At 72.8% G+C, this 57,360-nt stretch carries 47 protein-coding genes, 4 tRNA genes and 1 pseudogene; 28 read left to right on the top strand and 24 right to left on the bottom strand.

Features of this window, described 5'->3' with window-relative positions; all coding sequences use genetic code 11:
• The first annotated feature begins 62 nt into the window (after positions 1–62).
• The 4 genes from P3T35_RS36205 (at position 63) to P3T35_RS36190 (ending at position 4,180) form a co-directional block, all read left to right on the top strand.
• Entirely contained in the window at positions 63–416 is a 354-nt protein-coding gene (locus tag P3T35_RS36205; RefSeq protein WP_101378455.1) for a PadR family transcriptional regulator, read from the top strand.
• On the top strand, positions 413–1,411 hold the full coding sequence (locus tag P3T35_RS36200) for a hypothetical protein (RefSeq protein ID WP_101378456.1): 999 nt from the start codon (positions 413–415) through the stop codon (positions 1,409–1,411). The genes P3T35_RS36205 and P3T35_RS36200 overlap by 4 nt, the downstream gene beginning before the upstream one ends.
• A gap of 125 nt (positions 1,412–1,536) precedes the next feature.
• On the top strand, positions 1,537–2,250 hold the full coding sequence (locus P3T35_RS36195) for a rhomboid-like protein (RefSeq protein ID WP_180356257.1): 714 nt from the start codon (positions 1,537–1,539) through the stop codon (positions 2,248–2,250).
• Positions 2,251–2,503: 253 nt separating this feature from the next.
• Positions 2,504–4,180: a hypothetical protein gene (locus tag P3T35_RS36190; RefSeq protein WP_280709286.1), complete on the top strand. Its 1,677-nt coding sequence runs from the start codon at positions 2,504–2,506 to the stop codon at positions 4,178–4,180.
• A gap of 356 nt (positions 4,181–4,536) precedes the next feature.
• On the opposite strand, the gene P3T35_RS36185 is transcribed toward P3T35_RS36190, so the two are convergent.
• Both P3T35_RS36185 and P3T35_RS36180 read right to left on the bottom strand, forming a co-directional pair.
• Entirely contained in the window at positions 4,537–6,747 is a 2,211-nt protein-coding gene (locus P3T35_RS36185; RefSeq protein WP_101378458.1) for an NB-ARC domain-containing protein, read from the bottom strand.
• A 129-nt stretch (positions 6,748–6,876) separates the two neighbouring features.
• Positions 6,877–7,323 (bottom strand): MarR family transcriptional regulator, encoded by a 447-nt coding sequence (locus P3T35_RS36180; protein WP_101378459.1) that lies wholly within the window; start codon positions 7,321–7,323, stop codon positions 6,877–6,879.
• 86 nt (positions 7,324–7,409) lie between these two features.
• Between P3T35_RS36180 and P3T35_RS36175 the strand changes: the two genes are divergently transcribed.
• Positions 7,410–7,865: a hypothetical protein gene (locus P3T35_RS36175; protein ID WP_101378460.1), complete on the top strand. Its 456-nt coding sequence runs from the start codon at positions 7,410–7,412 to the stop codon at positions 7,863–7,865.
• The gene (locus tag P3T35_RS36170) at positions 7,862–9,436 is read left to right on the top strand and encodes a multicopper oxidase domain-containing protein (RefSeq protein ID WP_180356258.1); all 1,575 of its coding nucleotides are present in this window, start codon (positions 7,862–7,864) and stop codon (positions 9,434–9,436) included. Before P3T35_RS36175 ends, P3T35_RS36170 begins: the two co-directional genes overlap by 4 nt.
• A gap of 118 nt (positions 9,437–9,554) precedes the next feature.
• Here P3T35_RS36170 and P3T35_RS36165 read toward each other — a convergent pair whose 3' ends face one another.
• Positions 9,555–10,013, bottom strand: a complete 459-nt coding sequence (locus tag P3T35_RS36165) for a nuclear transport factor 2 family protein (protein WP_101378461.1) — start codon at positions 10,011–10,013, stop codon at positions 9,555–9,557.
• 960 nt (positions 10,014–10,973) lie between these two features.
• Here P3T35_RS36165 and P3T35_RS36160 point away from each other — a divergent pair.
• Together P3T35_RS36160 and P3T35_RS36155 are read left to right on the top strand one after the other, a co-directional pair.
• Entirely contained in the window at positions 10,974–12,383 is a 1,410-nt protein-coding gene (locus P3T35_RS36160; protein ID WP_101378462.1) for a family 2B encapsulin nanocompartment shell protein, read from the top strand.
• Complete coding sequence (locus P3T35_RS36155; protein ID WP_101378463.1) at positions 12,370–14,049, top strand: cysteine desulfurase; 1,680 nt, start codon at positions 12,370–12,372, stop codon at positions 14,047–14,049. Before P3T35_RS36160 ends, P3T35_RS36155 begins: the two co-directional genes overlap by 14 nt.
• A 73-nt stretch (positions 14,050–14,122) precedes the next feature.
• Here P3T35_RS36155 and P3T35_RS36150 read toward each other — a convergent pair whose 3' ends face one another.
• Positions 14,123–14,401, bottom strand: a complete 279-nt coding sequence (locus tag P3T35_RS36150) for a hypothetical protein (RefSeq protein ID WP_180356259.1) — start codon at positions 14,399–14,401, stop codon at positions 14,123–14,125.
• Between the two features lie 302 nt (positions 14,402–14,703).
• A complete protein-coding gene (locus tag P3T35_RS36145) occupies positions 14,704–15,540 on the bottom strand; it encodes an NAD(P)H-binding protein (RefSeq protein WP_101378464.1) in 837 nt (278 codons plus the stop codon).
• An 83-nt stretch (positions 15,541–15,623) separates the two neighbouring features.
• On the opposite strand from P3T35_RS36145, the gene P3T35_RS36140 reads away from it, so the two are divergent.
• The 4 genes and pseudogenes from P3T35_RS36140 to cpt all read left to right on the top strand — a co-directional run bounded on the left by P3T35_RS36140 (position 15,624) and on the right by cpt (position 17,915).
• Positions 15,624–16,574 (top strand): AraC family transcriptional regulator, encoded by a 951-nt coding sequence (locus P3T35_RS36140; RefSeq protein WP_101384759.1) that lies wholly within the window; start codon positions 15,624–15,626, stop codon positions 16,572–16,574.
• Between the two features lie 41 nt (positions 16,575–16,615).
• A pseudogene (locus P3T35_RS40500) lies at positions 16,616–16,870 on the top strand (alpha/beta fold hydrolase); the annotation flags it as partial.
• A 56-nt stretch (positions 16,871–16,926) separates the two neighbouring features.
• Positions 16,927–17,310, top strand: a complete 384-nt coding sequence (locus P3T35_RS40495; RefSeq protein ID WP_348533452.1) for a hypothetical protein — start codon at positions 16,927–16,929, stop codon at positions 17,308–17,310.
• Between the two features lie 68 nt (positions 17,311–17,378).
• Positions 17,379–17,915 (top strand): chloramphenicol phosphotransferase CPT, encoded by a 537-nt coding sequence (gene cpt, locus P3T35_RS36130; protein WP_101384760.1) that lies wholly within the window; start codon positions 17,379–17,381, stop codon positions 17,913–17,915.
• 16 nt (positions 17,916–17,931) lie between these two features.
• Here the strand turns inward: cpt and P3T35_RS36125 are convergent, their stop codons facing one another.
• The 3 genes from P3T35_RS36125 to P3T35_RS36115 all read right to left on the bottom strand — a co-directional run bounded on the left by P3T35_RS36125 (position 17,932) and on the right by P3T35_RS36115 (position 21,802).
• On the bottom strand, positions 17,932–18,363 hold the full coding sequence (locus P3T35_RS36125; protein ID WP_101378466.1) for a nuclear transport factor 2 family protein: 432 nt from the start codon (positions 18,361–18,363) through the stop codon (positions 17,932–17,934).
• Between the two features lie 463 nt (positions 18,364–18,826).
• Complete coding sequence (locus P3T35_RS36120) at positions 18,827–19,561, bottom strand: GNAT family N-acetyltransferase (RefSeq protein WP_280709278.1); 735 nt, start codon at positions 19,559–19,561, stop codon at positions 18,827–18,829.
• A gap of 39 nt (positions 19,562–19,600) precedes the next feature.
• Positions 19,601–21,802 (bottom strand): MMPL family transporter, encoded by a 2,202-nt coding sequence (locus P3T35_RS36115; protein ID WP_101384762.1) that lies wholly within the window; start codon positions 21,800–21,802, stop codon positions 19,601–19,603.
• A 321-nt stretch (positions 21,803–22,123) separates the two neighbouring features.
• Between P3T35_RS36115 and P3T35_RS36110 the strand changes: the two genes are divergently transcribed.
• On the top strand, positions 22,124–23,317 hold the full coding sequence (locus tag P3T35_RS36110; RefSeq protein ID WP_101378467.1) for a sensor histidine kinase: 1,194 nt from the start codon (positions 22,124–22,126) through the stop codon (positions 23,315–23,317).
• Positions 23,314–24,024 (top strand): response regulator transcription factor, encoded by a 711-nt coding sequence (locus tag P3T35_RS36105; protein ID WP_280709274.1) that lies wholly within the window; start codon positions 23,314–23,316, stop codon positions 24,022–24,024. The genes P3T35_RS36110 and P3T35_RS36105 overlap by 4 nt, the downstream gene beginning before the upstream one ends.
• A 7-nt stretch (positions 24,025–24,031) precedes the next feature.
• Here P3T35_RS36105 and P3T35_RS36100 read toward each other — a convergent pair whose 3' ends face one another.
• Complete coding sequence (locus P3T35_RS36100; RefSeq protein WP_101378468.1) at positions 24,032–25,042, bottom strand: LLM class flavin-dependent oxidoreductase; 1,011 nt, start codon at positions 25,040–25,042, stop codon at positions 24,032–24,034.
• Between the two features lie 78 nt (positions 25,043–25,120).
• Complete coding sequence (locus tag P3T35_RS36095; protein ID WP_101378469.1) at positions 25,121–26,041, bottom strand: NADP-dependent oxidoreductase; 921 nt, start codon at positions 26,039–26,041, stop codon at positions 25,121–25,123.
• A gap of 279 nt (positions 26,042–26,320) precedes the next feature.
• Here P3T35_RS36095 and P3T35_RS36090 point away from each other — a divergent pair, with 279 nt between their 5' ends.
• Positions 26,321–27,364 carry an NAD(P)-dependent alcohol dehydrogenase gene (locus tag P3T35_RS36090; protein WP_101378470.1) on the top strand — a complete coding sequence of 348 codons (1,044 nt, stop codon included), beginning with the start codon at positions 26,321–26,323 and terminating at the stop codon, positions 27,362–27,364.
• A 160-nt stretch (positions 27,365–27,524) separates the two neighbouring features.
• Here the strand turns inward: P3T35_RS36090 and P3T35_RS36085 are convergent, their stop codons facing one another.
• Positions 27,525–27,773 carry a hypothetical protein gene (locus P3T35_RS36085; RefSeq protein WP_101378471.1) on the bottom strand — a complete coding sequence of 83 codons (249 nt, stop codon included), beginning with the start codon at positions 27,771–27,773 and terminating at the stop codon, positions 27,525–27,527.
• A gap of 153 nt (positions 27,774–27,926) precedes the next feature.
• On the opposite strand from P3T35_RS36085, the gene P3T35_RS36080 reads away from it, so the two are divergent.
• The 3 genes from P3T35_RS36080 to P3T35_RS36070 all read left to right on the top strand — a co-directional run bounded on the left by P3T35_RS36080 (position 27,927) and on the right by P3T35_RS36070 (position 31,015).
• A complete protein-coding gene (locus tag P3T35_RS36080; protein WP_101378472.1) occupies positions 27,927–28,634 on the top strand; it encodes a DUF6215 domain-containing protein in 708 nt (235 codons plus the stop codon).
• 230 nt (positions 28,635–28,864) lie between these two features.
• Entirely contained in the window at positions 28,865–29,629 is a 765-nt protein-coding gene (locus tag P3T35_RS36075) for a maleylpyruvate isomerase family mycothiol-dependent enzyme (RefSeq protein ID WP_101378473.1), read from the top strand.
• 144 nt (positions 29,630–29,773) lie between these two features.
• Positions 29,774–31,015: a helix-turn-helix domain-containing protein gene (locus tag P3T35_RS36070; RefSeq protein ID WP_101378474.1), complete on the top strand. Its 1,242-nt coding sequence runs from the start codon at positions 29,774–29,776 to the stop codon at positions 31,013–31,015.
• Between the two features lie 49 nt (positions 31,016–31,064).
• On the opposite strand, the gene P3T35_RS36065 is transcribed toward P3T35_RS36070, so the two are convergent.
• The 4 genes from P3T35_RS36065 to P3T35_RS36050 form a co-directional block, all read right to left on the bottom strand.
• A complete protein-coding gene (locus P3T35_RS36065) occupies positions 31,065–31,991 on the bottom strand; it encodes a phosphotransferase (protein WP_218976618.1) in 927 nt (308 codons plus the stop codon).
• A gap of 92 nt (positions 31,992–32,083) precedes the next feature.
• Positions 32,084–33,028: a DUF3048 domain-containing protein gene (locus tag P3T35_RS36060; protein WP_101378475.1), complete on the bottom strand. Its 945-nt coding sequence runs from the start codon at positions 33,026–33,028 to the stop codon at positions 32,084–32,086.
• Between the two features lie 304 nt (positions 33,029–33,332).
• Positions 33,333–34,928 (bottom strand): ABC transporter permease, encoded by a 1,596-nt coding sequence (locus tag P3T35_RS36055; protein WP_101378476.1) that lies wholly within the window; start codon positions 34,926–34,928, stop codon positions 33,333–33,335.
• A complete protein-coding gene (locus tag P3T35_RS36050; RefSeq protein WP_101378477.1) occupies positions 34,925–35,833 on the bottom strand; it encodes an ABC transporter ATP-binding protein in 909 nt (302 codons plus the stop codon). The genes P3T35_RS36055 and P3T35_RS36050 overlap by 4 nt, the downstream gene beginning before the upstream one ends.
• Before the next feature lie 74 nt (positions 35,834–35,907).
• Between P3T35_RS36050 and P3T35_RS36045 the strand changes: the two genes are divergently transcribed.
• Both P3T35_RS36045 and P3T35_RS36040 read left to right on the top strand, forming a co-directional pair.
• Positions 35,908–36,441 (top strand): MarR family transcriptional regulator, encoded by a 534-nt coding sequence (locus P3T35_RS36045; RefSeq protein ID WP_101378478.1) that lies wholly within the window; start codon positions 35,908–35,910, stop codon positions 36,439–36,441.
• Positions 36,442–36,733: 292 nt separating this feature from the next.
• Positions 36,734–37,486: an SDR family oxidoreductase gene (locus P3T35_RS36040; protein ID WP_101378479.1), complete on the top strand. Its 753-nt coding sequence runs from the start codon at positions 36,734–36,736 to the stop codon at positions 37,484–37,486.
• Between the two features lie 19 nt (positions 37,487–37,505).
• Here P3T35_RS36040 and P3T35_RS36035 read toward each other — a convergent pair whose 3' ends face one another.
• Positions 37,506–38,405, bottom strand: coding sequence for a LysR family transcriptional regulator (locus tag P3T35_RS36035; RefSeq protein ID WP_101378480.1), 900 nt, complete (start codon positions 38,403–38,405; stop codon positions 37,506–37,508).
• A gap of 274 nt (positions 38,406–38,679) precedes the next feature.
• On the opposite strand from P3T35_RS36035, the gene P3T35_RS36030 reads away from it, so the two are divergent.
• Both P3T35_RS36030 and P3T35_RS36025 read left to right on the top strand, forming a co-directional pair.
• On the top strand, positions 38,680–39,009 hold the full coding sequence (locus P3T35_RS36030) for a hypothetical protein (RefSeq protein ID WP_143676692.1): 330 nt from the start codon (positions 38,680–38,682) through the stop codon (positions 39,007–39,009).
• 108 nt (positions 39,010–39,117) lie between these two features.
• Positions 39,118–40,251, top strand: coding sequence for a hypothetical protein (locus P3T35_RS36025; protein ID WP_280709265.1), 1,134 nt, complete (start codon positions 39,118–39,120; stop codon positions 40,249–40,251).
• A gap of 118 nt (positions 40,252–40,369) precedes the next feature.
• On the opposite strand, the gene P3T35_RS36020 is transcribed toward P3T35_RS36025, so the two are convergent.
• On the bottom strand, positions 40,370–41,224 hold the full coding sequence (locus tag P3T35_RS36020; protein WP_280709263.1) for a UbiA family prenyltransferase: 855 nt from the start codon (positions 41,222–41,224) through the stop codon (positions 40,370–40,372).
• Between the two features lie 249 nt (positions 41,225–41,473).
• Between P3T35_RS36020 and P3T35_RS36015 the strand changes: the two genes are divergently transcribed.
• The 4 genes from P3T35_RS36015 (at position 41,474) to P3T35_RS36000 (ending at position 44,735) form a co-directional block, all read left to right on the top strand.
• Positions 41,474–42,547, top strand: a complete 1,074-nt coding sequence (locus P3T35_RS36015; protein WP_101378482.1) for a 3-oxoacyl-[acyl-carrier-protein] synthase III C-terminal domain-containing protein — start codon at positions 41,474–41,476, stop codon at positions 42,545–42,547.
• A 6-nt stretch (positions 42,548–42,553) separates the two neighbouring features.
• Complete coding sequence (locus P3T35_RS36010; RefSeq protein WP_101378483.1) at positions 42,554–43,069, top strand: isoprenylcysteine carboxylmethyltransferase family protein; 516 nt, start codon at positions 42,554–42,556, stop codon at positions 43,067–43,069.
• Positions 43,066–44,079: an NAD(P)/FAD-dependent oxidoreductase gene (locus P3T35_RS36005; protein WP_101378484.1), complete on the top strand. Its 1,014-nt coding sequence runs from the start codon at positions 43,066–43,068 to the stop codon at positions 44,077–44,079. The genes P3T35_RS36010 and P3T35_RS36005 overlap by 4 nt, the downstream gene beginning before the upstream one ends.
• Before the next feature lie 161 nt (positions 44,080–44,240).
• Positions 44,241–44,735, top strand: coding sequence for a hypothetical protein (locus P3T35_RS36000; protein WP_180356261.1), 495 nt, complete (start codon positions 44,241–44,243; stop codon positions 44,733–44,735).
• Positions 44,736–44,761: 26 nt separating this feature from the next.
• Here P3T35_RS36000 and P3T35_RS35995 read toward each other — a convergent pair whose 3' ends face one another.
• The gene (locus P3T35_RS35995; RefSeq protein WP_101378485.1) at positions 44,762–45,121 is read right to left on the bottom strand and encodes a UBP-type zinc finger domain-containing protein; all 360 of its coding nucleotides are present in this window, start codon (positions 45,119–45,121) and stop codon (positions 44,762–44,764) included.
• Positions 45,122–45,297: 176 nt separating this feature from the next.
• On the opposite strand from P3T35_RS35995, the gene P3T35_RS35990 reads away from it, so the two are divergent.
• Positions 45,298–46,197 carry an SURF1 family protein gene (locus P3T35_RS35990; RefSeq protein ID WP_280709257.1) on the top strand — a complete coding sequence of 300 codons (900 nt, stop codon included), beginning with the start codon at positions 45,298–45,300 and terminating at the stop codon, positions 46,195–46,197.
• Positions 46,198–46,294: 97 nt separating this feature from the next.
• Here P3T35_RS35990 and P3T35_RS35985 read toward each other — a convergent pair whose 3' ends face one another.
• Positions 46,295–47,599 (bottom strand): MFS transporter, encoded by a 1,305-nt coding sequence (locus P3T35_RS35985; RefSeq protein ID WP_280709255.1) that lies wholly within the window; start codon positions 47,597–47,599, stop codon positions 46,295–46,297.
• Positions 47,600–47,734: 135 nt separating this feature from the next.
• Here P3T35_RS35985 and P3T35_RS35980 point away from each other — a divergent pair, with 135 nt between their 5' ends.
• Positions 47,735–48,652, top strand: a complete 918-nt coding sequence (locus P3T35_RS35980) for a DUF2797 domain-containing protein (protein ID WP_101378486.1) — start codon at positions 47,735–47,737, stop codon at positions 48,650–48,652.
• 39 nt (positions 48,653–48,691) lie between these two features.
• Here P3T35_RS35980 and P3T35_RS35975 read toward each other — a convergent pair.
• The 5 genes from P3T35_RS35975 to P3T35_RS35955 form a co-directional block, all read right to left on the bottom strand.
• A tRNA-Gly gene (locus P3T35_RS35975) sits at positions 48,692–48,775 on the bottom strand.
• A tRNA-Leu gene (locus tag P3T35_RS35970) sits at positions 48,776–48,849 on the bottom strand. It lies immediately after the preceding tRNA gene.
• Between the two features lie 5 nt (positions 48,850–48,854).
• Positions 48,855–48,927: transfer RNA gene (locus tag P3T35_RS35965), tRNA-Leu, on the bottom strand.
• Between the two features lie 34 nt (positions 48,928–48,961).
• Positions 48,962–49,034 (bottom strand) — tRNA-Trp (locus tag P3T35_RS35960).
• A 256-nt stretch (positions 49,035–49,290) separates the two neighbouring features.
• Positions 49,291–57,315, bottom strand: a complete 8,025-nt coding sequence (locus tag P3T35_RS35955) for a type I polyketide synthase (RefSeq protein WP_280709251.1) — start codon at positions 57,313–57,315, stop codon at positions 49,291–49,293.
• Between the last annotated feature and the right edge of the window lie 45 nt (positions 57,316–57,360).

Here is a 57,360-nt window from a genome sequence, read left to right as displayed (position 1 = left end):
CGTCTGACCGATCGTCATATTCCACTGGACGGCATATGCCGCTCACCGATATATATAGGCCCATGGTTGAACGCTCCATGCAGGAGCCCACGCTGCTCCTGCTCACCGCGCTGGCCGATGCCCCCCGGCACGGCTATGCCCTCATCCAGGAGATCGCCGCCATCTCCGCCGGCCGCGTCACGATGCGCACCGGAACCCTCTACGGGGCCCTGGAGCGGCTGCTCGGCCAGGGCCTGATTCGAGTCGAGAGCGAGGAGATCGTGGACGGCCGCGCCCGCCGCAGCTATGCGCTCACCGACTCCGGGCGGCAGGCGCTGGCCACCGAGGCCGACCGGCTGCGCGCCGTCGCCACCGAGGCGCAGCGGCGACTCTCGGTCCGTCCCCGCCCGCAGACCCGAGGAGCGTTCGCATCATGAGTGACCGCATGCTGCGCCTGGCGCTCCGACTGCACCCGGCCGCCTACCGGCGCGAGTGGGGCGGGGAGATCGAGGCGGTCTTCGCCGACACCACCGCCGGCGCGGGCCGCTGGGCCACCACTCGCGAACTGCTCGACCTGGCCGGGCACGGGATGCGCGGCCGGCTCGGTCTCGGCTCCGCAGGCCGTCCCGCCCGGATCGCGGCCATCGCGGCACCGTTCGCGGCCGGGGCGGCGACCGGTGCCACCCTCGTCAACCTCTATGTGACGTTCATTCGGGGGCTGATCTACGGCGGTCCGATCACGTGGCCGCTCGTACCCTGGGGACCGGCCGGCCATCACCCGCTTCGCATGGCGGGTGAGCTCGTGTGCCAGTTCAGCGAGTTGCTCTTCCTGGTGGCTGCGTTCGCGGCACTGTTCGGGCGCTGGTCGCTCAGCCGGCTGCTGGCGCCGTTCGCCGTGCTCACCGCGGTGGCGGGTTCCTCGATGCAGCTGCTGCCGATGCCCGGTCCGGTCGAGCGCCTGCCGATAGACCTGTTCGTGCTGGTGGGCCCGCAGACGATCTGGGCCGCGACCGTGTTCGCCGCTCCGCGTGACCTGCTCGGCCCGGCCAACTGGCGTCGCACCGTCGCGCTGTTCGCGGGCCTGCTGCTCGCGGGGCCGCTGCTCTACCAGTTCATGGTCGGCGAGCCCTTCACATCCATCTGGCTCTTTGTGGATCCGCAGTTGCTCCTCGCTGTTGTGGCTACCTTCGAGGTCGCCCTGGTCACCGCCGGGGCGCTGGCGCTGCGCTGGGATCGCCTCGGCCTGGCGGCAGCGGCGGTGGCCGGTCTGCCGGTCGGCGTACTGGGACTGCTCACCGTGGCGGCCCACCCCAACCCGATCGCCCTGACCGCGGCCGCGCTCACCCTCGGTGTGATGATCGCGGCCCTGCTGATCGGCCGACGCGGCCGGTCGACGGAGCGCGGGCCGAGCGCCCCGACGGCGATGGGCTGACACCGGGTCGCCTGATGAGGTGGCCAACCCTCTGAGAGAGTGGCACGGTAGCTTTTCGGGGCGCGCGGGTCAGCCTGCGCGCCCCTAAGGCATGCCCCTTCGCCCGACCTGGACGGTCCGCCGCCATGACCTCACCCGCCCGCCCGCGCCCCTGGGCCCGGGTCCGCCCCGTACTCGACGCCATCTGGGCCTACCCGCGCCGCTCTCCGCTGACCGTCGCCTATGTGTGCCTGCTGCTGGCCACCCACGCCTGGGTGGAGTACGGCATGACGGCCGACCGCTCAGCGGAACTGCTGCGCTACTTCAGCACCAACCTGGACAACCTGCACGACCATCCGGTGTCCGCGCTGCTCGGCAGCGCGCTGTTCTTCGACGGAACGCTCACCGATGTCACCTCGGTCGGTTTCGGGGGCACCTTCATCACCCTGGGGCTCGGCGTCTGCGGCTGCCTGGCCTGGGCGGAGCGGCGCTGGGGCGGGCTGCGGGCGGCCGGAATGTTCCTCCTGGGGCACATCGGGGCCACTCTGCTGACCGCCGTGGTGATCGCCGTGGCGCTGCGGCACGGCTGGTATCCGCCGAGCGTGCGGCAGGCCGACGACTACGGCATCAGCTACGGCGCGCAGAGCGTGATGGCGGCCGCGACGATCGGACTGCCGCGCTGGAGCCGGCTGCCGTGGGTGCTCTTCGTGCTCGCCTGGCCGTTCGGTGGCGGTGACGACTGGCCCGGGCCGCTACCGGAGTTCAGCACCATAGGCCATCTGCTGGCGGCGGCGCTGGGGTTCGCCCTGCTCGCGGTCGGGCCGGTGGCCAGGAGGTCGCGCGGCTGGCGTCCCGTGTGAGGTGCTCCCGGCGGCCGGTGGCGCTCCGAGTAGCCTTCTGTGACGGGAGAGAAGGTGGTGGGAGATTGCGTCGGGCCCCGAAATGCGCTAGTCACACTGAGCCGCGAGCCGCGAGCCGCGAGCCGCGAGCCGCGAGCCGCGAGCCGCGAGCCGCGAGCCGCGAGCCGCGAGCCGCGAGCCGCGAGCCGCGAGCCGCGAACGCCGCTGACGGGTTGTATGCGATCCTGTCGTCGGGTGGCGGAGGGTTGCGGTGATGTCCGATAGGCGGATCCTCGTCCCGGTCGGCCCGGAGGCCTGGCGGTGGCGAACGTTCAGCGGCGAGCGGACCCTGGTGGTCGCCGCGCGGACGGTCACGTCACTGGTCCGGGTCCTGGACGTGCTTCCGGCGGTCGTGCCCGACGACCCCCGGGTGGCCGTGGTCTTCGCCTACGATCCGTCATCGGCGTTCAACGACGGTGTGCTCGACCTGCTGCGGTCGCTCGGCTGCCGCACCCTCCCGTGGTCCCAACTGGCGGAGATCCAGCCCGATCTACTGCTCTCGGCGAGCGAGAACATCGGCGCCCCGGCCGGCGACTTCCCGCTGCTGATCCTGCCGCACGGCATCGGGTTCCAGAAGTTCGTCCCGGACTCGGCGAGTTCGAGCACCCGACTGTCGGGTCTGGTCGCCGATGAGCTGCTGACCGCCCGCCGGGCCTGGCTGGCCGTCTCGCACCCGGACCAGGAACGGCAGTTGGCGGCCAGCCACCCCAGCACGGTCGGGCGGACGGTGCTGGTCGGCGATCCCGTGCTGGACCGGCTGCGGGCCAGCCGGCGCTGGCGCGAGCGGTACCGCAGTGCCCTCGGCGTCGCGGGCAACCAGCGCCTGGTGGTGCTGAGTTCCACCTGGGGCTCCGGCTCACTGATCGGCACCCACCCCGATCTGCCGATGGACCTGCTCGCCCAGCTGCCCGCCGACGAGTTCCGGGTGGCGCTGGTACTGCACCCCAACGTCCCTTCGGCGCACGGCTCCTGGCAGGTGCGGGTGCTGCAGCAGAGCGCCGTCGAAGCCGGCCTGCTGCTGGTCGACCCGCTGGACGGGTGGCAGCAGGCCCTGGTGGCGTCCGACCTGGTGATCGGGGACCACGGCTCGGTGACGCTCTACGGCGCGGCGCTGGGCAAGCCCGTACTGCTGGCCGCGTTCGGCTCCGAGTCGGTGCCGGGGACGGCGGGATCGGCCCTGCGCGAGGCCGCCGACTGGCTGGAGACCAGCGCCCCGCTGCGCCCCCGACTCGAAGCCGCGCTGGCGGAGCACCGGCCGGACCGGCTGACCGGGATCACCGACCGGGCCTTCGCCGAACCGGGGATGGCACTGCCCAGGCTGCGCCAACTGGTCTACCGGCTGCTGGGCCTCGGCGAGCCCAAGGTCCCGACGCGCGGCACCCAGGCGTTCCCGTTGCCGCCGCAGATCCCGGCCCGGGTCACCTCGATGCTGGTGGCAACCACCGTGGCGGACACGGCCGATGGCGGGCTCCGGGTGGACGTCGAGCGCTTCCCGGCCCCGGTCGCCAACCGCGGCGAGGAGAGCGACGCCCGCTTCTGGCACCTCGCGAGCGACGTGGACGAGCCGGACACCGAGCTCAGCGAGAGCGCCTCGGTACTGCTCTGCGGCGACGCGGTGTTCGGCGCCGACACCGGGACGGCCCGAATCACCACCCTGCTGGCCGACTTCCCCGGCGCCCTACTGGCCGCGCTGCCCCTGGAGCACGGCTGCCTGGTCGGCTTGCGGGACGGCCGGGTCGTCGCGGTCGACCCCCTGGACGGCCCATCCCCGGACCCCGGCCTGGCAGCGGCAGCCGTCTACACCTGCCTGCGGACGGGCCGCGAGCCGGCGGAGATGGTGGTGACGCTCCGCTGCGGACCGCAGCAGCGGCGGGTCCGGCTGACCAGCTGAGGAGGGAGCGTCAGCCCACCAGCCCCCGATACCCGGCTCGCCGCGCGGGCCGGACGGCTGGCCCCGGTCGACCCGCGGACGCCCCGCTCCCGGCCCCGGCCGACAATCAGCGAGGCACGGCCGCGACGCCCCGCTGCGGACCGCAGCAGCCGCGGGTCCGGCTCACCGGCTGAGGAGAGAGCGTCAGCCCACCAGCCCCCGATACCCGGCTCGCCGCGCGGGCCGGACGGCTGGCCGCGGTCGACCCGTGGACGCCCCGCTCCCAGCCCCGGCCGACAATCAGCGAGGCACGGCCGCGACGCCCCGCTGCGGACCGCAGCAGCCGCGGGTCCGGCTCACCGGCTGAGGAGGGAGCGTCAGCCCGCGAGCCGGGCTCGGAGTTCTGCGGCGCGGGGGCTGCCGCCGGCCTGGTGGATCTCCAGGGCGCGTGACAGGCAGTCGCGGGCTTGCTCGGCGTCGTCCAGCACGTCGGCCAAGTCCTCCAGCGCCTGCGCCTCGTAGTGCCCCGCGCGCTGCTCGCGGAGTTCACCGGCAGCGGCGCTCAGGTCGGCCGCCGCACCGCTCCGGTCGCCCTGCCTGGCACGGACCCGCCCCAGGTCGGCCAGTGCCCGTGCGGCCATCCGCCGGTCGTGCAGGGCCAGGAAGGTGCGGCGGGCGGCCTCCAGGGCGGTCAGCGCGGTGTCGAGGTCGCCCGCCGCGGCCTGGGCGCAGCCGAGGAAATAGCCGGCCAGCGCCGCGCCGCGCTCCTCGTCGGCCTGGATGTTGAGGGCCAGTGAGCTGCGGTAGGCGGCGATCGCCCGTTGCGGGTCGTGGCGGTCCAGGTAGCGCCCGAGGAACTCCTGGACGGAGGCCTGGAGCGCCAGGTGCCCGGACTCGACGGCACGCCGCTCGGCGATCTCCAGTTGCTCCCGGGCCTGCTCGTCCCGGCCGAGGTCGAGCAGCGGGCGGGACAGCAGGCTGCGCAGCCGCGCTTCGGCGGCGGGCACGCCGTCCCGCGCGGCGGCATCGGCACCGAGTTCGGCCACCTCGCGCCAGTCGGCAAGGTGGCGGTGGTGCAGGAACAGCACGGTGAGGACTTCGGACAGCTGCCAGGTCTGCCGGTCGAGGCCGTAGCGGGCGGCGGCGCGCAGGGTGGCGAGCAGGTTGGGCCGCTCAGCCTCCAGCCAGGCGATGGCGTCCTGCGCGGGCGCGTCGGCCCCGGCGAACGGGGACTGGGCGACGGCGGCCGACACGTCTGCGACTCCGAGGACATCGGCGAGGTCGACGATCCGCAGCCGGTCGACTCGGACCGTGAGGTCGGCCAGTGCGGTGAGGGCCAGGTAGTGGCCGGTGGCGCGGGTGACGATCTGCCGTTCGGTGTCCGGCGGTTCGGCCTGGCGAGCGCCCTCCAGGGCGTGCAGTCGCACCAGGTCGTGCAGCCGGTAGCGGCCGTCCTCGGCCACGCCGAGCAGGCTCGCCGCCTCCAAGGTGTCCAGCAGCGGCTGTACTTGACGAGACGTCAGATCACTGGCGACAGCGGCCAGGGCGGCGTCGAAGCTGCGTCCGGGCAGGCAGCCGAGGGTGCGGTAGAGGGCGGCGGCGGGCGCGGGCAGGTCGCGGTAGGCGAGTTCGAGTGCTGCGGACACAGTGCGCTCCTCGTGGACGGAGGATACCAAGATGTGGCTCAACCTGCTCTGTTCGTCCGTGAGTTCGGCGACCAGGTCGGCGATGGTCAGACGCTGCCGGGTGTGCAGCCGAGCGGCGGCGATCCGCAGCGCGATCGGGAGTCCGCCGCACAACTCGGCCAGGCGGGCGGCGGCCTCGGGCTCGGCGTCGATGCGCCGTTGGCCGCCGAGGGTGCCGAGCAGGTGCAGCGCGCCCTCGGCGTCGAGGGTGTCCAGCGGCAGCAGGGCCGCGCCGTCGAGCGCGAGTTCGCCCAGTCGCCAGGTGCTGGTGGCCAGCAGCGCACTGCCCGCACCCTGTGGGACCAGGGGCCGGACCTGGGCGGGGTGGGTCACGTCGTCCAGCACCACCAGCATCCGGCGGTCGGCGGACATGGTCCGGAAGAGGGCGGTGCGTTCGGCCAGGCCTGCCGGCAGGTAGGACTCCTCGACGCCGAGGGCCCGCAGGCACATGGCCAGGGCTTCCGAGACATCGGCACCGGCGCCGCCCGCCCTGTCGCCACTGGCACCACTGCCGCTGCCGCGCAGGGCGGCGAAGTCGATGAAGAGTTGACCGCCGGGGAAGCGCCGCTGGTTGTGGTGGGCCCACTGGCAGGCGGTCGCGGTCTTGCCGACGCCGGGGAGGCCGCTGACCACGCCGACCGGGCAGTGCGCCGTGGCCTCGTCGTCCTCGATCAGCACCCCGTCGAGGTGGGCCAAGTCATGCCGGCGGTTGACGAATCGGCCGACCGGCCTGGGCACCTGGTCGGGCCGCCGGTCGGCGGGGCGGGGTGCCGGGGCCTGGTGGTAGTTGAAGGTGATGCCGCCGTGCACCTCCCGGGCCTGGACCACCGGGCCGTGGACCGTGCTGCCCGACAGGCTGTTGGACACGTCCCCGCGCTCCGGCCGGTCCGCTGTGCCGTCCATCGCCTCACCCCCGCCTCTCCGCCTTCGCGCCGACGCACGGCCGAACTCGCCGGCCGAGAGCCACCGTACTGGAAGCGACTGCCACGGGCATGGCACTGACACCGGTTGCGCCGCGCCGTCGGCCGGCCGTCACTCGCAGGTCCGCTCCGGCGCCTGGAAGGCGAAGCGGCCCAGGAGTTCGCGGAACTGGCGGCGCTCGCCCGGCTCCAGGCACGTCAGCAGCCGCTCCTCGGTCCGACTCGCCGCGGTCAGCACCTCCGCCAAGGCCGCCTCGCCCGCATCGGTGAGTTCCACTGCGTGCGCCCGGCGGTCGGTGGGGTGGGGTCGGCGGCGGACCAGGCCGCGGGACTCCAGGCTGTCGATGTAGCGGACCATCGCGGACTTGTCGGAGCCCACGCTGTCCATCAGTTGGCGCTGTGTCTGCGAACCGAGCAGGCCCAGGTTGATCAGTACCGCCGCGTACACGTTCTCCAGTTCCAGCGGGCGCAGTTCCTCGGCGAAGATCCGCGCGGCGCGCAGATGGGCGTGGCGCAGCGCCAGTCCAAGCGGAGCAGGGGGTGGTTGCTTCTCGGTCATAAGGACAGTATAGGATCACTCCGAGATTGTCTCATCTGAGACTATCTCTCTGGGGACTGAATTTCTGACAACACTCGGGGGTCGCAATGTCGCTCAACCCTGCCCCGCCGCGCTGGCCGCTGATCACCCTCCGGGTGACCGCGGGCCTCACCGCGCTGCTCGCACTCATCCAACCGATCCTGGCCGGCGGGTTCCTGCAGGGGTACTACCCGCTGCTCGACGCCCACCTGATGGCCGCCATGATCCTCGCCACCGCGGTGCTGCTCAGCGTCATCGCCGCCGTGCTCGCCTGGCGGCTGAGCGGGCTGCCGAACCGGACCGCCGTGCAGTACGGGATCCTGCTGCTCTGCTGCGTGGCGCAGATCAGCCTCGGATTCTCGCGTGTCCTGCTGATCCACATTCCGCTGGGCGTGGGCATCTTCGTGATGGCCGAGAAGTTCGCCGTCGAGGTCTTCCAGTTCAAGCCGGCGGCCGGCTCGGCGCCGGCCGCGGCTCCTGTCATGACCGCCGTGGCCGTCGGCGGGCCGGAGGCCGCGAAATGAGCGGCGGGCTGACGAGGCGTCAACTGCTGGGCGCCGGTGGCGCGGCGGCACTCGGGATCGGGGTGGCGGTCGGGGCCCCGCCGCTGCTGGGCATGCTGATTCCCGGCGGGCAGCCCGGTCTGCTGCTGAGCAGCAAGGTGCCGCTACCACCGCGCTACCAGGCCGAGTTGCCGATCCCCGCGGTCCTCCAGCCGGTCCGCAGCGACGCCACCACCGACTACTACGAGATCACCGCCCGCGCCGCGACGGCCCGGATCCTGCCCGGCCAGGACACCGAGGTCTGGGGCTACCAGGGCACCTTTCCCGGCCCGACCATCGAATCCCGCTCGGGGCGGCGCACCGTCGTCACCCACCGCAACGCGCTGCCGCACGCCACCGCCGTCCACCTGCACGGCGGCCACACCCCGCACGACAGCGACGGCTACCCGCTGGACCTGATCAGCCCGCAGGGCGGCGGCGACGCCATGGCGGGGATGAGCGGGATGGCGGGCATGCCCGGCATGAGCGGCGCCACCTTTCAGCCGCAGCGCGACTACACCTACCCGATGAACCAGCGGGCCGCGACGCTCTGGTACCACGACCACACCATGGGCTTCACCGGCCCGCAGGTGTACCGCGGCCTGGCCGGCTTCCATCTGGTCCGGGACGACGAGGAGGCCGCGCTCGGCCTGCCGCACGGCCCGCGCGAGCTGCCGCTGATGATCGCCGACCGCGCGTTCGCCGCCGACGGCTCCTTCGCCTACCCCGCGCTGGACGGCAACGAGGGCAAGCCGGGTGTGACGGACGCCTACATGAACGGCGTACTGGGTGACGTGATCCTGGTCAACGGCGCGCCCTGGCCGGTTGCCCGGGTGGACTGGGCCCGCTACCGGCTGCGGATGCTCAACGGCTCCAACGCGCGCCGCTACCGGCTGGCGCTCGACCCGCAGCCGCCGGGCGGCGGCGGCCTGCTGCAGATCGGCTCGGACGGCGGCCTGCTGGAGCGCCCAACGGCCCATGACGCACTGGAGTTGGCACCCGCCGAGCGCTTCGACGTGGTGGTCGACTTCGCCCGCTACCCGGCCGGGACCAGCGTGCGGCTGGTCAACCAGCTCGGCAGCGGCTCGACCAGTGAGGTGATGCGCTTCGACATCGGCAGCGGCGGCGGCGCGGACGACTCCCGGGTGCCGGCCAAGCTGTCCACCATCGAGCGCCTCGACCCGGCCAAGGCGGCGGCCACCCGCACCTTCGTCTTCCAGAAGTCCCAGAACAACTGGACCATCAACGGCGACGAGTACCGGCCCGGCCGCTCGCTGGCCTCGCCCAAGCTGGGCCAAGTGGAGATCTGGCGGTTCATCACCGACTTCCACCACCCCGTCCACATGCACCTGGACCCGTTCCAGGTGGTCGGCCGCAACGGCGCCGCGCCCGGCGCGTACGACGCCGGCTGGAAGGACACCGTGGACGTCCTCCCCGCCCAGGGTGTGGAGGTCGCCGTCCGGTTCACCGACTACGCGGGCCGGTTCCTGCTGCACTGCCACAACCTGGAGCACGAGGACATGGCGATGATGGCGGAGTTCACCACCGAGTGATCAGCACTGAATGATCACCACCAAGTGACCACCGCCGACTGATCGCCACTGGGTGATCACCACCGAGCAAGGCGGTTCCTCGGGTCCCCGGTTCGCCACCGGGGCCCGAGGGCGCGGCTCAGCTCGCGACGGCCGACAGCAGCGTCAGGTTGCCGGTCTGCCAGGCCTTGGTCATGGTCAAGCCGCCGATCCGCCAGCCCGCTTCACCGCGCAGCAGGCTGAACCGGTAGTGGCCGCCGAGGGTCCACATCGGCCCGTCGGCCACCCTGGCGAGCAGGTGGGTGGCCTGGAAGTCCGCGGTGACCTCGGCGGTGTCGCCGTCGAGGGTCACCAGGTGGTTGGTGAGCAGGTGCTGCGTGGCGTCGAGCGCCCCGAGCAGATCGCGCCAGGCGCTCACCAGGGTGTCGGCCGGCAGCTCGACCGGCTCGCCGCCGTTCAGGCTGGTGTAGTCCACCCGCACCTTCTCCGCGAAGACCCGGCTCCGCAGTTGCGCCCACTCGCGCTTGTCGGTGTGCCAGCACATCCGGGTGCAGGTCTCGACCACCGCGAGCCGGTCACGCAGGTCCTCGTCAATCATCGTGCCTCCCCGTCGTTGACGCCCCGATTGATGGCCGTGCCGCTCCGGTCGGTTCTTCCGGACCAGGGCGGCACCACGGCCAGCCGATGAGACATTCCGATCTCCAGATGTGATGGTGGTGATGATGGCGTAACGAACCGTCAGCCGATCGGTCACGCCGCTGCCGACAACCCGGGCACGGCTCCCCGACGCAGCCGTTCCCGACGCCGCCCCTCCCCCGAACAGGCGGCGACGTCAACGGCCGGGGTCACCCCGGGCGGATCGGCAGTTCAGCCCACGGACGCGACGCCGCCGGGTCTGCGCACGCCGAAGCCCTCCGGGCACCCATGGCACGCGGACCGGTTGGCGGCGGACTCGCCGACGGCGAGGCGGATCTCGTTCATCAGGGCAACCGTAAGTGGACGGACCGCATTTGGAAACACCGCTCCGTTCGACTGAGACCGTCCGGCACCCCGTGATCCGACGCCGTCCGCCACCGCGGCGGCACACTCCGTCACGCCCATCCCCGCCGCCACCAGCGGTTCCCGCGCGGATCGCCTCGGAGTTCGCCGAGCCTCGAACGGAACCTCCCAGCTGATTCCCAGGACTCGCACTTCGGCAGGTATGCGACCCATCTCGGCCCCGGACCACCTCCGCCCGGCCTCCGAGCCCGACCGCGGGGGCCATCTCGAAGCACAGCTTTCGAACAGCCAATCACTGCTTATCGCTTGATTCACTCATCCGAGTGAGTTTGATCGCATGTGATCCCGTGCCGCCTGTCCAGACCCGGATCCGCCGATTCGAACACGTTCATGAAGACCGGGAGCGGTCGCAATAATCTCCGTGGCAGACATTCGCAGGCCGCATCGATCAGCCCAACGTCCTTTGCGAGCAAGACATCTGACGCCTGCTCAGACCCACCCATGTCTGACGCCTGTTCAGCTCCAGACCACGACCCCAGGATCAGGATCGGGACCAGCCATGACCACCGAGACCAGCCAGCAAAGCCCGCAGAGCCTCAGCACCGCCGCCGCCAGGAACCTGGCCACCACCACCAAGACCGTGCCGCAGATGCTCGGGATCACCCCGCGCTACCTGCTCCGCGCGCTGCCCTGGGTGGAGCTGGAGGCCGGCGTCTATCGGGTCAACCGCCGCCGGGGCTTCATCCTCGGCGACGGGCTGATCAGCACCAGCACCGACGGCAACGGAAACCCCCGGGTGATCGCCGAGGACCTGCGCGAGATCGGCTTCCTCAGCCAGCTGGACAGCCCGCTGCTCAGCACCCTGGCGCAGGGATTCGTCCAGCGCGAGGTGGCGCCCGGCGAGCTGATCGTGGACGCCGGCGCCCCCGCCGCGCAGCTGCACATCATCGCCGACGGCCGGGCCGAGAAGCGCGCCACCGGTGAGTACGGGCAGGACGCCCTGGTGGCCGTCCTCGGCGACGGCGACTTCTTCGACGCCACCGCGTGGGCGACCGACACGGCGCTGGACTACCGGGTCAAGGCCGTCACCGCGTGTACCGTACTGACCCTTGACCGCCGGATGCTCCTCGAACTCGCCAACCGCGAGCCCTCGTTGCGCGCCCAGCTGGACGCCCTCGGCAGCGACGGCCAGGCACCGGCCGACCGCGAGGACCCGATCGACCTCAGCTCCGGCCACACCGGCGAGCCCTTCCTGCCGCACACCTTCGTGGACTACGAGGACAGCCCCCGCGAGTACGAGTTGGGCGTCGCGCAGACCGTCCTCAAGGTGCACACCCGGGTCTCGGACATCTACAACGCCTCGATCGACCAGCTGCAGACCCAGCTGCGGCTGACCGCCGAGGCGCTGCGCGAGCGCCAGGAGTGGGAGATGCTCAACCACCCCGAGTTCGGGCTGCTCAACAACATCGTGGCGAGCCAGCGGGTGCGCACCCGCACCGGCGCACCGACCCCGGACGACCTGGACGAGCTGCTCACCCGGGTCTGGAAGCAGCCCGCGTTCTTCCTGGCCCACCCGAAGGCCATCGCCGCCTTCGGCCGCGAGTGCACCCGGCGCGGGGTGCCGCCGCAGGTCGTGGAGCTCTTCGGCAGCCCGTTCATGACCTGGCGCGGGGTGCCGCTGCTGCCCTCCGACAAGCTGGACCTCAAGGGCTCGGCCGGCGCGGCGCCCGGCACCACCAACATCCTGCTGATGCGGGTCGGCGAGGACCAGCAGGGCGTGGTCGGCCTGCGTCCGGCGAAGGTGCCGGACGAGGTGGAGCCGGGCCTGGCGGTGCGTCCGATGGGCACCGACCGCCAGGCCATCACCTCGTACCTGATGACCGGCTACTTCTCGACGGCGGCGCTGGTGGACGACGCCATCGGGGTGCTCCAGAACGTCGAGGTGTCGAACTACCATGACTACTCCTGACGGCTTCTCGGCGATCGGCCTCGACGGCCACTCGGCCGGATCGCCGAATCCGCTCGCGGCGCTGTTCGCACCGCTCTCACCACCCGGGCTGCCGAGCCCGGCTCCGGCGGCGGCCAACTCGCCTTCGGTAGCCCCGTCCGCCTCGCCTTCGGCAGCGCCCGCAGCGCCCGACTCGGCCGCGGCGGCGCCGATCGCGCCGCCCGGATCCTCGCCATCGGCAGCGTCCCCGGCACCCTCCGGAGCGCCGAACTCGGCCGCGGCGGCGCCGGTCTCGCCGTCCGCGCCGCCCGCCTCGCCGAGCGGGCTGCTGATGCCGGGCGGCATGGCCGGGCTGCCGGCCGCGACGCTGCCCGCCGCGCTCGCCCACACGGTGACCGGCGGACGGTACTGGCTGCCGCCGCAGTCCCCGCCGGCCACCCCGGCGATGCCCGCACCGCCACCCGGCGGCTTCGATGTCGAGGCGGTGCGCCGGGAGTTCCCGCAGCTGCACCGGGAGGTGAACGGCCGCCCGCTGGTCTGGCTGGACAACGGGGCCACCACCCTGAAGCCCCGTCAGGTGACCGAGGCGGTCAGCGAGCACTACGCGATGGACACCTCCAATGTGCACCGCGGCGCGCACACCCTCGCCAAGCAGGCCACCCAGGTCTACGAGGAGGGCCGGGAGGAGGCCGCCAAGCTGCTCGGCACCCAGGACACCGGCGAGATCGTCTTCGTCCGGGGCGCCACCGAGGCCGTCAACCTGGTGGCACAGACCTGGGGTCGGGCCAACCTCGGGGTCGGCGACGAGATCCTGGTGTCGGCCGCCGAGCACCACTCCAACCTGGTGCCCTGGCAGTTGATCGCCAAGGAGCGCCGAGCCCGGGTCAAGCCGATCCCGCTGCTCCCCGACGGGCAGTTGGACCAGGACGCCTACCGAGACCTGCTGAGCTCCAAGACCAAGCTGGTGGCGCTCACCCACGCCTCCAACGTCCTGGGCACGGTGCCGCCGGTGGCGGAGATGACCGCGCTGGCCCACCGCTACGGCGCCCGGGTACTGGTCGACGGCGCCCAGGCGGTGAGCCACTTCCCGGTGGACGTCGGTGAGTTGGACGCCGACTTCTACGCCTTCTCCGGGCACAAGGTGTTCGCGCCGACCGGGATCGGCGTGCTGTTCGGCAAGCGCGAGGTCCTGGAGGCCATGCCCCCGTGGCAGGGCGGCGGCAACATGATCGACTCGGTGAGCTTCGAGGAGACCACGTACGCCCCGCTGCCGCACCGGCTGGAGGCGGGCACCGGCCACATCGCCGGCGTCGCCGGCCTGCGGGCGGCGCTGCGCTACCTCGGCGGACTGGACCGGGAGGCCGCCACGGCCCACGAGGAGCAGCTCACCCAGTACGCCATGGGTGCGCTGGCGACCGTGCCCGGGCTGCGGCTGATCGGCACGGCGCCGGGGAAGATCGGAGTGCTCACCTTCCTGATGGACGGTGCCGACCCGATGGCCCTGGCCGGGATGCTCGATCAGCAGGGCATCGCGGTCCGGGCCGGACACCACTGTGCGCAGCCGGCGTTGGCCGCGTACGGCGTCACCAGCGCGGTGCGGGCGTCGCTCGCGCTGTACAACACCGTGCAGGACGTCGACGCCCTGGTGGCCGCGCTCCAGGGGGCGGCCGCCTCCTGCACCGGGTAGGCGGGTAACCGGGTAACCGGCGCGTGGTGTGGCTGTCGTCTCGCTCGGGGAGCCGACAGCCACACCATGCGTTTCATGACGGCCGTCGGCCCCAGGCGGAGCACAGCGCGATGTAGAGGTCGAAGACGTCAGGGTCGTCGAGGTCCGCGACAGTGCGGGCGAGTTGCTCCTCGGTCGCCCGGCCGGTGGCGAGCACATCGGAACGGACCCGGGCCATGCTGAGGCGGAGGAACCCGGCCAGCGCGCCCTGCCCGCGGAGCGTCGGGACGTACGCCTGGAGGCCGATGCCGGTCAGCCCCCTGGCCTGGAGCGGCTGCGGCAGCCCGCGGGGCCAGCCGAGGTCCGTCCCCACCAGGCCGCCGAGCGCGGCGGCGAAGGCGGCCGTCGCCGCCCGGTAGTACGGGCGGGGCGAGCAGACGGGTCACGCCGTCCTCGTCATCGGTGATGCTGGTGCCCTCGGCCGACCGGGCCCAGAAGCCCGGCCGCGCCGGGATCTCGTGGCGGCTCGCGGTACGGATCCTGATCTCGCTCATCCGACCTGCCTACCAGGACCGGTACGACCGGTACAGGCAATTCCGGTTGCTGGACGGCGAGTCGACGAGCCAGGCTCACCCAGGTCGGTTCACGACGGGAGCGGTGCGCGCACCGGCGCGGTCAGCGCCACGCCCCGGCCGCCGCGGCCGCCGCCGCGAACGCCTCGAAGCTGCGGGCCGGACGCCCGAGCGCCTCCGCCACGCCGTCGGCGACCGCGCCCCCGTGCCCGTCCCGTACCGCCACCAGCAGGCCGGTGAGAAAGCGCGCGACCGGTTCCGGGACCCCGAAGGAGAGCTGCTGCCGGACGAACTCCTCAGGGGTGACGTCGACATGGCGAACGGTACGACCGCTGGCGCGCCCGATGACGTCCGCCGCCTCTCCGAAGCTGAGCGCCCGCGGGCCCGTCAGGTAGTAGATCCGGCCGGCGTGCTTCTCCTCGGTGAGCGCCGCCGCGGCGACGTCCGCGATGTCCTCGGCGTCCACGAACGGCGTGCGGCCGTCTCCGGTCGGCAGTGCCAGCCTGCCGTCGAGGATGGCGAGGCGCCAGAAGCTCTCGCTGAAGTTCTGCGCGAACCAGTCCGGTCGCAGGATCGTCCAATCGGCGCCGCAGGTGCGCACGGTCTGCTCAACTGCCTTGAGGGGGTTGCTGTCGTCTGCCTCACCAACTCCGTTGCCCGACAGCAGCACCACCCGCCGCACGCCGGCGGCGGCCGCGGCGGTCACGAACCCGCGAACACCTGCCTGGGGGTCGGGGTTCACCGCCATGTCGGGCTTCAGCACGTACACGGCTCCGACGCCGTCGAGTGCGGGCGCCCAAGTGCCGGGGTTGTCGAGGTCGAACGGAACGTCAGCACCGGTGCGGGAAGCGGTCCGGACCGGCAGGCCGGCGGCGGTCAGACGGCGGGCGATGCGGCGACCGGTCGTGCCGGTGCCACCGAGAATGAGGATCTTTTCCATGCCTCCAGCGAACACCTCAGCCCCCTGGACGATCCATGGGAGATCGTCGCCCATCCATGTGTGATCGTCTACCGTTGACCGCCATGGACGTGCTGAGCGATCTGCTCCACCGGGCCCGGGCCAGGAACGCGGTGATCAGGCAGCTGATCCAGCGGCCGCCGTGGTCGCTGACCTACGCCGACGCACCCGCGCTCACGGTGGTGGCCACGCTCGGCGGGCAGGCGTCGATCCGCCTCGACGACCACCCGAGCGCCGCCGCCCCCGTGCAGCTCACGGCCGGTGACATCGCGCTGATCAGCCGAGCCGGCCGGTACACGGTCGCCGACGACCCGGCCACCCCTGCGCAACTCGTCATCCACGGCAACGGCCGGAAGCAGATCGTCGGCGACGGCCCGGCGGTGACGGCCGCCCTGCGGAACCCGGCCCCGCGCACCTACGGTGACGGCCTGCCAGGCGCCACGGTGCTGCTCCGGGGCACGTACGACCTCCACGGCACCGTGGGCGAGCGTCTGTTGGACATGCTCCCGCCGCTCGCCGTGATGCCGGCCGGCCCCCGGACCCTGGCGGTGCTGGAGCTGCTCACCACCGAGGCCGCCCGTGACGAGCCCGGCCAGGACGCCGTCGTGCGCCAACTGCTCGACCTGGTACTGGTGATCACCCTGCGCGCCTGGTTCGCCTGCCACGGCACCGCGCAACCCGGCTGGTACCGCGCGCTGGCCGACCCCGCGATCGGCCGGGCCCTGCGGATGCTGCACGAGGATCCGGCCCGCCGCTGGACGGTCGCCGGGCTGGCCACCGGAGTCGGCCTGTCCCGCGCCGCCTTCGCCGCACGCTTCGCCCAACTGGTGGGCGAACCGCCGCTGGGCTACCTGACCGCCTGGCGGATGACCCTGGCGGCGGATCTGCTCCGGGACGCCGACACGACCATCGCCGCCGTGGCCCACGAGGTCGGCTACGCGGACGCGTTCGCGTTCAGCGCGGCGTTCAAGCGGGCCCGGGGCGTCAGTCCATCGGCCTGGCGGCAGGTGAACTGAACCGGGAATACCCGCACGCCGGTTGAGCTTGCGCTGGCGTTATGCCCATCCGGATGGGAGCAGAGATGGCGACGTTCGTGCTGGTGCCCGGTGGTTGGCACGGCGGATGGTACTTCCAGGGCCTGGCCCGGCAACTGCGGCCGGCCGGCCATGAGGCCGTGCCCGTCACGCTGACCGGCCTTGGCGACCGCGCTCATCTGGCCACCGCCGCAACCAACTTGGACACGCACATTCAGGACGTGCTCGCGCTGCTGACCGCTGAGCGCATCACCGACGCGGTGCTGGTGGGGCACAGCTACGGCGGCATGGTGATCACGGGCGTCGCCGACCGCGCCCCCGAAGCATCGAAGGCATGGTCTACAGCGATGCCTACGTCCCGGCCGACGGGGAGTCCTGCTGGGATCTGGCCGGCTACGGGTTCCGCGGGCTGTTCCTGGAAGCCGCCGCCGCGGACGGCTACTTGGTCCGGCCGCCCGCCGGCCTCGACCCGCGCACGACCGCCCAACCGCTCGCCTCGTTCCTCCAGCGGATCACCCTGTCCGGTGGCCTGCCCGACGTCCGCCGTGACTACGTCTACCTCTCCGCGTGGGAGGGCACGCCGTTCACCGCCCTCTACCAGCGACTGCGCGAGGACCCGACCTGGCGGGTGCATCAACTCGCCACCGGCCACAACGTGATGGGCGAGGCTCGGGAGCAGCTGCTTCGCATCCTGCTGGACAGCCTCAAGGCGAGCTGATCCATGTCCCCCGCAGCACGTCGGTAAATGCCTTGGGCGCTGCGAGAGGTGCGTCTACTGTGGCCGCCGTGAACACTCAGGTCATCGTGCTCAACGGCGGTTCCAGCTCCGGCAAGTCCGGGATCTCCAAGTGCCTGCAGGCGGTGCTGCCGGTGCCGTTCCTGGCCGTCAGCATCGACTCGTTCGTCGACTCGATGCCCGCCTCCCTGCAGTCCTCGGACGCCGGCATCGAGGTCGCCGCGGACGGCGGGGTGGCGGTCGGCGAGGAGTTCCGCCGGCTGGAGGCGGCCTGGATGGCAGGCGTCGCCGCGACGGTCCGGGCAGGCGCCCGGGTCGTCATCGATGACGTGTTCCTCGGTGGGGCGGCGTCCCAGCAGCGTTGGCGGCAGGCGCTCGACGGGCTCGACGTGCTGTGGGTCGGGGTGCGGTGCGACCCCCAGGTCGCCGCCGGCCGGGAGCTCGTCCGGGGCGACCGGGCCAGCGGGATGGCCGCGTCACAGGCGGCGGTGGTGCACCGGGGCGTGGTCTACGACCTGGAGGTGGACACCACGCACACCGAAGCCCTGCAGTGCGCGCGGACGATCGCCGCCGCGCTCACCGACTGATCACCCGACCGACTGATCACCCGACTGGCTGCTCGGCGGGCGCCTCGGCCACCAAGGCGTTGTACCAGTGCTGGGTGTCGGCGTACTCACGCATGCCGGCGATGCGGCCCTCGCGAACGGTGAAGACACCGCTGTTCTTCTGCTGGTACGGCCGACCGGTGCGGCCGGTGGCCCAGGAGTCCCACTCGACGAAGACCTGGTCACCCTCGCCGAACAGGTTGGTGACCCGCAGGCCGACCTCGCGGTCCGGGTCGAGGTGGGCGAAGGCGGTGGCGAGGAATCCGTTGATCACCTGGTCCCGACCCTGCCAGAGACCGGAGATCGGCAGCTCCCCGGCGTACCAGCAACTGCCGTCCTCGGCCCAGGAGTCCTCGACGGCCTGCTGGTCGCCCGCCGCCAGCGCGGCGAAGTAGCGGCGCACGACGTCCTTGGGCTGGGTGCTGGTCATGAGGGGTTCCACCTTTCCTGGCTGCTTGGCTTGACTCAGAGTCAACCGGAAACCGAAGCCGTGACCCAGACGCAATCCGCACCGGCCAGCTATCACGAATCGTGATCGCCGCCCTCGGCCGCAGGCCCTGAAGTACCGAGCGGCACACCTGGACCCCGTTCGTCCTGGACGACACCGTCGTCCAGGTCTCCTGACCGCTCGCCGAACCGGACGGGCCGGTTGCCTCCACTCGGGAGGGCAACCGGCCCGGCCGCGCCACTGTCACACCCGCTCCTATGCTGCTGAGCACCCCACTGGCTTCGAAACGAACGGCGCAACACAATGGGTGGCCGCCCTGGAGTCCGACCGCCTGCCGTTCCCGGTCCGCGCGGCCGGCAACTGCACGGTGCTCTACCGCGACGGGCAGCCCGCGCTGATCGGCTACTGGGGCTGTACCGCGGACTGACGCCACTGGCTCTGCTGGTCAGGCGAGTTGAGCACTGAGCTGCTCGCCCAGCTCGCGGAACCCCAGCGCGGCGGCGACCCGACGCGACGCGGGCACCCGCGCCCGCCACTGCGGCAGCAGGCCGGCCGCCAGGGCGTGGGCCGCGGCGGCCGAGCCGGTCAGTCGGGCGAGTCCGCGGCGGCGCGACGCGGGTGCGGTCAGCACGCTGATGTGCGCGGTCCGGCCCGGCCAGGAGCGGTACCCGGCGGCGGCGATCACCTCACCGCCCGCATGGACGACGAACGCGGGCGAGGTGATCTCGAAGAGGCCCGCCTCCGCGGTGTCATCCGCACCGGCGGCCTGCTCCAGTGCCCGCAACCGCGGATCCGCGCCGGGCAGTTGTCGGACCACCAGCGGACCCGGCGCAGCTGGACGGAAGCCGTCCGCCGACAGGTAGGCCAGCGCCGCCGGGCCGAGCACCCGGTTCGTCGGCACGTGCTCACACACGGCGTCACCGACCGCCCCCGCCGGAACCCCGCGCAGGGCGTCCCGCAGCAGTGCGGCCAGGCGCTGATCGGGCGCGGTCACGATCGCCGAGCCGCCGATGGACACGGCCCCGATCCAACCGGCCGGGCAGAGGCCCGAGTTCGGCGATACCACGACGTTCACGCTGCCCGCCGGCCCGAACGACACCGGCACCGACGCCAGGCCCTCCCACACGGCGCGGGCCCTCGTCACCAGGGGATCGGTCACGTCCATCGAATCCATCTCCATGTCCGGATCCTGGCAGCCGCACACCGGACCGGCACGCGATTATCGCCTTGGGCCGGCGAACTCACCTGGTACCACCGGATCCTGATGCCTCATGACAGGCCGGCGCCGCGGCCCGGCCGGCCACCAGAGCCCCCGGCCGAGCAGTGCCGCCAGGGCCGGCACCAGCACCGTGGAGAGCAGGAACGCCGACAGCAGGATCCCCAGTGCCGTGGCGAACCCGACCTGCTGGGTGGACGGCTGCGGGGTGACCGCGAGGCTGCCGAAGGAGCCGGCCAGCACCACGCCCGCCGTCGCGATGGCCGGCGCGGTGTGCCGTACGGCGCGGGCCACCGCCGCCCGGGCCGGGCCGGGGTGTTCCATCTCCTCGCGGATCCGGTCGCTGATCAGGATGTTGTAGTCGGTGCCCAGCGCCACCACGAAGAGGAAGAGCACCAGCGGCAGGGTGAAGATGACGCCGGGGCGGTGCATGCCGTGCTGGAACACCAGTGCCGCCGCGCCCAGCGTGGCCGCGAAGCCCAGCCCCACGCAGAGCATCAGGATCACCGGGGCGAGCACGCTGCGCAGCAGCATCAGCAGGATCAGTCCGATCAGCACGGCCGCCACCGGGAAGACCAGGCGGAGATCGTGGTCGACGGCGGTGGACACATCGGCGAACACGGCCGCGGTGCCTCCGACATGCGCGGTGGTGCCGGGCGGTGTGTGCTGGGCCACCGCCGCGCGCACCGGCCCGGACACCAGCTCGCGGGCCTGCTGGGACTGCGAGTCGGCGGTCAGGAAGAGGTCGATCCGGGCCGCCTGCCCGCTCTGGCTGAGCACCGGCTCGGCGACCCGCCCGACGCCCTTGACCTGGCCGAGGTCGCGCGCCAGTCCGTCCAGCACCACGGTGTCGAGTCGGCCGCCGCCAACGGCCTGGAGGTAGACGGTGGTCGGGTCCGAGGTGCCGGCGGGCAGCGCGTGGGCGATCTCGGCCGCCGTGCGCTGGGCCTCGGTGCGGGTGCCGGTGCTGCTGCCGAGCCCGTAGTCCATGGAGATGCCGGCCAGTCCGGTGGCCAGCACGCCCAGGATGGCGAGGCAGCCGAGCACCATGCCCACGGGCCGCCGTGCCACGGCGGCACCGAACCGGGCCACGGCTCCCTCGCGAGGGGCGCGCCGCAGCGCTCGCGAGGGCCAGAACAGCTTGCGTCCGCAGGCCGCCAGCAGGGCCGGCATCAGGGTGAGGCCGGCCAGCAGCATCACCAGCACCGACACCGCGATGGCCGGGCCGAGCACCCGGAACTGCCCGAAGCTGGCGATCCCCAGGGTGGCGAAGGCGGCGACGATGGTCAGCGCGGCCGAGGTGACGGCGGTGCCCACCCGGCCGCTGACCTCGGCGGCGACGGTGCGGTGGTGGCGGTCGGGGGCGGCCCGCAGTTGCTCGCGGAACCGGAACATCATGAAGAGGAGGTAGTCGATGCCGATGCCGAGCAGCACCACGTTGATCAGGCTGGGCACCGACGGGTCCAGCTTGATGCCGGTGAGCTGCGCGGTGCCGACCACCGCGCCGGCGGCCGCACCGCCGACCACGGTCACCGCGAGCAGCGGTACCAGTGCGGCGAGCACGCTGCGGAACACCAGGATGTGGATCAGCACGATCAGCCCGGTCATGCAGGCGGAGGCGATGGTGGTCAGGTTGTGGTCGGCGGCGTCGGTGTCGAGCTGGTCGGCGAGCGCACCGGTGAAGCCGGTCCGCAGGCCGATGGCGGCGAAGTCGGTCCTGGCGCTGGTGCGGAACGCCTTGAAGGTGTTCTGCAGGCCGGGGTCGGCGGAGTTGCCGTTCAGGTTGACCGTGAGCAGCGCGAAGGTGCCGTCCGGCGCCGGCACCGTGGTGCCGATCTGCGGGATCTGCGAGTAGTCCTTCTGCCAAGGGTCCTTGGCCTTGGGCATGGTGACCTTGGTCTGGCCCAACTGCCGGGTCCGGTCGTCGATGTGCTGCCGGTCGGCGGCGGAGAGCGGCTTGCCGTCGGTGCGGGCGACCAGCACGGTCACCGGGTTGGCGTCCGCCTTGGTGCCGAACTGGTCCGTGGCGATCCGCATCGCGGCGGCCGAGTCATAGCTGCTGGGCAGGAAGTCGGCCGTGTCGGTCTGGGTCACCCGGAAGATCATCGCCTGGCCGACGACGGCCAGTGCGATCCCGAGGACCGCCCAGACGGCGATCACCTTCCATGGGTTTCTGGTGGCGAACCCGGTCAGGGCACGGATCACAACGTCCTCCATCAGCAAGCCTGTTGTCCCGGGGTCCCCCGGCCTGCTTCCAGACCACCACCCGGAAACGGCCTTCTCCTCCGAGCCGCGAATGAGATCGGCGCCGGGACCGGGGTCCACCCGACGCCCCCGCCTAGGACCCTGGTCCTGGTTCCGAATCAGCTCCCCGTCCCGCAGGCACGCCGTCAGCCGATGTGAGAATGGATCAAGAACGGCTCACCGAACGGCTCACCGCGTGGTTCGCAGAGCGGTTCACGAACGATCAGCACCGCGCCCGGCCCGAGCGGCCGGGACGCCCGACCGCAAGGAGAGCAGGCCCGGATGCCGACGCGCCGACCGACCACAGCGCGCCCGCCAGGAGTCGACGCCTGGCCCTGGTCCCGCACCGACGCACTGGTGGCGGCCGGAGCGGCCACGCTGGACCTGCTCGGCTACACCGTCGGCGGGCTGGACCGCGATCCACCGGTCACGGCCATGGGGCTACTGCTCTTCGTGGTCGCCGCGCTGCCGTTGCTCGGTCAGCGCCGCCGCCCGGTGGCCGCGCTGACCGGCACCCTGACCCTGAACCTGCTGCTGGACCTCGCCGTGCCGGTCCCCCACCACTTCGGCTGCTCCGCCTCGGTCGCCCTGTTCACCGTGGCCCGCACCCAGCGGGCCCGGGTGATCACGGTCGCTGCCCTGGCCACCGCCGGAGTGACGCTGGTCGACTACGGCCCGAACATGGACATGTCTTCCGCGCGCGTGACGAGCTCCGTGATCGCTGCTGCCCTCGTAGTTGCCGCCGGATTCGGATTCAACCACTGGCAGCGCCAGTTGGAGACCAACCGCACCTTGCTGGCCGACCAGGCGCTGGCCCAGGAGCGCCGCCGGATCGCACGCGAGCTGCACGACATCGTGGCCCACCACCTCACCACCATGCAGCTGATGGCCGGCGGGGCGCGGGCCAACCTGGGCGGTGACGTCGAGGTGGTGCGGGACGCCCTGGTCACCCTGGAGGAGTCCGGGCGGCTGGCGCTGCGCGAGATGCGCCAACTGCTCGATGTGCTGCGGGCCGACGACGAGCCGGCCGGCAAGCCCGCGGCGGCGGCTCCGGACGCACCGCAGCCCGGCGTCGGCGAGCTGCAGCGGATCGTCGACGACTCCCGGCAGGCGGGGCTGCCCACCGAGTTCAGTGTGCGCGGTACCGAGCGTCCGCTGCCGCCGGTCACCGGGCTGACGGTGTTCCGGATCGTGCAGGAGGCGCTCACCAACGCCCGCAAGCACGCCGGTGGGGCCCACGCGCGGGTGGAGCTGACGTACCACCAGGACCGGGTCACCGTGACGGTGCGTGACAACGGCTCGGGTACGGACGCCCCGTCCAGCGGTCGGCGCGGCGGCTACGGCCTGATCGGCATGCGGGAACGGGTCGCCCTGCACGGCGGCACCTTGGACGTCGGCGGACTGGACGGCGGCGGCTTCCAGGTGGCCGCCACCTTGCCGCTGGCGGCGCACATCGGAGAGGAACGACAGGGATGACCCAGGCTCAGGAACCGATGATGACCCAGGCTCAGGAACCGATCAGGGTGCTGCTCGCCGACGACCAGCCGCTGGTCCGCCGCGGGCTGGCGCTGATCCTGGCTCCCGACCCGGCGTTCACGGTGGTGGCCGAGGCGGCGGACGGCGCCGAGGCCGTGGCGCTCGCGCACCGGCACCGCCCGCACGTGGTGGTGATGGACATCAGGATGCCGGGCCTGGACGGTGTGGCGGCGACCGAGCGGCTGGCCCGGGAGCTCCCCGAGTGCCGGGTGCTGGCGTTGAGCACCTTCGACGTGGACGAGCTCGTGGTGGCCGCCCTGCGCGCCGGGGCCTACGGGTTCCTGCCCAAGGACGTCTCCCCGGAGGAGCTGCTCGCCGCGCTGCGCACCGTGCACACCGGTGAGGCCGCCGTGGCGCCGCGGCTGCTGACCCGGCTGATCTCCACCTTCGTGACCGCGCCCGCCCCGCCGCGGCCGACCGTGCCCGAGGCCCCGCCGCCGGGCGAGCTGACCGCCCGTGAGGTGCAGGTCTGGCAGCTGCTCGCCACCGGTCTGGACAACACCGAGATCTCCGGGACGCTGGAGATCAGCGTCTCCACAGTGAAGAACCACATCACCAGCATCTTCGGCAAGTTGAACGTCCGGGACCGCGCGCAGGCGGTGATCGCGGCCTATGAGTCGGGGCTGGTGCGGGCCGGAGACTGCTGACGATCCGTCACACTTCCGGTTGGGTCAGACCTGCCAACTCGGCCAACCGGCGCAGGGAGTCAATCTGCTGCTCCGGGTCGAAGGCGGCGGTGGTGACCATGATCTCGTCGGCGCCGGTCTCCGCGACCAGCTGGTCCAGCTGGTCGCGGACCTCCGCCTCGACGCCGTAGAGGTGGCCGCGCTGCGCCTTCTCGAACACCTCGCGCTGACGGGTGGTCAGCTCCGTCTCCACCATCCGCTGCGGGGACGGCAGCGGCGGGAAGGTGCCCTGGGTGCGAGCGTGGGCGAGCGCCCAGGCCTCGGCGGCGAGGATCTGCCGGGCCTGCTCGGTGGTCGGAGCCACGGCGATCGGTGCGGCGACGATCACATAGGGCCGCTCGCGCCACTGCGAGGGGCGGAACGCGGCCCGGTACTCGTCGATGACCGTGATCATGCGGGACCGGTTCTGCAGGCCGCCGACCACCACCGGCAGCCCGGCTTCCGCGGCCACCTGCCCGCCCTCGCCGAGCGCCAGCACGAACGGCGGCACGGGCAGCCCGTCGGCGGGCTGGGCCCGCACCCCCGGGTAGCGGTCGGTGCCGCCGCCCAGCCACTCCAGCAGCTCGGCCAGCTGGTCCGGGAAGTCCTCGGCGTCCCGCAGCGGGTGGCCGAGCGCCTGCTGGATGCCCCGGGTGAACCCGACCGAGCGGCCGAGGCCGAGGTCGATCCGGCCGGGGAAGAGCGCGCCCAGCACGGCGAACTGCTCGGCGACCACCAGCGGCCGGTGGTTGGGCAGCATCACCCCGCCCGTGCCGACCCGGATCCGGCTGGTCGCCGAGGCGACGGCGGCCACCAGCACGGTGGGCGCCGAGCCGGCGATCCCGGGTACGGAGTGGTGCTCGGCCACCCAGAAGCGGTGGTAACCGAGCCGCTCCGCCTGCGCGGCCAGCGCCACCGTGCCGCGCAGCGCCTGGGCGGCGCTACCGCCCTCGGGGATGCAGGCCCGGTCCAGTAGTGAGAGCTTCAAGGTCGCGTCCACAACAGGCAGCGTACAAAACCGGGTGATCACACCTGGCCCGTTCACCACTTCAGGCGCATCGTCAGAAGTGGTGAACGATCAGGGAACCACCACGATCTTGCCGCGAGTGTGGCCGGTACGGCTGGCGTCGAAGGCCTCGGCGGCCTTCTCCAGCGGGAACGTCCCGGAGACCTCGACGATCAGCGCGCCCAGGTCGGCCAGACCGGCCAGTTCGGCCAGCTTGGCGCCGTCCGGGCGGACCCAGACCCAGTGGCCGCCGTGCTGCTCCACCGTGGGGTCGGCCACCGAGGCATGCCGCCCGCCGGGCGCCAGCACCGCCAGCGTGGTCTCCAACTGCCCGCCGACGAAGTCCGCCACGGTCGACACTCCCCCGGGGGCCAGCGCCCGGACCCGCTCGACCAGGCCGTCCCCGTAGGTCACCGGCTCGGCGCCCAGGCGGCGCACGAACGCATGGTTGCGCTCGGAGGCGGTGCCGATCACCTGCGCCCCGCGCGCCGCGCCGAGTTGCACGGCCAGGCTGCCCACCCCGCCGGCGGCGCCGTGCACCAGCAGGATGTCGTCCCTCTCGACCGCCAGCCAGTCCAGGCTGCGCAGCGCGGTCAGGCCTGCCAGCGGGAGACCGCCGGCCTGCGCCCAGTCCAGGCCGGCGGGCTTGCGGGCCACCGCCGAGGCGTCGACCGCGATGTACTCGGCGAAGGTACCGCCGTGCACCGTCTCCTTGCGGGCGTAGGACATCACCTCGTCGCCGGGCGCGAACTCCGGCGCGTCGGGGCCGGTCCGGACCACGACCCCGGCCACGTCCCAGCCGGGGATCACCGGGAAGACCGCGTCCATCAGGGGGTCCAGGCCGCCCGCCATCACCTTCCAGTCCACCGGGTTGACCCCGGCCGCCCGCACGGCGATGAGCACCTGGCCGGGGGCCACCTTGGGCTCGGGCAGCTCGCCGTAGCGCAGCCGGGAGTTGTCGGGGGCGTACGCGTCGTAGCTCACCGCGCGCATGAACGGACCTCCAGGTGGCCGGGTCTGTTGATCTGACGCTCCGTCGCCCGCGTCGTGGCAGCATGCTGCCCGGGTCGCGGCAGCGTGCCGCACGGGTGGTGGCAGCCTGCCGCCCGCATCGGGGCGCCGCTCGCCAGGCTATGCCGCCGAGCCCGGCACGACACGGCGGCGCGACCCCTACCGCAAATGTTGAAAAAATAAACAGTGGATGCTCTGTAGTAATGTCGAACGCGAGTACCACGAGCCCTGCAGCAAGCCACTCGCAACCACGGAGAACCTGTGCCCAGCATCAAGGCGTACGGCGCCACGTCCGCGACCGACCCGCTCGTCCCGCTCACCATCGAGCGCCGCGAGGTCGGGCCGCGCGACATCCAGATCGAGATCAAGTACAGCGGCATCTGCCACTCCGACCTCCACACCGTGCGCGGCGAGTGGGGCGACCGGCCCTACCCGCTGGTTCCCGGCCACGAGATAGCCGGCATCGTCACCGCCGTCGGCTCCGAGGTCACCAAGCACGCCGTCGGCGACCGGGTCGGCGTCGGCTGCATGGTCAACTCCTGCCGGGAGTGCGTCAACTGCCGCCGCGGCCAGGAGCAGTACTGCCTGGGCGAGACCGTCTTCACCTACGGCTCGGTCGACCGGGACGGCACCATCACCCAGGGCGGCTACGCCACTCACGTGGTCACCGACGAGGCCTTCGTGGTCCGCATTCCACAGGGCCTCCCGCTGGACGCCGCCGCACCGCTGCTCTGCGCCGGCATCACCACCTACTCGCCGCTGCGCCGCTTCGGCGCCGGCCCGGGCAAGAAGGTCGCGGTGGTCGGCCTGGGCGGCCTCGGCCACCTGGGCGTCAAGCTCGCCCACGCGATGGGCGCCGAGGTCACGGTGCTGTCGCAGTCGCTGAAGAAGCTGGACGACGGCAAGAAGCTGGGCGCCGACCGCTTCTACGCGACCAGCGACCCGGCCACCTTCGAACAGCTGGCCGGCGAGTTCGACATCGTGCTCAACACGGTGAGCGCCAAGCTCGACCTGGACGCCTACCTGTCCCTGGTCGCCAGCGGCGGCACCATGGTCAGCGTCGGCGCCCCGCCGGAGCCCCTGGCGCTCAACGCCTTCTCGCTGATCAGCATGGGCCGCAACTACGCCGGTTCGATGATCGGCGGCATCGCGGAGACCCAGGAGATGCTGGACTTCTGCGGTGAGCACGGCGTCACCGCCGAGATCGAGCTGATCCCGGCCGACCAGATCAACGCGGCGTACGAGCGGATGCTCGCCTCCGACGTGCGCTACCGGTTCGTGATCGACACCGCGACCCTGGGCTGACGCCCGCCGCGCCGGATCTCCCCGACCGGGCACCTCGGAAGGTGCGGTCGGGGAGATCCGCGTGCTTCGGCCGTGACCGCCGACCCGTGCGGCCTGACGGACCGTCATGGCCGCATGATCCGGCCGCCTCTCCCCGCGCATGGTCCTTCCCGACTGATCGTCATATCGCCTCCGTCAGAAGCGGATCGAGCGCAGCAGGGCGAGATCCGCGCTCGGCGATGCGCTCGGCCGGCCGGGCTGCGGAACCGCCGTAGGCGACCATCAGGGCGAGCTCCATGACCTGGACCTGCGCAGAGCCGGCGGCGGTGTGAGGCTCGCCCTCCGCCAGTGCCGCGCTGATCCGGTCCGAGTGGAGCAACTCGCCATCGAGACGCCGGGCCAGCGGATCGCGGGCCGTGTCCGGCAGCATTCCACGCGGCTGTGACAGCCGGCCTGCCGCGGACACCTGCCTCCCCACGCCGCGCCCGCCCGCGGCCCTCCGCTTGGCGCCCTCCGCTCGGCGAAAAGACGAAGATATGAAAACTCGCTGCGTCTTGACCTTCTCTTGGGATACGGTCCGGCGGTGACCGATCAGACCCATGAGCTTGTGGAGACCGCCACGCCGGCAGCCGGCAAGGACAGCACCTGGAGTGCGGGCGGTCAGGTGGTGGCGGCGCTGGCGCTCGGCGCGGTGATCATGGCGGGCCTGTGGGGGCTGAACATGGTCGGCGGGTCGTCGACGGCGAGCGGCAAACCCGCCACCTGTGCGCCGCCCAAGGCCACGGACTCCCCCGAGTACCCGGCACTGTGCGCCGCACTCAACCGCCCCGACCTGCCGGCCCTGCTCGGCACCCCCACCGAACACGTCTCGGAAGCGCAGTCCGGGGGCGGCCCGATCACCTTCGCGGACGGGACGAAGCATGACGACGCCTCGGCGGAGATCCAGGCCGGCCCGATCAACGTGCGTCTGACCGACAACCAGGAGCTCCCCTTCACGGACTACACCACCTTCCTGGGCCCGAAATCCGAGTCGACCTCGGTCCTCGGCCACCCCGCGGTGACGTACTCGGACCACACCACGGCCATCGGCTTCAGCCTGAACGGCGGGCACGCCACCACGAGCCCCGGCGGCATCGCCCGCCATCTCGTCGTCGCCAAGGGCACCCAGGGCGGCGGGTCCTTCGAGCTCACCATCTGGCGGCAGGACGACCAAACCCCGGACGACGCAGCCCTCTTCCGGACCGCCGTACTGGTGCTCCCCTCGCTCCAGGGATGGGGCACGGGCTCATAACCCCACGGTTCCTTCACGAAGTGGAGCCGGCCTCAGGAAACGATGGGCGAGGGGTGGAGCTGGGTGGCACCCGGCGGCTCGTACGGCGTCGGCGTCGTCCAGGCGACGGGCGACGGCGACGGGCGACGGCGACGGGCGACGAAGACCCGCCACCCGTCCGCCCACGCCGGGTGCCGCCATGAGACGCTGCGCAGCAGGAAACACCAGCGTTATCACGGAGAGGCACCCCATTGACCACCGCCATTGACCACCGCGCCGCCGTTGCAGCCGAGACCGCCGCGTTCGTGGAAGCCGTCAGGGCGGCCGACCTGACCACTCCCGTGCCGACCTGCCCCGGCTGGGCGTTGAGCGACTTGATCCAGCACGCCGGCAGTGTGCAGCGCTGGTTCGCCACGCTGCTGCGCCAGCGGATCCAGGAGCGGCCGCGCAGCCGGGACGTGGACCTGAAGCTGCCCGCCGACTCGCAGACCCTCCCCGGCTGGCTGGCCGACAGCTCCGCCGAGGCCGCCGACGCGTTCGGCACCATCGAGTCCGACGCGCCGATGTGGGCCTGGGGTGCGGACCAGCACGCCCGCTTCTGGGCCCGCCGGATGCTCTTCGAGACCCTGGTGCACCGCGTGGACGCCGAGCTCGCGCTCGGTCTGAGCCCGGCGATCGACCGCCGCCTCGCGGCGGACGGCGTGGCGGAGTTCCTGGTGAACCTGCCGTTCGCCGCGTCCTTCGCCCCCGGCACCGCCGAGCTGCGCGCCGCCGACCGGAGCATCCGGTTCAGCTGCTCCGACGGCGACGGCGACTGGCTGGTCCGGCTGCGCCCGGACGGCTTCGGGATCGACCCCGACGCCACCGACGCCGACCAGGCCGACGCCACCGTCCAGGCCCCGGCGGCCGACCTGCTGCTGCTCCTCTACGGACGGCTGGACCGCACGGCCGCCGGCATCCGCACCGCCGGCGACGAGACGCTGCTCGACCTCTGGCTCGCGCACTCGGCGTTCTAGCCCGTCGGTCGGCGTTCTTCCGGCCCGTCGCGCACAGCGCTGGGGGCAGCAAGCGGATTTCGCGGATTTGCTGATGCACTGTCAGAAATGCGAGAGGCTTGACGACTGTCCCCAGCACGTGACGACGAGGTCAGGGGGAAGGACATGGCCGAGCCCGGTGGTCTCAAGCAGTTGAAGGAACGGTTGGAGGACCAGTGGTCCCGCTGCGTCCCCGAGCTGCGCGGTTCCGGCAGAGCGCTGCCAGGTGATGCCATGGTGCGCCGGGATGTGGCCGACTCCTGGTTGCGGTCGCTGGGCACTGTGGACCCGGCGCAGACCAGCGCGCCGGTGGCCGGTGACGGCGCGGTGCACCCGCAGTGGTCCGAGTCACCACTGCGCGCGCCGGTGCACGACCTGGCCGACCAACTGCGTTGCCTGGCCGATGACATGGGCTACATCACCGCGGTGACCGACCAGTCGGGCACCATTCTGTGGACCTGCGGCGGCCGGGCGATGCTGCGGCGGGCCGAGCGCGTCAACTTCGCGCCGGGCGGCCGCTGGGACGAGCCGGCGATGGGCACCAACGCACTCTCACTGGCACTGTGCACCGGCCGGCCCAGCACCGTCTTCTCCGCCGAGCACCTGGTGGCGGCACTGCACGGCTGGGTCTGCTACTGCGCACCGATCCGCGATCCACACGGCCGACTCCTCGGGGTGCTCGACCTGTCCAGCACCTGGGACCGGGCGAACCCGATGGCGATGGCCACCGTGCGCGCACTGGTGTCCGGCATCGAGGCCGGGGTGCGCGCCAACTCCGCATCGCAGCAGCCCCGCCCGGCACCGGCCGAGGTGCGGCTCAGCGTGCTGGGCCGGGCCGAGCTGACGGTCGGCGGGAAGCAGCTGCGGCTGCCGCCACGGCAGTTGGAGATCCTCACCCTGCTGGCGCTGGAGCCCGACGGCTTCACACCGGAGCGGCTCCGAGACGCGCTCTACGCCGACCGGCCGGTCGCCGCGGCCACCTTCCGAGCCGAGGTCTCACACCTGCGGCGCGCGCTGCCTGGCACCGTGGCGACCCGGACCTACGCGCTGACCGCACCGCTCTCCTGCGACGCACTGGAAGTCCTGCAATCCGTGGCCTGCGGCGCGGTGGCGCGGGCCGTGCGCCACTACCGGGGGCCGCTGCTGCCGCGCTCGCAGGCGCCGGGAATCGCCCAGTGGCGCGAGCACATCGAGGTGGCCGTGCGCGAGGCGGTCCTGGTCAGCCCCGATCCCGAGCACGCCCTACGCTACGGCGGCCGGACACCGTACGACCTCACGGTCCATGAGCACGCCCTGCGCACCCTGCCGCCCCACGACCCGCGCCGCGCCCTCGCCGCCGGCCGGCTCGCAGCCGCGCAGCACGACTGAGCCCACTGCCACTCTGATCATCACCGCCAAGGTCAGCTGTAGACGCAGATCACGCCACACCCACGGCAGACACCGGCACCTGGGAGGGCTGACGAAGACGCGCCAGGCGGTCCTTGGTCCACTCGGTGTGGCGTTGGCGCAGCTTGGCGGCGGTCAGGTCGGTGCGGCCGAGGTCGTGGTAGTTGGGCACCCAGGTCTCGACGGTGCGGTAGGAGTTGGTGAGCGCGAAGAGGTCCCACAGCGCCACATCGGAGAGTTTCTCGCCGGCGGCTTCCTGGTACGCGGTCAGGAAGACCTCGGCGGCGTCGGGGCCGTGCAGCAGTACCAGGTCGAGTCGGCACCAGCTCACGTCGAAGCCGCGTGGCGCGAGCGACGCTCCCGACCAGTCGACGATGCCGGTGATCACGTCGTCCTGCCACAGCACGTTGCCGGACCAGTAGTCGTAGTGCGTCAGGACCGGCGGCTGGCCGGCCAGGCGGTCGGCGTGGGCGGCCAGGATCGGCGCGGCGGGGCCCCGGCCACCGGAGCGGGCGACGGAGGCCGAGGCGGCCAGGCCGTCGCGGAGACCGGACAGCCGGGCGAGCGGGACGGAGTGGATGCGGGCCAGGGCGCGGCCCAGCTGCTCCGCCGCCGTCTCCGGGCAGGCCGGCGTGATGTCGGCGTGCCCGGGAAGGCGGGTGATCAGGACGGCCGGTTCACCGAACCGCAGCCCGTCCGGGTCGGCACCGGCAAGCCGCGGTGCCCAGCCGTCCAGCCCGTCGATGGCCGCCAACACCCGTGCCTCGTAGGCCGGTGCGCGGTCGCCCGGCGGAAATCGCCGCAGCACCAGCTCGGTTGAGGAGTCCGGGGTGCGGAGGAGGTGGGTGGCGGCGTGCGCACCGCCGGCGAGGCGCTGGGCGGCCCAGCCGTCAGCGGCGGGGCCGGCGAGCTCGCTTGCCCAGGCGAGCGCCGCTGGGGGCGGGGGTGAGTCGATCACCGGGCCATGGTGATACCGCCGTTGGCCAAGGGCAACCGGATTCCCGCACGCGGGGCGTCAGAACACCCCCGCCAACGGCCCGTTCGCGCCTCTCACGGCACCATCACCACCAGCACCGGCCCGGTCGCGAAGGGCATGGTGCCGCCGTCGGGCAGGGTGAACGAGGTGCCGGCGGCGGGGTCGGGGCGGCTCCAGTGGGTGGCCCACACCTTGCCGTCGCGCAGCACCTCCGCCTGGCCCGATCCGGTGCTCTGGGTGAACACCTCGTTGTCGGGGTGCCCGGCGTTGAAGTCGGTGAACTGCCCGGGCACGATGCTGACGTGCTGGACGACCACGGTCGCGGTGCCGGACCACGCCGAGTGGCCGTCCACGGACACGTCGTAGCCGCTGCCGTTGAAGTGGACGCCGAGGGACGCGGCAGGCAGGTGCCAGGTCATGTCGGTGAGCGCGGTGCCGCCGCCCGGTGCGGCGCCGAACGCGAAGCCCGGGGAACGGGCGGGCACGGACGGGTACTTGGCGAGGATCTGGTGCGGATCGATGAAGGTGGGGTCCATGGCGCGGTTGCTGAACGCACCGGGGTCGTCGAAGGGGGTGACGGTCTGCAGGTCGGCGTGGTCGAGCAGCGGTATCAGCCCGCTGATCGCGCCGCTGTAGGCGAAGTCGAGGCGCCCGTACTGCTGGAGGAGCGGGATGTCGGTCTGCCGGGCCGAGCGGACCGGGCCGATCTTGTCGGGCAGGTGGTTGGCGTCGTAGACGGCGAGGAACCGGGAGAGTCCGCCCTCGACCTGGACCCAGTACACGATGTCGGCCTGGCCGAGCCCGTGCTGGATCTGCTGGATGTTGCGGCCCACGTTGTCGATCTTCACGGCGAGCAGGTTGCCCGCGGTGCCGCTGTTGTCGAGCGGGTTCGCGGCCTGCCCCGTCGGGGACGGGGACGGCGGCGGGGGCTTGTGCGCGCTGCTGCTGCAGCCCTGGACGGCGATGAGCCCGGCGACTCCGGCTCCGGCCACCGCGAGCGGCAGTCGATGTCTGCGCATTGGTGTCACCCCTTGACAGCTGGGTGGAACCGGCCGACGGCGCGCACGCCGGGGCCCTCATCCCTTTGTATACGCAACCGCCGAGTCCGTGAAGCCCCGCGGTTGCCACGCACTCCGAAACAGGTGATCAGTCGGTCGGCACCCGGATCGTCGTCACCGACTGCTGCCGGGGGTTGAGCGGACTGCTGCCGTCGTTGCGGCTGCTGACCGAGGTCGGGTAGTCGACCTGCTGCGCTGACCGCATGTCAACGAGGGGGACGACGGTCGCGAACGTCACCCCCCTCGTCCCACCGCTGGTCGTCCCTCACCCCAGGTCGCGGCGGCGCAGCCCGAGCAGTCCGGCCGCGGCGAGCAGGCCGCTCAGCAGGCTCAGCCACAGCAGCGGCGCGGCGTGCAGGGCGCCGCCGGGGAGCCTCGGCACATGCGTGAAGGGCGACAGGTCGAGCAGCCAGTGGCCGGCGTTCAGCGTCGGGCCGAGGAACGAGATGAGCAGCAGCAGCCCGAGCAGCCCCCAGACCCCCGTGGTCCACTGCGGCCGCAGACCGAACAGCGCGGTGCCCGCCGCCGCGAACAGCCATACCGCGGGCGCCTGGACCAGCCCGGCCGCGAGCAGTCGGCCGATCCAGCCGCCGGTGTCCCCGAGTACGGCCCCCGTGCCCAGTCCCATCGCGAGTGCGCCGGCCTCCAGCAGCACGACCGTGCCCAGCAGCGGGTACAGCAGGTGCCCGCCGGCCCAGGACAGGCGGCCGACGGCGGTGGCCAGCACCGGCTCGGCGCGGCCGCCGGTCTCCTCCTCGCGCAGGCGCAGCACGGTCTGCACGGGGTAGACCGCGACGGCCATGGCGAGGAACGTCATGCAAGTGGACAGGTAGGAGTCGACGGCGCCGGTGGTGCCGCCCAGCCGCGCCAGGATCTGTGCGGTCTCGGGCGTGTCGTTGATGAGCTGCCGCAGGCCCTTGCTGACGCCGCCGAGCACGAATCCGAAGACGATCAGCCCGGCCGCCCAGGCCCGCAGCGCGGCCCGCTGCAACCGCCAGGCCAGGCCCAGCGGTCGACCGAGCTCCGCGCCCGCCGTCGCCGGGCCGGGGCGCTGCGGCAGCAGGCCACCGCCGAGGTCGCGCCGGGCGAGCAGCAGGTAGGCGGCGGCGATCTCCACACCGGCGGCGGCGAGCAGCAGGCCGAGCGCCCACCAGTGGTCGCCGCCGTACGGGCGGACGCGTGCGGCCCAGCTCAGCGGCGAGAGCCAGCCGATCCAGGACGGGCCGCCGCTGCCTGCCGCGTCGCCGACCGCCCGCAGCAGGAACGCCGCGCCCAGGGCCGCGCCGGCAAGGCCGTTGGCCGCGCGGGCGGTCTGGGTGACCTGCGCGGTCACGGCGGTCAGGCCGGCGAAGAGCAGGCCCACGGCGGGGAAGACCAGCGCGAACGCGAGCGAGCCCGCCGCGTTCTGGCCCAGGCCGAGCAGCAGCGCCAGCACGGCGGCCGCGATCGCGAGGCCCGCCGACCCTGCGGTGACCAGGGCCGCGGTCAGCGGCGCCCGGCGGTCCACCGCACCCGCTGCGACGAGTTCGAGCCGGCCCGACTCCTCCTCGGCCCGGGTGTGCCGGGTGACCAGCAGCTGGCTCAGCAGCGCGATCATCACCGGGCCGATCGCCAGCATCCGCCAACTCGTCAGCGCGCCCAGCGAGTGGGTGTCGTACAGCGGGCCGTACAGGGCGCGCAGCGAGGCGTTGGCGTTGACGCTCAGCGCGAGGTTGTCGCGCGAGCCCTGCGACGGGTACAGCTGCCGCAGCGACACGGCGGTGCCGGCCACCGACGCGACCAGTGCGTAGAGCCAGACCGGGAGCATGATCCGGTCGCGGCGCAGCGCGAGGCGCAGCAGCACGGGCAGTCCAGCGGTCATGCCTGCGGCTCCAACTCGCTTGCGGTGCCTTCGTAGTGGCGCAGGAACAGTTCCTCCAGAGTGGGCGGCCTGCTGACCAGCGACCGCACGCCTGCGCGGGTCAGGGCGACCAGCAGGGCGTCCAGGTGCTGCGCGTCCACCTGGCAGCGCAGCCGGTTGCCGTCGTACTGGACGTCGTGCAGCCCGGGTAGCTCCGCCAAGCCCCGTACCGGCGTGGCGAGTTCGGCCTCCACCGAGGTCCTGGTGAGGTGCCGCAGCTCGGCGAGGGTGCCGGTCTCCACGGTGCGGCCGGCCCGGATGATGCTGACCCGGTCGCACAGCGCCTCGACCTCGGACAGGATGTGGCTGGACAGCAGCACGGTGCGCCCGCGGCTGCGTTCCTCGGCCACGCACTGGCGGAACACCTCCTCCATGAGCGGATCCAGCCCGGAGGTGGGCTCGTCCAGGATGAGCAGTTGCGCGTCCGAGGCGAAGGCGGCGACCAGGGCGACCTTCTGCCGGTTCCCCTTGGAGTAGGCGTTGCCCTTCTTGGTCGGGTCGAGCTCGAATCGTTCGAGCAGCTCGCCGCGCCGGGCTGCGGCTATACCGCCGCGCAGCCGCCCGAGCAGGTCGATGACCTCGCCGCCGGTGAGGTTGCGCCACAGGGTGACGTCACCGGGTACGTAGGCGATGCGGCGGTGCAGTGCCACCGCGTCCCGCCAGGGGTCGCCGCCGAGTAACTGCGCGGATCCGGAGTCGGCCCGGATCAGCCCGAGCAGCGCCCGGATGGTGGTGGACTTCCCAGCGCCGTTGGGGCCGAGGAAGCCGTGGACCTCTCCCTCGGCGACGCTCAGATCGAGGCCGTCGAGGGCGCGTGTCCGGCCGAAGGTCTTCACCAGGCCGGATACCGAGATTGCGGTTGACATGCCGCTCACGCTACACGTAATTCATAATTTTCTGAATGTTCTGAACTGGTGAACGCCCACGATAGGCTGAGCGCATGGGAACCAGTGGGGATGCGGCCAGTGGGGATCCCGGCGGCGGGGCTGCCGGGGGTGCGGTGGACCAGCAGGCGCTGCGCGACTTCGTCGAGCGCTTCGCGGGCGTGATGACCGAAAGCGGGATGCAGCGGATGCCCGCGCGGGTCTTCGCCGCGCTGCTCGCCACCGACTCCGGCCGCCTGACCGCCGCCGAGCTCGCGGAGCGGCTGGAGGTCAGCCCGGCGGCCGTCTCCGGCGCGATCGGCTACCTCTCCCAGGTCCACCTGGTCGTTCGTGAGCGCGAGCCCGGTTCGCGCCGCGACCGCTACCGCGTGCTGGACGACGTCTGGCAGGAGGCCCTGATCAACCGGGACCGGACCCTGGCCCTGTGGGAGACCAGCCTCACCGAGGGCGTCGAACTGCTCGGTGCGGACTCCCCCGCCGGCGCGCGCCTGAACTCCTCCCGGGCCCTCTTCAGCTTCCTGCGCCGCGAGATGCCGCTGCTGATCGAGCGCTGGTACCAGGAACGCGACCGGCTCGCCGCCGAGCACTGACCTCCTCAACTGCGGCCACGGCCGCCATGCGGGGTGTCAGCACGAGCCCGAAGTCGGACCCGTTCAACAGCCGGGCGGCGCGATCGCCTCGACATCGGCGACCGATACCCCGTCATGGCACCCACCAGGCACCCCGCTCGCGCCATGCCGCTGCGCAATGGCGGCCATAAGCAACACGCCTGGCGGCGCGTTGCCGCCGGGCGCGCCGCGGTGCTTCGCTGGAGGGCGAACAAGGCACGGACGGCGTGCGGATCCCCCGGACGCGAATGACCAGACGACAAAGGGGCTGTCCATGATCTCCCTCTCCCTCGCGGGCAAGGTGGCGCTGGTGACCGGCGCCACCAGCGGCATCGGTGCGGCCACCGCGACCGCCCTGGCCGAGCAGGGCGCACACGTCCTGGTCGCGGGCCGCAATGCGGCGCGCGGCGAGGCCGTGGTGGCGGCGATCCGCGAAGGCGGCGGCAAGGCCGACTTCGTCGCCGCCGAGCTGCGCGACGCCGCCGCCGTGCGCCGACTCGCCCGTACGGCGACCGAGCTCGGCGGCGGCCGGGTGGACGTCCTGGTCAACAACGCCGGCGTCTACCCGTTCAAGATGACCGAGGAGGTGACCGAGGAGGAGTTCGACGCCGTCTTCTCCATCAACGTCAAGGCGGTGTTCTTCCTGGTGGCCGAGCTCGCCCCGGCGATGGCGGACCGCGGTGCGGGCGCGATCGTCAACATCAGCACCCAGGTCGCCTCCTACGGCGCACCGGGCATGTCGCTGTACGGCTCCAGCAAGGCGGCGGTCAACCTGCTGACCCGTACCTGGGCCGCCGAGTACGGCCCGCGCGGTGTGCGGGTCAACACCGTGGGCGTCGGCCCCACCCGCACCGAGGGCAGCGCGCCCATGGGCGAGAGCCTCGACGAGCTGGCCGCCGAGGCCCCGGCGGGCCGGCCCGCGGAGGCCGAGGAGATCGCCGCGGCCGTCGTCTACCTGGCCAGTGACGCGGCCGGCTTCGTGCACGGCGCCATCCTGCCGGTCGACGGCGGGCGCACCGCCGTCTGAGCCGCACCCGCCAACCGCTTCAGTGGGCCTGCGCCGGATCCAGTCCGGCGACGAGCCGGCCCACGTCCCGGCGCCGCGAGTCGGCCGCCCAGACCGCCCAGGTCCGGCGCACCAGCGGGTGGCCGACCAGCGGCGCCCAGGTGACCCCGTCGGACACCGGTTGCGACCAGTCCGGCGGGGCGAGCGCGAACGCCCTTCCCGCGCTGACGGCCGCGAGCTTCACCTCGGCGATCAGTCGCTGCCCGTGCGGGGCCGCCGCGCCGAGCGTGTGGCCGTGGCTGCGCAGGATCGCCGTCAACTCGTCGAACCAGGCCGGGCTGTCGGAGCGCGGGAACGCCAGCCATTCGAATCCGGACAGCGCTTCGAGTGCGATCCCCTGCGGGCCCAGCAGATTCGCCGCGCGGTCCGAGGCGAGCAGCACGCCCAGGCGCTCACGGGACACCAGCAGGGAGTCGAACCCCGCCACCGCGGGCCGCTCGCGCAGCAGCCCCACCTCCAACTCCCCTGCGCGCAGCGCGCCCGTCTGCTCGGCCGTGGAGAGATGGCGGACCAGCACCCGGGTGGCCGGCGACGCCTCCGCGAGCCGCGCCAGCGCGGGCGCCAGCACCGCGGCCGGGAGCTCCAGCGGAACGCCGACCCTCAGCGCACCGCCGTCCGCGTCCAGGAACGCGGCCATCGCCCGCACCGCCTGGCCATGGCGGGCGATCACCGCTCGTGCCTCGCCCAGCAGGACGTCGCCCACCTCGGTCGGTCGCACGCCTGTGCTGCTGCGCACCAGCAGCGCGACCCGCAACTCCCGTTCCAGGCCTGCCACCGTCTGCGACAGCGCGGGCTGGCTCACATGCAGCCGGCGCGCGGCGGCAGAGAAGCCGCCCTCTTCGACCACGGCGACGAACGCCTGCAACTCACGCAGCTCCATGCCCACATCGCACCACATCGGGTGGATGACTTCGGCGGCACGGGAGTGTCGTGGCCGAATCCCCGCCGGAGTGCCCCAGTCTCGTTTCCAAAAGGAGGCGATGATCATGGCCGCCGTGTGCCGCTCCAGAGGTCTCACCCCTGCCGCGTTGCTGACTCTTGCGGTGCTGGCTACTGCCACGGCGTGCAGCAGCGGCAAGGCTCCCGCTCCGGGGAGCAGCCCCCCGGGTCCAGGGAGCAGCCCCACGGCCGGCGGGCAGGCGGCGACCGTCACCGTGACCGAGAAGGAGTACTCCCTCGGCCTCTCGCAGACGCAGGTCGCGCCCGGCACCTACACGTTCGTCGCGGACAACGCCGGGACGATCGCCCATGCCCTGGCCATCTCGGGCCCCGGTGTGAGCCCGACGCAGACCTCCGCCATCTCCCCGGGTAGCAAGGCGCAGTTCACGGTCACGCTCCAGCAGGGAAGTTACGAGCTGTGGTGCCCGATCGACGGCCACAAGGCCCTCGGCATGGACACCCACATCCAGGTCGGGGCGGCAGGCTCGACTTCACCGTCCGGTGGCGCCACGCCGAGCAGCACCGGTGCCGGCGGTGCCTACTAGATCGCGCCCCGGGCGGCGGGCGGCGCGGGCACGGCGAACGGAGTACCGATCCGCCACCTGCCGCATGTCATCACGAATAGTAGCGGTTCGAGTACTTATTGTATTTTCATGTGTACTCACACTCTGCCCGCGCTCGGCCGCGGGCTCACCTCGCTCACGATTGCGCTCGCCATCGGAACGGCGGCCGCGGCCGCCCCCGCCGCAGCCGTCTCCGACGGGGCCTTCCTCCACGGCCTGACCACCATCGACAAGGTCGCCTCGACCGTCCCCGCCAACGGCGACCAGAACCCCTACGGCACCGTCGTCATCAAGCACGACGCAGGCGATCTGCACCAGGGCAACGTCCTGGTCAGCAACTTCAACAACGGCCAGAACCAGCAGGGCACCGGCACCACCCTGGTGCAGGTCAGCCCGCAGGGCACGGCGACGGTCTTCGCCCAGATCGACCCGGCCCACCTGCCCGGCCCGTGCCCCGGCGGGGTCGGGCTCACCACCGCGCTGAGCGTGCTGCCCGGCGGCTGGGTGGTGGTCGGCAGCCTGCCCACCAGCGACGGCACCTCCGCCACCGCCCGGGCCGGCTGCCTGCTGGTGCTCGACAGCCACGGAACGGTGAAGGAGACCCTCACCGGCGACGGCATCAACGGCCCCTGGGACATGACGGCCGTCAGCCACGAAGACCACACCGACCTGTTCGTCACCAACGTGCTCAACGGCACCGTGGCCGGCGGCGGCAAGGAAGTCGACCGGGGCACGGTGCTGCGCATCGCCCTGAAGGATCACGGTGACCAACCGCCGGAGCGGGTGAAGACCACGGAGATCGGCTCCGGCTTCGCCCAGAAGACCGATCCGAACGCCCTGGTGATCGGCCCGACCGGAGTGGGCCTCGGCGAGGACGGCACGCTCTACGTCGCCGACACCGTCAAGAACCGGATCACCGCCATCCCGCACGCGGTGGAGCGCGAGGACAGCGCCGGCACCGGACGCGTCGTCAGCGCCGACCACCACCTGAACGGCCCGCTCGGCTTGGCCATCGCCCCGAACGGCAACATCCTCACCGTCAACGGCGGCGACGGCAACATCGTCGAGACCACCCCGGGCGGCGACCAGGTGGCCCACCGGCTGCTGGACAGCAGCGGCAACCCGCCCGGCGCGGGAGCCCTGTTCGGGCTGGCGGTCGACCAGGACTGCGACTCGGTCTACTTCGTCGACGACGCCACCAACTTCCTCAACGTGCTCCACTGACCTGACCACGCAGAAAGATCGGGCTCCCCGGGCCGTCGTGGCGCGGGGAGCCTGCCCTTGTGGTGCGACGGCTCCCTGTGGGCCGGGGTGTCCCGCCGGCGGACTGCAGCCGGCCGGCTCAGCGCAAGGCCGGGCCGCGCAGGAGCAGCAGGGCCAGGTCGAGGGCGCTGAGGGCGATGGTGAGCAGGAACGGCAGGCGGCTGTCCGGGTGCCGGGGGCGGGGAAGGGCGGCGACCGTGGCGAGTCCGGTCGCCGCGGCCAGTCCGGTCCAGCCCACCGGTCCTGGTGGTCCGGGCGGGCCGAGGGCGAGGGCGGCGGAGGCCGCGAGCAGGGTGAGGGCGGCGAGGCCGCGGCTGCGGGTGCGTCCGAGCCGGTGGGGGAATCCGTGAATCCCGCAGGCCAGGTCCGCGTCGATGTCCGGCAGCACATTGGTGAGGTGGGCACCGACGCCGAGCAGTGCTCCGGCCGCGAGCAGCCAGGCCGGTGGCCACGGGTGGTCGGGCAGGCCGAGGGTGACGAAGGCGGGCAGCAGCGCGAACGCCAGCGCATAGGGGGCCCAGGACCAGCGGGTGCGTTTGAGGACGGCGTTGTAGGCCAGCGCGGCGGCCACCGCCACGAGGTGCGCGAAGCCCGCTGCGGCGCCCGATGCGAGGGAGAGCGGTACGCAGGCCGCGGCCGCCCCGCAGGCGGCGGCAGCGGCGGACGAGGGGGCCAGGGTGCCGACGGCCAGGGGCTTGTCGCGTCGCCCCGCGCGGATGTCGCGTCTCACGTCGATCAGGTCGTTGCTCCAGCCGACGCAGAGCTGGCCACTGAGCACGGCGAGCGCCACCAGCAGGCACCCTGCCGGGCCGCGTCCCACGGCTACGGCGAGCGCCGTGGCCATGCCACTGACGGCGACGGCCGGCACGGGGTGGGCGGCCAGCAGCAGCGCGACCGGCGAGCCGGTTCGACGCGGCACGGCTTCGATGGGCACCCGTCGATGCTAGGGCCTCTCGTATGGATCAGGTCGGACCAGCGCGCGGCTCCCCCATAGGCAACCGACGACAACGCAGCGTGGGGGTCCCTCCCGGCCGAAGGCCGGCGGCGTGCGTGCTCCGACGCCGCGCGCCCGGCACGATCCATAAGAGCGGCCCTCCGGCGGTCGAAACCTGAAGGTGCGTCAGCCGCGCCCGGGCGAACGGCGTGCCGCCGAATCGCGGAACCCGGCGCCTAGCATGTCGGGATGACCCGGATTGTCGCGGTTCACGGAGTCCTGCCACCCCACCGGTACCCTCAGGAGGAGATCACAGGCATGGTCGGCTCGTCCTGCCGGCTGCCGCGCGAGGACCGGGCCGTACTGGAACGCGTCCACGCCGCTTCCGGCGTGACGGGACGTCATCTCGCACTGCCGCTGGAACACTACGCCGGGATCGACGGCTTCGGGGCACGCAACGACGCCTTCCTCGCAACGGCGCTGGAGCTCGGCCGCGACGCCGTCCGGGGCGCCCTCGACCAGGCGGGCCTGGCGGCCTCCGATGTCGATCTGGTGGTCTCCACCTCCGTGACCGGCATCGCCGCGCCGTCGCTGGAGGCGCGGCTGGCCACGGTGCTGGGCCTGCGACCGGACGTAAAACGGGTGCCAGTCTTCGGCCTCGGCTGTGTCGCGGGGGCCGCGGGCCTGGCCCGGTTGCACGACTACCTCGTCGGGCACCCCGGCGAGGCGGCACTGCTGCTCTCGGTCGAGCTGTGCTCCCTCACGCTCCAGCGCGCCGACACGTCCATGCAGAACCTGGTCGCCGGAGCGCTGTTCGGTGACGGCGCCGCCGCCGCCCTGGCCGTCGGGTCCCGCCATGAGGCGGGCCGCGGCGACCCCGCCACGAGTGGCCCGCAGATCGTCGCGACGCGCAGCCATCTCTTCCCCGGCACGGAGCACCTGCTGGGCTGGTCCATCGGCGACACCGGCTTCCACATCATGCTCGGCGCAGACCTGCCCGACCTGCTCCAACGTCAGCTCGGCGGCGTGGTCGGCGGCTTCCTCGCCGACCACGACGTCAAGACGGCGGACGTGACCGCGTGGATCTGCCACCCGGGCGGCCCCAAGGTCCTGGACGCCGTACGCGAAGCCCTGGACCTGCCCGCACGCGCCCTGGAACTGACCTGGCGCTCCCTCGCCGAGGTCGGCAACCTCTCGTCCGCGTCGGTGCTCCACATCCTGCGCGACACGCTCGCGCTGCGTCCGCCGCTTCCCGGGACGCCTGGCCTGCTCCTGGCGATGGGGCCCGGCTTCTGCGTCGAGCTCGTCCTGCTGCGCTGGTAGCCGGCGATGACCCCCTACAGCGTCCTGGTCCTCCTGGTCGCCCTGGAGCGCCTCGCGGAGCTGGTCACCGCCCAGCGGCACACGCGGTGGAGCCGCGCCCGCGGCGGCGTGGCGCACGGCGCCGGTCGCTACCCGGTCATGGTCGTGCTGCATGCCGGGCTGCCGGCCGGCTGCCTGCTGGAGACCGCACTGGTGCACCGGCCGTTCCTGCCCTGGCTGGGCCGGCCGGCCTTCGAGGCCGTGCTGCCGGGCCAGGCGCTGCGCTGGTGGTGCATCGCCTCGCTCGGGCCCCGCTGGAACACCCGGGTGATCGTGGTTCCCGGCCTGCCCCTGGTGGAGCGCGGCCCCTACCGGTGGCTGCGTCACCCGAACTACCTCGCCGTGGTCCTCGAAGGCGTGGCGCTGCCGCTGGTCCGCACCGGCTGGCTCACCGCAAGCGGGTCCACCCTGATCAACGTCCCGTTGCTGGTCACCCGGATGCGCCGCGAGAACGCCGCCCTGACCCTGGCCGCACCAGGGTGATCGACCTCATCGTGGCCGGCGGCGGCCCGGCCGGCCTGGCCACCGCCATCCACGCCGCACGCGCCGGGCTGGAGGTCGTCGTCGCCGAACCGCGCCGCACGCCGATCGACAAGGCCTGCGGCGAGGGCCTGATGCCGCACGGCGCGCAGGCCCTCGCCGGACTCGGCGTCCAGGTCACGGGACAGCCGCTGCGCGGCATCCGCTACCTCGACGACCGCCACCAGGCCGAGGCCCGGTTCCGCGGCGAGCCGGGCCTGGGTGTGCGCCGCACCGACCTGCACGCGGCACTCGCCCACCGGGCCCGGCAGCTCGGCATCCGAGTGCTGCCGGTGCTGGTGGACGGCGTGCGCCAGGACGGCTCCTCGGTGTCCGCGGCGGGACTGCGGGCCAGGTACCTCGCCGCCGCCGACGGCCTCCACTCGCCGATCAGACGCGGGCTCGGGCTCGACCGCCCGGTGGACGGCCCTCGCCGCCACGGTCTGCGCAGGCACTTCGCGGTCGCCCCGTGGTCCGACTGCGTCGAGGTGCACTGGTCGCCTTCGGCCGAGGCCTACGTCACGCCGCTGGCACCGGACCTGGTCGGCGTCGCCGTACTGACCTCCCGCCGCGGCTCCTTCGAGCAGCACCTCGCCGCCTTCCCCGCCCTCCTGGACCGGCTGCCCACCGGCGCGGCGGGCCCGGTGCGTGGAGCGGGGCCGATGCGGCAGCGGGTGCGCGCCCGGGTGGCCGGACGGGTGCTGCTGGTGGGCGACGCGGCCGGATACGTGGACGCGCTGACGGGCGAGGGCCTCTCCCTCGCCCTGGCCGGCGCGGCGGCCCTCGTGGGCTGCGTCCGAGCCGACCGCCCCGAGGCCTACGAGCGGGCCTGGCGCAGCGTGACCCGCCGCCACCGGCTCCTCACCCACGCGCTGATGTGGACCCGTGGGCGGTCGGCGCTGGCACCGCACATCGTCCCGGCCGCGGCACACCTGCCGCCGCTCTTCTCCGCGCTGGTCAACCGCCTCTCCTGAGCGGGGCGGGAGCTCGGCCGGCGCCTCGATGAACCGGCGTTCGGGCCGGCGCGTACCAAACGGAGAACGCCCCTGCCGCCGGGCCCGGCGAACCCCTCCGCGACGGTCGGGCGCAGCTCACCGTTCTCCGAGAAGCGATCACGCGGAAAGGAGACGCCGCCGTGGCCGCCGCCACCACCGAGGTCCACCCGCCCGCCACGCACCGATCCCGCACCGCCGCCGTGCTGTGGCTGCTGAGCCTGCTCACCGCGGCCGGGCTGGCCGTCGACGCCTATGTGCACGCCGACCTCGCCCAGTCCTACGACCCGATCAAAGCCACCGTCAGCCAGGGCGGCCTCTTCCGGGCCGAAGCCGCGGCAGCGGCCCTCGCCGCCCTGCTCCTGCTCGTCCTGCGACGCCACCGGTACGCCTGGCTGCTCGCCTTCGCCGTGGCCGGCGCGGGTGTCGCGGCCGTACTGGTGTACCGCTACAACGATGTCGGGGCCATCGGTCCCCTGCCGAACATGTACGAACCGATCTGGTACCCCGAGAAGACCGCATCCGCCATCGCCGAGGGCGTTGCCGCCGCCACCGCCCTGGCCGGGCTGCTGCTCACCTGGCGCCGACCGGCGAGGGGCACCGGCCGCCGCCATCGGCCGTCCCGCGCGCGCCAGTAGGCCACGGGCCTACTGGCGCGCGCGGTTCAATGCAGCCGCTGCTCCCAGTCGGCCGGGACGCGGCCGGCCGGTCCCGGGACGGGCTGGCTGACCGGGTGCGAGGTCGGGTCGGCCAGCGCCGGACCGCCGTCGTAGAACTGCTCGGTCTCGAAGTTCCAGAACCAGTCCTCGCCGGGTTCGAAGCTGGTCAGGAAGGGATGGCCCGCCGCGCGGGCGTGCGCGCTGGCGTGCTGGGCCGGTGAGGAGTCGCAGCAGCCGATGTGACCGCAGGCGGCGCACCGGCGCAGGTGGAACCACCACCCCTCGGCCGCCAGGCATTCCACGCATCCCTCGCCGCTCGGGGGCACGCTCGGGTCGATACCGGGGATCGTTCTGTCACCACTCATCACTGACACCTCCTCAGTCAGCGTAGCGACCCGTCGGGAGCCGGGCCTGCGGGAGCGCGGGATCCCCGGCACCAGGGCGGTTCCGCCGACCCCGCGCCACCCCTCGGCCCGGCGTTCCGGTGCATTGCGCCGGGGCCGGTTCGTGGCGGAGAGGTAAAGGGAGATAGCGTCGTCCAGTGCTGTTCCGTATCCTCCTGACCCGGCGCTGGGTGATCCTGACCCTCGTCTTCTTCGCGATCATCCCGGCGATGTTCCTGCTCGGACGGTGGCAGTACCACCGCTATGAGCAGACCAACCGGCAGAACACCGCGACCTCCGCCGCGATGCAGGCGCCGCCGGTCGCGATGGACGTGATCTCGCACCCCGGCGGGACGGTGCCCGCCGCGGAGACGTACCGCTCGGTCACCGCGACCGGACACTACGACCCGTCGCACGAGTTCGTGATCCGCCAGCGCACCGACGCCTCCGGCGACACGGTCGGCTACTACCTGGTCACCCCGCTGGTCACCGACGCGGGCGACGTGGTGCTGGTCAACCGCGGCTGGGTCGCCTCGAACGCGGACGCCACCAGCTACCCGACGGTGCCGCCGGCCCCCTCCGGTGAGCTCACGGTGACCGGTCGACTGCGGCCCGACGAGACCTTCCGGCGCGAGCAGCGCGGGCTGCCGGACCGGATGTTCATGCGGATCAACAGCAGCGAGCAGGCCGCGCGCCTGAAGCAGCCGGTGGTCGCGGGCTACCTGGAACTGGTCTCCACCAACCCCACCCCGCCGGGCGCCGACGAGGCCGAGCACGTGCCGGGCCCCAATGTCACCTCCACCGGCGACGCCGCGGTGGTCGGCAAGGGCGTGCACCTGCCCTACGCGATCCAGTGGTGGCTGTTCGCCGCGCTGATCCCGGCCGGCTGGATCGTCATGCTGCGCCGCGACCTCCGCGAGGCCCGCGAGAAGCAGGCCGCCGACGAAGCCGCCGCAGCCGGCCCCGCCCCGGACGACCCGGCAGACGAGCCCGGCCCCACGCCGGACCCCGACAAGGCCCCGGTCCCGGCTGCCGAGTCCGACCCCGCGCAGCGCTAGTACGCGCGCACGGTGTTCACCGTGCTGAGGCCGCAGCTCTCGACGAGCTGCGGCCTCATCGTTTTGCGGCGGCTGGTGCGGGGTTCCGCGCGCGGCATCAACTCGTGACGACGGGCGCGGGTTCGGGTTCGGGTTTGGGAACATCGCGCAGGTGACGGAGCGGGGAGAAGAACACGAACCAGCCGGCCGCCGAGAACCCGATGACCGCCACCCAGAGTGCGGGCCGCACCCCGATCAGCGTGCCCAACAGCCCGCCGAGGATGCCGCCGATCGGCATGGTGCCCCAGACGACCCAGCGGACGGCCGCGTTCATCCGCCCCATCAGCTCAGGGGGCGTCACCGACTGCCGGTAGCTGACCTGCGCGATGTTGTACACCATCACCGCGAAGTAGGTGATGCTCCAGCCCAGCGGGACGAGCAGCACTCCCCAGCCGCGCCAGGCCGCCGCCGCGATGGCCTGCGGGGCGCTGAACGACAGCGCGGACATCCAGATGATCCGAGCCGAGCCGAACCGCTTCGCCAGCCGGCCGGCGAGCATGCCGCCGGCGATACCGCCGATGGCCCCACCCGCCATGATCAATCCGGTGAACGCGGGCCGCACGTGCAGCACCCGGATCAGGAAGACCATCGCCAGCGCCGTGTTCACGCCGCTGAACAGATTCGAGATGCCCGTGCACGCCACGATCCTCCGCAATATCTTGTGGTGGACGACGAATCGCAGTCCTTCGGCGATCTGGCTGCGCAGTGTCTCCTCCGGCCGCCGCGCAGGCGGCGGCTCCTCGCGCTTCCTGATGCCGAGGATCGACGCGACCGAGACCGCGTAGGAGATCGCGTCGGCCGTCATCGCACCCGCCGCCCCGAATGCCGCCACCAGCCCGCTGCCCAGGCTGGGTCCGCCGAGCTGTGAGAAGGCGCTGGTGGTCCCGAGCTTGGCGTTGGCGTCCATCAGCTGCTCGGTGCGGACCAGCGACGGCAGGTAGCTCTGGTAGGAGACGTCGAAGAACACCGTGCACACGCCGGCGGCCAGTGCGACCAGGTAGAGCTGCGTCATGGTCAGACCGCCGAGGGCCGCCGCCAGCGGCAGCGAACCGATCAGCAGCAGGCGCAGCAGGTCGCAGGCGACCATGATGGACCGCTTGGAGCCGCGGTCCACGAGCGCGCCCGCGGGCAGCGCGATCAGCGCGAACGCCGCCGTGGTGGCCGCGGTCAGCAAACCGACCTGGAAGGTGCTCGCCTTGAGCACGACGACCGCGAGCAGCGGCAGCGCGATCTGGGTGACTGCCGAGCCCATCTCACTGACCGTCTGGCCGCCCCACAGCAGCATGAAATCCCGCTGATGCCACAGGCTCGGACTGCCGAGCTCCGGCTCGGCTTCGCGCACATCCGTCGCCGGTTCCGTCACAGCGCCTGCTCCATCTCAACCCCCACCAAGATCGCCTGATACCGCGCGCCACCCTAGCGACCTCGAATCGTCCGTGTCCGACGTAGAGTTCCCCTCTGTAGCAGAACTGCGACAGTGCGAGCCGGACGGAGGAGCATGAACGGGAGCGAGCGGCCCGGGTCCGGGCCCGCCTGGCGCCCGATCGGCCTCCGCTGGACGCCCGACGAGCAGGTGGCCCTGGAGTGGGACGCACCCGCCGGCCGCGCACCGCGATTGAGTCCGCTCCCGGCCGGCGGTCGGCTGGCCGTGCTGGTGGGCGCGGACCGGCGCTGCGTGGGCGTCCGGCACGCGGGCCGACGGATCGAATGCCCGCTCACCGCCCCGCTCGCCCCGGCCGCCCGCCGGGCGCAGTGCGAGGCGTGCGGCGCGCTGGCGGCCACCAACTCCGTTGCCACCGACACCAGTCTGCTGGACGACAAGCGCGAGTACGCGGTGTACCTGGCCCACCACGGCGAGTTGATCAAGGTCGGGATCAGCAGGACCGAGCGCGGCTCGGCACGCCTCCTCGAGCAGGGCGCGCTGGCCTCGGTCGTCCTCTCCACCGGATCGCTGCCGGCCGCGCGCCGGGTCGAGCGGCTACTCGGTGCGGCGCTGGGGCTGCCCGACCGGGTCAGCAGCAGCCGCAAGCGCCGGGCCCGCGCCCGGCCGGGCACCCCCGCCGGGCGCGAGGCCGCCGTGGCTGCCGCGATCGGGGACTGCCAGGGCCTCAACTGGCCTCCCGGGCAGGCCCGTCGCACCCCGGTGATCACCGACCACGCACACCTCTACCCCCTGCCCGAGGACGGCCTGCGCCCAGTGGCAGCGGTGCGTCCCTTGGCACCCGGGCAGCAGCTCGCCGGCACCATCGTCAGCCGGATCGGCAGCGACCTCTACCTGGCCACCGATGCCGGCACGGTGCTGCTGGACGTACGGCTGCTGGCCGGCTGGCAGCTGCTGCGCTGCGCACCCGACGCCGACTTCACGGCTCCGCTCCAGCTCCTGCCCGCCGAGTCCCAGCAGGACCAACTCTTCTGACCCACCGGACACTTGACGCCGCATTCACCGGCCTACGAGGCGGAGGTGCAGGGATCGAACCTGCGCGGGTGACCCCGACGACGGCTTGGCAAGCCGCTGCCTTACAGCTCGGCCAATCCTCCGTGGCGCTGACAGGATTCGAACCTGCAACCTGCGGCCCCTCAGACCGCCGCCTCTCCCAGTTGGGCTACAGCGCCTCGCGTGGCGTCGGTGCGATTCGAACGCACACTGCGCCGGTCCTGAACCGACTCCCTCTACCGTTGGGGTACGACGCCAAGTGCTGGGCGCACGCTGGCGTGCGCCCACCTGCTGGCCCGGCAGGATTCGAACCCGCGACATTCCGCTTTGGAGGCGGACGCTCTACCACCTGAGCTACAGACCAGTGCGTTGCCGAGGAATCGAACCTCGCCATCCCGTAGGAGCAGGGGTTACAGCCCCGCTTGCGTCCCAGCGCTCAACGCGTGCGTGTGCTACGAGAGTAGGCAGTCGGGGCGCCGCGGTCGACGGAATATCGGAGCGACCGCGCAGGACGAGGACGGACGCACAACACGCTGGCCCGGCTCAAAGACGTGTGAGGGCGGGCCGGTTGGCCCGCCCTCACACGCCGCCCCTGGGGAGCCCGGTCGCCTCGTTGGGCGTCAGGCGCCGAGGGTGGCGGACAGCCAGTCGTGGACGGCGACGGCGCAGTCCTCCGAGTACTCCTCCAGCATGCTGAAGTGGTGGCCCGGGACGGTCAACGCCTCGTGCTGGAGCGGCCAGGACGAGCGCCACTCCTCGGCCTCACCGGCCTCGGCCGACGAGTGCCGCAGCGGGTCCTGCGCCCTGACCAGCAGGGTCGGCACCGTCAGCGCCACCGGCTGCCACTCGGCGAACACGTCGAAGTACCCGCCCATCGCGCTGAACCGGGTGTCGTCGATGGTGCCGAACACATCACCGCGGTCGAGCATGGTGTCGATGAACCCGTACTGGATCGATGCCGGCGGCGGGCTGTCCGGAGCGTAGGTGTCCAGCAGCACCAGTGCCGCCGGCCGCATGCCGCTCCGTTCCAGCCGGCTCGCCACCGCGGACGCCGTCCAGCCGCCGGACGAGTGACCCAGCAGCACGAACGGGCGATCCCCGAAGCGGCGTTCGATCACCTGTGCCTGCTGCTCCACGATCGCCCCCAGATCGGCGGGCAGGAGCTCGCCCTTGACGAAGCCGGGCAGCGGGAGCGACAGCACCTCGCGTCGGCCGCCCAGCGGCGCGGAGAACCGCGCGTACTGGTACGGGCTGGACAGCGCGCCCAAGGTGGGGAAGCAGACGATCGCCGGCTCGTCCGGCCCCGACACCAGGGTCACCAGGTCCGAGGTCCGGGCGACCTGTGCCGGGTCCTCGAACTTCTCCCTGATCCTGGCGGCCGCGATCAGCAGGTCGAGGCCGTGCTCCAGCTTCGCGAGTTCGTAGGCCTTGGTGAACATCGAGGCCAGATAGCCGTCGGGTGCCGAGGCCGGAGCCGGTGCGACGGTGCCGACGGCTGCCGAGCCGCTCGGCTGCTTCACCGCCGGGCCGCCCGCGAGTCCGGCCGGGCCCTGGGCGGCAAGCTCCGCCGACAGGCCCTGGACCAGCGCCGCCGGGGTCGCGTAGTCGAACACGAGGGTCGACGGCAGGCGCAGACCCGTCGCGTCGTTCAGCCGGTTGCGCAACTCCACGGCCGTGAGGGAGTCGAAGCCCTGCTCGATGAACCCCTTCTCCGCCTGGACCGCGTCGCCGGCGCCGTAGCCGAGCACCGCGGCGGCCTGGCCGCAGACGATATCGGTCAGCACGGCCGGCCACTCGCTCTGCGGCAGGCCGGCCAGCCGCCGCCCGAGGTCCTCGACCGTCGGCACAGTCCCGGCCGACGCGGCACGGCGTGCCGTCGCCCGCACGAGGCCCCGCAGCAGCGCCGGCACCGTAGTCGAGTGGTCCGACGCCGCGCGGCTCTTGGCACGCAGCCGCAGCGCCAGGACGGTCGGCAGCCCGCTCCCGATCGCCGCACCGAGCAGCCCGAGTTCGTCGTGGGCACCCAGCCAGGCCGTCCACGGCTCCGGCATCGACCGGTCGGCCCCGGCCGGCAGCTCCCAGCCGAGCGACGTCGCCGCCAGGCCGGCCGCCCTGCGCCGGTGGGCGAGCGCATCCAGGAACGCGCCGACCACGCCGACGCCGGCCCGGTCCGAGCAGCCGAGCGTGCCCGCAGTGGCGGAGAACACAACGAAGGCGGACAGCTCGGTACCGCGGGTGGCCAGGTCCAGGTTCTCCGCTGCGGCGATCTGCGACTCCAGGTGGCGCTGCGCGGCCTCGGCGGCCTGCTCGGCGACCGCGCCGGGCCCCTCGGCCCCCGGCAGGTGAACCACGGCGGTCAGCGGGTGCTCGGCGGGGATGTCCTGCAGCAGCCGGTCGAGCGCGGTGCGGTCGGTGAGGTCGCAGACCGCGCGGCTCACCAGCACACCTGCGCCCGGCAGTTCGGCCGCCACCGCGCTGTCGAGGTCGCCCGCGTCGGCGAGCTCGTGCTCGTCGGCGGGGTCGCGCTCGTCGGCGAGCTCGTGCTCGTCGCCGACGACCAGGAGCAGGTGGCGTGCGCCGTGGGCGGTCACCAGCTCCTTGGCCACCTCCCGTCCCAGGGCCCCACCGGCGTTGGTGACCAGCACGGTGCCCTCGGACGCCAGTGCGGGTCGCGGGGCGTCATCCGCTCGCGCGCGCAGTCGGGCGAGCCTCGGTGCGAGCACCGTGCCCGCGCGGACCGCCAGTTGGGGCTCGTCAGCGGTCAGGAGCGCGGCCGCGACGGCGCCGTCGAACGGCTCGTCGGCGAGGTCGAGGACACCGAAGCGTCCGGGGTTGCCGGCCTGCGCTGCCCTGACGAGTCCGACCACCGCGGCCCCGACCGCATTCACGGCGCCGTCGGCCACGCCGGTGGCCACCGCACCGCGTGTGATGAACACCAGCCGTGCGCCGGCGAGGCGCTCGTCGGCCAGCCAGGCCCGCACGGCCTCCGTGGCCCAGCCCACGGCCGCCGTCGCGGCTGCCGCGGTGCGGGCGTCCGGGGCATGCGTCGCGGGAACCGGGAGCAGCACGAGCTCCGGCACCCGACCGGCTGCGGCCACGTGCTCGCCCAGCGCGGCGAGGTCGGGAACGACGACCAAACCTTCGGTCGACCGGGCGGGGGTGGCGGTGCGCGCGGCCTGCGCGAGTCGCACGGCCTCGGCGCCACCGACGGTCACCCACGACCCGACCGCGTCCGGTGCCGTCGCGTCGGACACCGGCAGCGGCACCCAGGTCAGTTCGAGCAGCGACTGCTGTGCCGGGCTTCCGGCGGCGGCGAGTTGCTCGGCCCGGACCGGGCGGAGCGCGAGGGACTCAACTGTGGCCAGCGACCGCCCGGTTCCGTCGGCGATCGCCAGCGACAGCGTCTCCGGCCCGGCCGGAGTGAGCCGCACCCGCAGGTTGGTGGCACCGGCAGCGCCAAGCGAGACGCCGCTCCAGGAGAAAGGCAGCCCCCGCCGGCCCTCGCCGTCGCCCGTCGTCAGCAGCGACACGGGCTGCAGGGCAGCCTCCAGGAGCGCCGGGTGCAGAGCGAACGACCGGGCCTGCGAGGCGATCTGCTCCGGCAGCGCCACCTCGGCGAAGACCGTGTCGCCGAGGCGCCAGACGGCCTGCAGCCCCCGGAACGCGGGCCCGTAGGCGAAACCCGAGTCAGCGAGGCGCTGATAGCACCCGTCGAGGTCCACGGGCTCGGCCCCGGCGGGCGGCCACTGGGTCAGGTCGGCGCCATCGGCCGGGCCGTCGGTCGCCAGCACACCGCTCGCGTGCCGGGTCCACGGCTCGTCGGCGACACCATCCGGGCGTGAGTGGATCACCACGCCGCGGCTGCCGGTGGCATCCGGCTGCGACACCAGGACCTGCAACCGGACGCTGGCGCCCCTGCCCAGCACCAGCGGCGCCTCCAGCGTCAACTCCTCGACGAGAGCTGCGCCGACCTGGTCGCCGGCACGGATGGCAAGTTCCAGGAATCCGGCCGAGGGCATGACGACGGCACCGAGCACGGTGTGGTCGGCCAGCCAGGGGTGAGTCGCAAGGGAGAGGCGGCCGGTGAAGAGGAGCTCGTCGCTGTCCGCGACCTCGATCGCCGCGCCGAGCAGCGGGTGGGCGGCGGCCTCCAGTCCCAGGCCGGTCGCGTCCTTGGCCCCTGCGCCGGATGCCTCCGGCCAGTAGCGGCGGCGTTGGAAGGCGTAGGTGGGCAGGTCGATGCGGCGGGCGCTGGTGCCCTCGAACAACGTCCCCCACGCGACCGGGGTGCCGGCGGCATGCAAGCGGGCCAGCGCCTCCACCACGCCGCGCACCTGGTCACGCCCCGAACGCATCGTCGGCACCACAGCGCGGGCCGGGCCGTCCTGGGGCAGGCACTCCGCGACCATGCCGGACAGCACCGCGTCCGGGCCGACCTCGACGAAGCTGCCAACACCCAAGTCCAGCATGGCGGCAACGCCATCAGCGAAACGCACCGCGTCACGGACCTGGCGCACCCAGTACTGCGGCTGCGTCCACAACTCCGACTCCACCCGGCCGGTCACCGTGGAGACCAGCGGCAGTACCGGCTCCCGCAGCTCCAACCCGGCCACGACGCCCGCGAACTCCTCCAACATCGGATCCATCAGACCCGAATGGAACGCATGACTCACCGTCAGACGCCGCGTCCGGCACCCCAGCTCCGCAAGCTTCGCGGCGGCGGCAAGGACCGGCTCCTCAAGGCCCGACAGCACCACCGACGACGGGCCGTTCACCGCCGCCACCCACACACCCTCGACCTGCGCCAGCACCTCGCGGACCATGTCCTCGGACCCGCCGACCGCGACCATCGCGCCACCGGTCGGCAGCGCCTGCATCAACCGGCCACGCGCCACCACCAGCGCGCACGCGTCCTCCAGCGACCACACCCCCGCCACATGCGCCGCCGCGATCTCACCCACCGAATGCCCGGCCAACACCCCAGCCGTCACACCCCACGACTCCAACAACCGGTACAGCGCCACCTCCAACGCGAAAATCGCCGGCTGCGCAAACTCGGTCTGGTTGATCGAGTCATCCAGCGGCAGCTCGACACCCAGCTGCGTGCACACCTCCTCGTAGGCTCGCGCGAACACCGGGAACGCCTCACCCAGCTCCCGGCCCATACCCGCCCACTGCGAACCCTGACCCGAGAACACCACCCCCAAGCGCCCAGACACCGCGCTCGAGACCCCGACCGCACCCGAGGCCAACCCACCCAGAGCAGCCAGCAGCTCACCACGATCCGCCGCCACCACCGCCGCCCGATGCTCGAACGCCGAACGCGACGTCGCCAGCGAGAACGCCGTGTCCAGCAGCCCCAGCCCCGGCTCGGCCTCCAACCACTCCAACAGCGCCGCCGCCTGACCCCGCACCGCCTCCACAGACTTGCCCGACACCACCAACGGCACCACCGGAAGCCCAACCACAGCCCCCGCCTCCGCCACCCCCGCAGGCTCCTCCGCCTGCTCCAGGATCACGTGCGCATTCGTCCCACTCACACCGAACGACGACACCGCAGACCGACGCACCCGGCCACGGTCAGGCCAGATCTGATTGTCCGTCAGGAGCCGGACGGTACCCGCCGACCAGTCGACCTCCGTCGACGGCTCATCGACATGCAGGGTCTGCGGGAGCACGCCCTCGCGCATCGCCATCACCATCTTGATGACACCGGCCACGCCGGCCGCCGCCTGGGTGTGACCGATGTTGGACTTCACCGACCCCAGCCACAGCGGCTCGTCGGCCGACCGCTCCCGACCGTAGGTGGCCAACAGCGCCTGCGCCTCGATCGGGTCACCCAACCGCGTCCCCGTCCCGTGGGCCTCGACCGCGTCGACCTCGGAACCGGACAGCCCGGCACCGGTAAGCGCCTGGCGGATGACCCGCTGCTGGGAGGGACCGTTCGGCGCGGTCAGACCGTTGGACGCACCGTCCTGGTTGACCGCCGAACCCCGTACCACCGCAAGGACGTTGTGGCCGTTCGCCACCGCGTCCGATAGCCGCTCGACCAGCAGCATGCCGACGCCCTCGCCCCAGCCCGTGCCGTCCGCCGCATCCGCGAACGCCTTGCACCGACCGTCAACCGCCAGACCGCGCTGCCGCGAGAACTCCACGAACGCGCCTGGCGTCGCCATCACGGTCACGCCACCGGCCAGCGCGAGGTCGCACTCGCCCGAGCGCAGCGCCTGCGCCGCCAGGTGCAGCGCCACCAGCGACGACGAACACGCCGTGTCCACCGTCACCGCCGGCCCCTCCAGACCGAACACGTACGACACCCGGCCCGACATCACACTCGCCGTGTTCCCCGTCATCAGGAAACCCTCGAGCCCGGAGGCGGCTCCGTCGGCGAACAGCGGAAGGTAGTCCTGGCCGTTGGTGCCCGCGAAGAGGCCGGTCCGGCTGCCCCGCACCGCGGCGGGGTCGATGCCGGCGCGCTCGAACGCCTCCCAGGAGGTCTCCAGCAGCAGCCGCTGCTGCGGGTCCATCGCCAGCGCCTCACGCGGCGAGATCCCGAAGAACCCCGGGTCGAACTCGGCGACGTCGCTGAGGAACGCGCCTTCGTGCGTGTAGGAGGTGCCCTCGGCGTCGGGGTCCGGGTCGCGCAGCCGGTCCAGGTCCCAGCCACGATCGGCCGGGAAGCCGGACACCGTGTCGATGCCCTGGGCCACGACCCGCCACAGGTCCTCGGGCGACCGCACGCCACCGGGGAAGCGGCAGCTCATGCCCACGATCGCGATCGGCTCGTCCACCGCCACCGAGGCCGGCGCGCTGAGCTGGGCTCCGGTGTCCTGTTCGCCCACCAGCTCCCGGCCCAGGTGCGCCGCCAGTGCCTCGGGGGTCGGGTAGTCGAAGATCAGGGTCGCGGGCAGGTGCAGGCCGGTGGCGGCGCCCAGTTGGTTGCGGAGCTGCACGGCGGTCAGCGAGTCGAAGCCGAACTCCTTGAACGCGAGGCTCCCACTCACCAGGTCCGGCGACTCGTGGCCGAGGACTCCGGCCACGTGGGTGCGCACCAGGTCCAGCAGGGTCCGCGCCCGCTCGGCGCCGCTCAGGCCGGCCAGTCGACGGGCGAGCGGCAGCTTCTCCTCGTCGGCGCCACTGTCGGGAGCGGACGACTCCCGGGCCTCACGCACCTCGGGTATCCGCTCGATCAGGCGGTTCGGCCGGGCGGAGGTCAGCATCGGGGCGAAGCGCTGCCATTCGATGTCGGCGATGCCGAGGCAGCAGTCACCGTTCTCCACCGCCTGGTGCATGGCGGCGACGGCGAGCTCCGGGTCCATGGGGTGAACGCCGTGGCGCCGCATCTGCTGCTGCATGCCATCGCCGCCGGCCATGCCGTCGCTCCCCCAGTTGCCCCAGGCGATCGACGTGACCGGCGCGCCCTCCGCGCGCCACTGCTGCGCGAGGGCGTCCAGACGGGCGTTGGCCGCAGCGTAGTTGCCCTGGCCCGACGAGGCGAGGGTCCCGGCCAGCGAGGAGAACAGGACGAACGCGTCCAGCGGGGTGCCCCGGGTCAACTCCCGTAGGTGGCGGGCGGAGTCGACCTTCGCGTGCAGCACCTGGTCGAACCGCTCGGGTGTGAGCGCGTCCAGGACCCCGTCGTCGAGCACGCCGGCGGTGTGCACCACCGCCGTCAGCGGGTGCTCGGCCGGCACCTCCGCGAGCAGCAGCTCCAGCGCGGCGCGGTCGGAGACGTCGCACGCCGCGACGGTCACCTTGACGCCCAACGCGCTCAGTTCGGCTTCCAGCTCGGGAGCGTCGGGTGCGGCCGGGCCTCGCCGGCTGACCAGCAGCACGTGCTCGGCTCCGTTGCGTGCCAGCCAGCGGCCCACGTGTGCGCCGAGCGCGCCGGTCCCGCCCGTGACGAGGACGGTGCCGGTCGGCGCCCAGGTCCGGGCGGTGCCGAGGTGGTCCAGCGGCGCACGGACCAGCCTGCGGGCGAAGGCCCCCGAAGGTCGCAGCGCCACCTGGTCCTCGCCGCCCCTGGTCGCGAGGACGCGGGTCAGGAGGGCGACGGTGCGGTCATCGGCGGCCGCGGGCAGGTCGATCAGCCCGCCCCAGCGGTCGGGGTGTTCCAGCGCGCCGACCCGGCCCAGGCCCCATACCTGTGCCTGCACCGCGCTGGCGAGCTCCTCGCCGCCGGTCACGGCGACCGCGCCTCGGGTGGCGGCCCACAGGGGTGCGGTCACACCGGCGTCGCCGAGCGCCTGAAGGAGGTTCGCGGTGCCGGCCAGGCCCGCCGCGACGCTCTCCCCAGCCGGGTGCGGCCGCTCGTCCAACGCGAGGAAGGAGAGCACGCCGGTGACGGTGATACCGACCCCGGCGTCACCGATCAGCTTCGCGAGGCCGCCGCGGTCGACGATCGCCGGATCGACATCGATGGTGACGACCTCGGCACCAGCGGTGTTCAGACCCCGGACCAACGCGTCGAACGCACTGGCGGCGCCGGTGTGTTCCGGGTTGGTCATCCCGGCCGGAACGACGAGCAGCCAGGTGCCGGACAGCCGCCCGGCCGTCGGCGGGGTGAAGCCGTCCCAGGTGATGCGGTAGCGCCAGTGGTCGGTCGCGGACTGCTCGCGAACCCGCTGCCGGTACGACGACAGCACCGGCAGCACCGCCTCCAGCGACTCCGCCTGGATCTCGTCGACGCC

The organism is Kitasatospora sp. GP30 (assembly GCF_029892145.1).
Classification (GTDB): domain Bacteria; phylum Actinomycetota; class Actinomycetes; order Streptomycetales; family Streptomycetaceae; genus Kitasatospora; species Kitasatospora acidiphila.
Note: the sequence above shows the minus strand (reverse complement) of the source record. Positions and strands in the feature narration are given on the sequence as shown.

Coding starts and splice junctions, on each gene's coding strand:
- P3T35_RS36110 (WP_101378467.1), top strand. CDS start 22,124: ATGCCGACGCGCCGACCGACCACAGCGCGCCCGCCAGGAGTCGACGCC.
- P3T35_RS36180 (WP_101378459.1), bottom strand. CDS start 7,323: ATGACCGAGAAGCAACCACCCCCTGCTCCGCTTGGACTGGCGCTGCGC.
- P3T35_RS36200 (WP_101378456.1), top strand. CDS start 413: ATGAGTGACCGCATGCTGCGCCTGGCGCTCCGACTGCACCCGGCCGCC.
- P3T35_RS36190 (WP_280709286.1), top strand. CDS start 2,504: ATGTCCGATAGGCGGATCCTCGTCCCGGTCGGCCCGGAGGCCTGGCGG.
- P3T35_RS36025 (WP_280709265.1), top strand. CDS start 39,118: ATGTGTACTCACACTCTGCCCGCGCTCGGCCGCGGGCTCACCTCGCTC.
- P3T35_RS36010 (WP_101378483.1), top strand. CDS start 42,554: ATGACCCCCTACAGCGTCCTGGTCCTCCTGGTCGCCCTGGAGCGCCTC.
- P3T35_RS35995 (WP_101378485.1), bottom strand. CDS start 45,121: ATGAGTGGTGACAGAACGATCCCCGGTATCGACCCGAGCGTGCCCCCG.
- P3T35_RS36170 (WP_180356258.1), top strand. CDS start 7,862: ATGAGCGGCGGGCTGACGAGGCGTCAACTGCTGGGCGCCGGTGGCGCG.
- P3T35_RS36095 (WP_101378469.1), bottom strand. CDS start 26,041: ATGCGCGCGGTGAGCTACGACGCGTACGCCCCCGACAACTCCCGGCTG.
- P3T35_RS36205 (WP_101378455.1), top strand. CDS start 63: ATGGTTGAACGCTCCATGCAGGAGCCCACGCTGCTCCTGCTCACCGCG.
- P3T35_RS36050 (WP_101378477.1), bottom strand. CDS start 35,833: ATGTCAACCGCAATCTCGGTATCCGGCCTGGTGAAGACCTTCGGCCGG.
- P3T35_RS36155 (WP_101378463.1), top strand. CDS start 12,370: ATGACTACTCCTGACGGCTTCTCGGCGATCGGCCTCGACGGCCACTCG.
- P3T35_RS36125 (WP_101378466.1), bottom strand. CDS start 18,363: ATGACCAGCACCCAGCCCAAGGACGTCGTGCGCCGCTACTTCGCCGCG.
- P3T35_RS36060 (WP_101378475.1), bottom strand. CDS start 33,028: ATGCGCAGACATCGACTGCCGCTCGCGGTGGCCGGAGCCGGAGTCGCC.
- P3T35_RS36015 (WP_101378482.1), top strand. CDS start 41,474: ATGACCCGGATTGTCGCGGTTCACGGAGTCCTGCCACCCCACCGGTAC.
- P3T35_RS36175 (WP_101378460.1), top strand. CDS start 7,410: ATGTCGCTCAACCCTGCCCCGCCGCGCTGGCCGCTGATCACCCTCCGG.
- P3T35_RS36140 (WP_101384759.1), top strand. CDS start 15,624: ATGGACGTGCTGAGCGATCTGCTCCACCGGGCCCGGGCCAGGAACGCG.
- P3T35_RS36055 (WP_101378476.1), bottom strand. CDS start 34,928: ATGACCGCTGGACTGCCCGTGCTGCTGCGCCTCGCGCTGCGCCGCGAC.
- P3T35_RS36160 (WP_101378462.1), top strand. CDS start 10,974: ATGACCACCGAGACCAGCCAGCAAAGCCCGCAGAGCCTCAGCACCGCC.
- P3T35_RS36045 (WP_101378478.1), top strand. CDS start 35,908: ATGGGAACCAGTGGGGATGCGGCCAGTGGGGATCCCGGCGGCGGGGCT.
- P3T35_RS36070 (WP_101378474.1), top strand. CDS start 29,774: ATGGCCGAGCCCGGTGGTCTCAAGCAGTTGAAGGAACGGTTGGAGGAC.
- P3T35_RS35980 (WP_101378486.1), top strand. CDS start 47,735: ATGAACGGGAGCGAGCGGCCCGGGTCCGGGCCCGCCTGGCGCCCGATC.
- P3T35_RS36035 (WP_101378480.1), bottom strand. CDS start 38,405: ATGGAGCTGCGTGAGTTGCAGGCGTTCGTCGCCGTGGTCGAAGAGGGC.
- P3T35_RS40495 (WP_348533452.1), top strand. CDS start 16,927: ATGGTCTACAGCGATGCCTACGTCCCGGCCGACGGGGAGTCCTGCTGG.
- P3T35_RS36120 (WP_280709278.1), bottom strand. CDS start 19,561: ATGGAGATGGATTCGATGGACGTGACCGATCCCCTGGTGACGAGGGCC.
- P3T35_RS36040 (WP_101378479.1), top strand. CDS start 36,734: ATGATCTCCCTCTCCCTCGCGGGCAAGGTGGCGCTGGTGACCGGCGCC.
- P3T35_RS36165 (WP_101378461.1), bottom strand. CDS start 10,013: ATGATTGACGAGGACCTGCGTGACCGGCTCGCGGTGGTCGAGACCTGC.
- P3T35_RS36105 (WP_280709274.1), top strand. CDS start 23,314: ATGACCCAGGCTCAGGAACCGATGATGACCCAGGCTCAGGAACCGATC.
- P3T35_RS36185 (WP_101378458.1), bottom strand. CDS start 6,747: ATGGACGGCACAGCGGACCGGCCGGAGCGCGGGGACGTGTCCAACAGC.
- P3T35_RS36145 (WP_101378464.1), bottom strand. CDS start 15,540: ATGGAAAAGATCCTCATTCTCGGTGGCACCGGCACGACCGGTCGCCGC.
- P3T35_RS36085 (WP_101378471.1), bottom strand. CDS start 27,773: ATGCTGCCGGACACGGCCCGCGATCCGCTGGCCCGGCGTCTCGATGGC.
- P3T35_RS36195 (WP_180356257.1), top strand. CDS start 1,537: ATGACCTCACCCGCCCGCCCGCGCCCCTGGGCCCGGGTCCGCCCCGTA.